The sequence below is a fragment of the Staphylococcus sp. GDY8P57P genome (assembly GCF_017892585.1).
Classification (GTDB): domain Bacteria; phylum Bacillota; class Bacilli; order Staphylococcales; family Staphylococcaceae; genus Staphylococcus; species Staphylococcus borealis.
Window position 1 is genome coordinate 1 of the sequence record NZ_JAESLK010000036.1, and the last position, 57,671, is coordinate 57,671.

At 34.2% G+C, this 57,671-nt stretch carries 50 protein-coding genes, 2 tRNA genes, 2 pseudogenes, 1 riboswitch and 1 other annotated feature (1 of these 56 running past the window's edge); of the genes and pseudogenes, 28 read left to right on the top strand and 26 right to left on the bottom strand.

Features of this window, described 5'->3' with window-relative positions; translation table 11 throughout:
- Positions 1 to 265: 265 nt before the first annotated feature.
- The 3 genes from KA878_RS10765 to lepB form a co-directional block, all read right to left on the bottom strand.
- Complete coding sequence (locus KA878_RS10765; protein WP_193839814.1) at positions 266 to 1,678, bottom strand: zinc ribbon domain-containing protein; 1,413 nt, start codon at positions 1,676 to 1,678, stop codon at positions 266 to 268.
- Positions 1,678 to 2,745: a zinc-ribbon domain-containing protein gene (locus KA878_RS10770; RefSeq protein ID WP_193839815.1), complete on the bottom strand. Its 1,068-nt coding sequence runs from the start codon at positions 2,743 to 2,745 to the stop codon at positions 1,678 to 1,680. Before KA878_RS10770 ends, KA878_RS10765 begins: the two co-directional genes overlap by 1 nt.
- A gap of 418 nt (positions 2,746 to 3,163) precedes the next feature.
- Complete coding sequence (gene lepB, locus KA878_RS10775) at positions 3,164 to 3,739, bottom strand: signal peptidase I (protein WP_053030309.1); 576 nt, start codon at positions 3,737 to 3,739, stop codon at positions 3,164 to 3,166.
- 351 nt (positions 3,740 to 4,090) lie between these two features.
- On the opposite strand from lepB, the gene KA878_RS10780 reads away from it, so the two are divergent.
- From KA878_RS10780 to KA878_RS10795, 4 genes are read left to right on the top strand one after another with little or no spacing between them, the layout of a single operon-like run.
- Positions 4,091 to 4,498 (top strand): YxeA family protein, encoded by a 408-nt coding sequence (locus KA878_RS10780; RefSeq protein WP_193839816.1) that lies wholly within the window; start codon positions 4,091 to 4,093, stop codon positions 4,496 to 4,498.
- A 23-nt stretch (positions 4,499 to 4,521) separates the two neighbouring features.
- Positions 4,522 to 5,280 (top strand): ABC transporter ATP-binding protein, encoded by a 759-nt coding sequence (locus tag KA878_RS10785; RefSeq protein ID WP_193839817.1) that lies wholly within the window; start codon positions 4,522 to 4,524, stop codon positions 5,278 to 5,280.
- Positions 5,270 to 7,153, top strand: coding sequence for an FtsX-like permease family protein (locus KA878_RS10790; RefSeq protein ID WP_193839818.1), 1,884 nt, complete (start codon positions 5,270 to 5,272; stop codon positions 7,151 to 7,153). Before KA878_RS10785 ends, KA878_RS10790 begins: the two co-directional genes overlap by 11 nt.
- Positions 7,154 to 7,179: 26 nt before the next feature.
- Complete coding sequence (locus KA878_RS10795) at positions 7,180 to 7,374, top strand: VraH family peptide resistance protein (RefSeq protein ID WP_053030313.1); 195 nt, start codon at positions 7,180 to 7,182, stop codon at positions 7,372 to 7,374.
- An 86-nt stretch (positions 7,375 to 7,460) separates the two neighbouring features.
- Here KA878_RS10795 and KA878_RS10800 read toward each other — a convergent pair whose 3' ends face one another.
- From KA878_RS10800 to rpmH, 10 genes are all read right to left on the bottom strand, one after another.
- Positions 7,461 to 8,033: a helix-turn-helix transcriptional regulator gene (locus tag KA878_RS10800; RefSeq protein WP_193839819.1), complete on the bottom strand. Its 573-nt coding sequence runs from the start codon at positions 8,031 to 8,033 to the stop codon at positions 7,461 to 7,463.
- A 260-nt stretch (positions 8,034 to 8,293) separates the two neighbouring features.
- Positions 8,294 to 8,830 carry a TetR/AcrR family transcriptional regulator gene (locus KA878_RS10805; protein WP_193839820.1) on the bottom strand — a complete coding sequence of 179 codons (537 nt, stop codon included), beginning with the start codon at positions 8,828 to 8,830 and terminating at the stop codon, positions 8,294 to 8,296.
- Complete coding sequence (locus KA878_RS10810) at positions 8,799 to 9,191, bottom strand: DUF3147 family protein (RefSeq protein ID WP_053030317.1); 393 nt, start codon at positions 9,189 to 9,191, stop codon at positions 8,799 to 8,801. The genes KA878_RS10805 and KA878_RS10810 overlap by 32 nt, the downstream gene beginning before the upstream one ends.
- Before the next feature lie 18 nt (positions 9,192 to 9,209).
- Positions 9,210 to 9,572: a DUF3147 family protein gene (locus KA878_RS10815; protein ID WP_053030318.1), complete on the bottom strand. Its 363-nt coding sequence runs from the start codon at positions 9,570 to 9,572 to the stop codon at positions 9,210 to 9,212.
- Positions 9,573 to 9,730: 158 nt separating this feature from the next.
- Positions 9,731 to 10,570, bottom strand: a complete 840-nt coding sequence (gene noc, locus KA878_RS10820; protein WP_053030319.1) for a nucleoid occlusion protein — start codon at positions 10,568 to 10,570, stop codon at positions 9,731 to 9,733.
- A 45-nt stretch (positions 10,571 to 10,615) separates the two neighbouring features.
- Positions 10,616 to 11,338, bottom strand: coding sequence for a 16S rRNA (guanine(527)-N(7))-methyltransferase RsmG (gene rsmG, locus KA878_RS10825; RefSeq protein WP_053030320.1), 723 nt, complete (start codon positions 11,336 to 11,338; stop codon positions 10,616 to 10,618).
- Positions 11,338 to 13,215 (bottom strand): tRNA uridine-5-carboxymethylaminomethyl(34) synthesis enzyme MnmG, encoded by a 1,878-nt coding sequence (mnmG, locus tag KA878_RS10830; protein WP_193839821.1) that lies wholly within the window; start codon positions 13,213 to 13,215, stop codon positions 11,338 to 11,340. Before mnmG ends, rsmG begins: the two co-directional genes overlap by 1 nt.
- Before the next feature lie 115 nt (positions 13,216 to 13,330).
- Complete coding sequence (mnmE, locus tag KA878_RS10835) at positions 13,331 to 14,710, bottom strand: tRNA uridine-5-carboxymethylaminomethyl(34) synthesis GTPase MnmE (RefSeq protein ID WP_193839822.1); 1,380 nt, start codon at positions 14,708 to 14,710, stop codon at positions 13,331 to 13,333.
- A gap of 156 nt (positions 14,711 to 14,866) precedes the next feature.
- Entirely contained in the window at positions 14,867 to 15,217 is a 351-nt protein-coding gene (rnpA, locus tag KA878_RS10840) for a ribonuclease P protein component (protein WP_174841452.1), read from the bottom strand.
- A 112-nt stretch (positions 15,218 to 15,329) separates the two neighbouring features.
- The gene (rpmH, locus tag KA878_RS10845) at positions 15,330 to 15,467 is read right to left on the bottom strand and encodes a 50S ribosomal protein L34 (RefSeq protein ID WP_000240855.1); all 138 of its coding nucleotides are present in this window, start codon (positions 15,465 to 15,467) and stop codon (positions 15,330 to 15,332) included.
- A 682-nt stretch (positions 15,468 to 16,149) separates the two neighbouring features.
- On the opposite strand from rpmH, the gene dnaA reads away from it, so the two are divergent.
- From dnaA to gyrA, 6 genes are all read left to right on the top strand, one after another.
- Positions 16,150 to 17,508, top strand: a complete 1,359-nt coding sequence (gene dnaA, locus KA878_RS10850; protein WP_107629416.1) for a chromosomal replication initiator protein DnaA — start codon at positions 16,150 to 16,152, stop codon at positions 17,506 to 17,508.
- A gap of 300 nt (positions 17,509 to 17,808) precedes the next feature.
- Complete coding sequence (dnaN, locus tag KA878_RS10855) at positions 17,809 to 18,942, top strand: DNA polymerase III subunit beta (protein ID WP_193839928.1); 1,134 nt, start codon at positions 17,809 to 17,811, stop codon at positions 18,940 to 18,942.
- 393 nt (positions 18,943 to 19,335) lie between these two features.
- Complete coding sequence (gene yaaA / locus KA878_RS10860) at positions 19,336 to 19,578, top strand: S4 domain-containing protein YaaA (protein WP_174841934.1); 243 nt, start codon at positions 19,336 to 19,338, stop codon at positions 19,576 to 19,578.
- Entirely contained in the window at positions 19,575 to 20,690 is a 1,116-nt protein-coding gene (recF, locus tag KA878_RS10865) for a DNA replication/repair protein RecF (protein WP_193839823.1), read from the top strand. Before yaaA ends, recF begins: the two co-directional genes overlap by 4 nt.
- 9 nt (positions 20,691 to 20,699) lie before the next feature.
- Positions 20,700 to 22,634: a DNA topoisomerase (ATP-hydrolyzing) subunit B gene (gene gyrB / locus KA878_RS10870; RefSeq protein ID WP_193839824.1), complete on the top strand. Its 1,935-nt coding sequence runs from the start codon at positions 20,700 to 20,702 to the stop codon at positions 22,632 to 22,634.
- A 96-nt stretch (positions 22,635 to 22,730) separates the two neighbouring features.
- Positions 22,731 to 25,430 carry a DNA gyrase subunit A gene (gyrA, locus tag KA878_RS10875; RefSeq protein WP_193839825.1) on the top strand — a complete coding sequence of 900 codons (2,700 nt, stop codon included), beginning with the start codon at positions 22,731 to 22,733 and terminating at the stop codon, positions 25,428 to 25,430.
- Positions 25,431 to 25,527: 97 nt separating this feature from the next.
- On the opposite strand, the gene KA878_RS10880 is transcribed toward gyrA, so the two are convergent.
- Positions 25,528 to 26,340 carry an NAD(P)H-hydrate dehydratase gene (locus KA878_RS10880; RefSeq protein ID WP_053030330.1) on the bottom strand — a complete coding sequence of 271 codons (813 nt, stop codon included), beginning with the start codon at positions 26,338 to 26,340 and terminating at the stop codon, positions 25,528 to 25,530.
- 366 nt (positions 26,341 to 26,706) lie between these two features.
- Positions 26,707 to 26,905 (top strand) — a binding site (T-box leader).
- 86 nt (positions 26,906 to 26,991) lie between these two features.
- Here KA878_RS10880 and serS point away from each other — a divergent pair.
- From serS to KA878_RS10970, 18 genes are all read left to right on the top strand, one after another.
- Positions 26,992 to 28,278, top strand: coding sequence for a serine--tRNA ligase (gene serS / locus KA878_RS10885; RefSeq protein ID WP_193839826.1), 1,287 nt, complete (start codon positions 26,992 to 26,994; stop codon positions 28,276 to 28,278).
- A gap of 511 nt (positions 28,279 to 28,789) precedes the next feature.
- Positions 28,790 to 29,485 (top strand): AzlC family ABC transporter permease, encoded by a 696-nt coding sequence (locus KA878_RS10890; RefSeq protein ID WP_193839827.1) that lies wholly within the window; start codon positions 28,790 to 28,792, stop codon positions 29,483 to 29,485.
- On the top strand, positions 29,482 to 29,811 hold the full coding sequence (locus tag KA878_RS10895) for an AzlD domain-containing protein (protein ID WP_053030333.1): 330 nt from the start codon (positions 29,482 to 29,484) through the stop codon (positions 29,809 to 29,811). The genes KA878_RS10890 and KA878_RS10895 overlap by 4 nt, the downstream gene beginning before the upstream one ends.
- Before the next feature lie 100 nt (positions 29,812 to 29,911).
- Positions 29,912 to 30,013, top strand: a riboswitch (SAM riboswitch).
- A gap of 69 nt (positions 30,014 to 30,082) precedes the next feature.
- Positions 30,083 to 31,051 (top strand): homoserine O-acetyltransferase MetX, encoded by a 969-nt coding sequence (gene metX / locus KA878_RS10900; protein WP_053030334.1) that lies wholly within the window; start codon positions 30,083 to 30,085, stop codon positions 31,049 to 31,051.
- A 122-nt stretch (positions 31,052 to 31,173) separates the two neighbouring features.
- Positions 31,174 to 32,100, top strand: a complete 927-nt coding sequence (locus tag KA878_RS10905; protein ID WP_247878250.1) for a YybS family protein — start codon at positions 31,174 to 31,176, stop codon at positions 32,098 to 32,100.
- A 27-nt stretch (positions 32,101 to 32,127) separates the two neighbouring features.
- Complete coding sequence (locus tag KA878_RS10910) at positions 32,128 to 34,095, top strand: DHH family phosphoesterase (protein ID WP_053030336.1); 1,968 nt, start codon at positions 32,128 to 32,130, stop codon at positions 34,093 to 34,095.
- Complete coding sequence (gene rplI / locus KA878_RS10915; protein ID WP_016930923.1) at positions 34,092 to 34,538, top strand: 50S ribosomal protein L9; 447 nt, start codon at positions 34,092 to 34,094, stop codon at positions 34,536 to 34,538. Before KA878_RS10910 ends, rplI begins: the two co-directional genes overlap by 4 nt.
- Before the next feature lie 671 nt (positions 34,539 to 35,209).
- The gene (gene dnaB, locus KA878_RS10920; RefSeq protein WP_053030337.1) at positions 35,210 to 36,604 is read left to right on the top strand and encodes a replicative DNA helicase; all 1,395 of its coding nucleotides are present in this window, start codon (positions 35,210 to 35,212) and stop codon (positions 36,602 to 36,604) included.
- Positions 36,605 to 36,883: 279 nt separating this feature from the next.
- The gene (locus tag KA878_RS10925) at positions 36,884 to 38,167 is read left to right on the top strand and encodes an adenylosuccinate synthase (RefSeq protein WP_053030338.1); all 1,284 of its coding nucleotides are present in this window, start codon (positions 36,884 to 36,886) and stop codon (positions 38,165 to 38,167) included.
- A 368-nt stretch (positions 38,168 to 38,535) separates the two neighbouring features.
- Positions 38,536 to 38,610: transfer RNA gene (locus KA878_RS10930), tRNA-Glu, on the top strand.
- 7 nt (positions 38,611 to 38,617) lie between these two features.
- Positions 38,618 to 38,690: transfer RNA gene (locus KA878_RS10935), tRNA-Asp, on the top strand.
- Between the two features lie 518 nt (positions 38,691 to 39,208).
- Positions 39,209 to 39,910, top strand: coding sequence for a response regulator YycF (gene yycF, locus KA878_RS10940; protein ID WP_011274375.1), 702 nt, complete (start codon positions 39,209 to 39,211; stop codon positions 39,908 to 39,910).
- A 12-nt stretch (positions 39,911 to 39,922) separates the two neighbouring features.
- The gene (gene walK, locus KA878_RS10945; RefSeq protein WP_193839829.1) at positions 39,923 to 41,749 is read left to right on the top strand and encodes a cell wall metabolism sensor histidine kinase WalK; all 1,827 of its coding nucleotides are present in this window, start codon (positions 39,923 to 39,925) and stop codon (positions 41,747 to 41,749) included.
- Entirely contained in the window at positions 41,739 to 43,073 is a 1,335-nt protein-coding gene (locus KA878_RS10950) for a YycH family regulatory protein (RefSeq protein WP_193839830.1), read from the top strand. Before walK ends, KA878_RS10950 begins: the two co-directional genes overlap by 11 nt.
- A complete protein-coding gene (locus KA878_RS10955) occupies positions 43,074 to 43,865 on the top strand; it encodes a two-component system regulatory protein YycI (protein ID WP_053030342.1) in 792 nt (263 codons plus the stop codon).
- A gap of 792 nt (positions 43,866 to 44,657) precedes the next feature.
- Positions 44,658 to 45,458, top strand: coding sequence for an MBL fold metallo-hydrolase (locus KA878_RS10960; RefSeq protein WP_193839831.1), 801 nt, complete (start codon positions 44,658 to 44,660; stop codon positions 45,456 to 45,458).
- Positions 45,459 to 45,860: 402 nt separating this feature from the next.
- Positions 45,861 to 46,340, top strand: coding sequence for a 23S rRNA (pseudouridine(1915)-N(3))-methyltransferase RlmH (gene rlmH / locus KA878_RS10965; RefSeq protein WP_037552500.1), 480 nt, complete (start codon positions 45,861 to 45,863; stop codon positions 46,338 to 46,340).
- An 83-nt stretch (positions 46,341 to 46,423) separates the two neighbouring features.
- On the top strand, positions 46,424 to 48,433 hold the full coding sequence (locus KA878_RS10970) for a hypothetical protein (RefSeq protein ID WP_210140041.1): 2,010 nt from the start codon (positions 46,424 to 46,426) through the stop codon (positions 48,431 to 48,433).
- A 29-nt stretch (positions 48,434 to 48,462) separates the two neighbouring features.
- Here the strand turns inward: KA878_RS10970 and KA878_RS10975 are convergent, their stop codons facing one another.
- The 12 genes and pseudogenes from KA878_RS10975 to ccrA form a co-directional block, all read right to left on the bottom strand.
- Positions 48,463 to 49,281, bottom strand: a complete 819-nt coding sequence (locus tag KA878_RS10975) for a DNA adenine methylase (protein WP_210126939.1) — start codon at positions 49,279 to 49,281, stop codon at positions 48,463 to 48,465.
- Positions 49,278 to 50,081 (bottom strand): DNA-methyltransferase, encoded by an 804-nt coding sequence (locus KA878_RS10980; protein ID WP_210126940.1) that lies wholly within the window; start codon positions 50,079 to 50,081, stop codon positions 49,278 to 49,280. The genes KA878_RS10975 and KA878_RS10980 overlap by 4 nt, the downstream gene beginning before the upstream one ends.
- A 174-nt stretch (positions 50,082 to 50,255) precedes the next feature.
- Positions 50,256 to 50,375, bottom strand: a pseudogene (locus KA878_RS14705) (DUF1643 domain-containing protein); the annotation flags it as partial.
- A gap of 54 nt (positions 50,376 to 50,429) precedes the next feature.
- Positions 50,430 to 50,507 (bottom strand): annotated as a pseudogene (locus KA878_RS14710) (DUF960 family protein); the annotation flags it as partial.
- An 8-nt stretch (positions 50,508 to 50,515) separates the two neighbouring features.
- Positions 50,516 to 50,977, bottom strand: a complete 462-nt coding sequence (locus tag KA878_RS14385; protein ID WP_245336335.1) for a hypothetical protein — start codon at positions 50,975 to 50,977, stop codon at positions 50,516 to 50,518.
- Positions 50,978 to 51,024: 47 nt separating this feature from the next.
- Positions 51,025 to 51,627, bottom strand: a complete 603-nt coding sequence (locus tag KA878_RS10995; RefSeq protein WP_210142161.1) for a hypothetical protein — start codon at positions 51,625 to 51,627, stop codon at positions 51,025 to 51,027.
- 99 nt (positions 51,628 to 51,726) lie between these two features.
- Positions 51,727 to 52,239 carry a DUF1643 domain-containing protein gene (locus KA878_RS11000; protein WP_210126941.1) on the bottom strand — a complete coding sequence of 171 codons (513 nt, stop codon included), beginning with the start codon at positions 52,237 to 52,239 and terminating at the stop codon, positions 51,727 to 51,729.
- A 15-nt stretch (positions 52,240 to 52,254) separates the two neighbouring features.
- Positions 52,255 to 52,566, bottom strand: coding sequence for a DUF960 family protein (locus KA878_RS11005; protein WP_210122743.1), 312 nt, complete (start codon positions 52,564 to 52,566; stop codon positions 52,255 to 52,257).
- Positions 52,567 to 52,650: 84 nt separating this feature from the next.
- The gene (locus KA878_RS11010; RefSeq protein ID WP_031869224.1) at positions 52,651 to 53,001 is read right to left on the bottom strand and encodes an SAUGI family uracil-DNA glycosylase inhibitor; all 351 of its coding nucleotides are present in this window, start codon (positions 52,999 to 53,001) and stop codon (positions 52,651 to 52,653) included.
- 569 nt (positions 53,002 to 53,570) lie between these two features.
- Positions 53,571 to 54,500, bottom strand: a complete 930-nt coding sequence (locus KA878_RS11015) for a ketopantoate reductase family protein (RefSeq protein ID WP_002506256.1) — start codon at positions 54,498 to 54,500, stop codon at positions 53,571 to 53,573.
- A 540-nt stretch (positions 54,501 to 55,040) separates the two neighbouring features.
- On the bottom strand, positions 55,041 to 56,669 hold the full coding sequence (gene ccrB, locus KA878_RS11020; RefSeq protein WP_031869225.1) for a cassette chromosome recombinase CcrB: 1,629 nt from the start codon (positions 56,667 to 56,669) through the stop codon (positions 55,041 to 55,043).
- 21 nt (positions 56,670 to 56,690) lie between these two features.
- A protein-coding gene (gene ccrA, locus KA878_RS11025; RefSeq protein ID WP_031797628.1) for a cassette chromosome recombinase CcrA crosses the window boundary here: on the bottom strand, positions 56,691 to 57,671 show its 3' portion. It continues 369 nt past the right edge of the window; only the last 981 of its 1,350 coding nucleotides appear in the window; its start codon lies beyond the right edge, outside the window; the stop codon is at positions 56,691 to 56,693.

Here is a 57,671-nt window from a genome sequence, read left to right on the forward strand (position 1 = left end):
CAACATTTTTATCTATTCACGTTATAAATATATAAAGTGAGATGGGAGTGGGACAGAATTCTTTTAAATTCGTCGTCCACTCCCAGCTTGCTTTGCTTGTAGAATTTCTTAGTGAAATTCTCTTTGTTGGGGCCCCGCCCGCAAGGATGACTAGAACTGAGAAAAACTTGATTTAAGCGCCTTCTCAGTTCAGTCAGCTACTGCGAATTTGCTAATTAGCATTATTATATTATTTATGTTCCAGACTGTTATTGCTATTAAATCATTAATAACCTGAACCGACTTCTTCCCCGTCTTCATCGTATTCTGTTACATAACCATCATCCGTATCAACGGTATAAGAACCGGCTAAATCTCCATTTTTATCAGTAAATGAGAAGCCCCATTTGCCGTCATCTGTTTTCTCTGGTTCTTTGTATGTGTAAGTGTCCGTATCTAATGTATGACCTTCATATGATTCTACTTTATCAATGACATTGTCACGCGTTACTTCTTCTGAACTTGAATCAGAATCATCGCTGTCACTATCTGCATCCATTTTATCATCGATATAGTTATCAATTTCATCATCATCAAACGTTACTGTGACGTCTGTGACATCATCATCGTCGTCTCCAGCACTTGTCACATTCACTGAATCTGATTTAAACGTTTTACCTTCATATGTGCCTTGTGCATACACCGTTACTTCTTCATCAGGATCATATGGTCCATATGTCTCAGAAGATGTTTCACTTCCAATTTCTTTATCATTCGCATATATTTTTACGTTATTTAACATATAACCACCATCAACGCTAACTGTGAAACGTTTTTGTTTAAATGATTCATAAGCAATATTACTATCACTCATATTGATCATTAACGCCCCTTTGAATTTCTTACCATCAATATCTTTCGTGGCTTTTAAATTGTAATCACCGATTGGGAACGTACCAAGTGTTTTTTCTTCATCTTCAGAAACTGTTGTCGTGCGTTTTTTACCATTATACTCATAAGTAATATCTCCACTACTACTTGGATAAATACTAACGGATTTTTGTGGAACATTAAATGTGTAATTATCAAAGAATAAGAATTTCTTGCCATCCTTAGAAATATTTAACACATTGTTCCCATTAGCATCGACAGACAAATTGTTGAAGCGATTATCTTTAATTTCTTTCGCACTTTGTTCTACATTGCTTCCAACATTATTTAAATCATCTTCTGTTTTAATATAATTTAAATACGCGCGTGCTTCTTCCTGACTTAATTTTTGATCGTTTTGTGTCGTAACTTCTTTGGCTAATGCTTTTTCGTCGTCTTTCTTGATTGCTTGTGCAATATTTGATGCTTGCTTTTCCGGAGAAAATTGATTTTTTAATAATGAAAATGCAACGATTAAAGCGATAAGTAATACAGCTATAACAGCAATAATAATCCACGTCTTTTTATTATCGCCTTTACGTGGTTGTTGATCATGTCTAGGGACATAACCTTGCTGATTATAATTATTGTATTCCTGATTTAAATGTTGTTCATGCATATCTTGTCGACGTTGGTTATGCTGATTTTGGTTATGATCATGTTGTGTATTAGCGCTATTCGACTTAGATTGGTGAACAGGCTTACCACAATTTGTACATACCTTCACACCTTCACGAAGCGGTTGCCCACAATTACTACAATATTTCATTAGTAGATCGAACTCCCATCAAATAGATTATTGAACTCACTGATTAAGTTAGCAAAGATTTGGTTAAATAAAGATTCCCCAAAAATCGTTACAAATAAGAAGAAAACAATAATGTAAATAATCACACCATAAAAACTTGAAAAGCGCGTATGATGATTGGCACTATATTTAGCAATCATGTACACACCTGAAATAACAATTAACAAGATGGATAGCATAAATAATGCGCCACCAAATCCATAAGAATTAGCAAACATTAAAATCAATGCAAGTACTAATACTGCGACTGAAACACTATTGATCAATATAAAATCCGACAATACTTTTCTGAATGGAATTGGCTGTCTCACTACTAAACGTGTGATACCATACGTCGCACCTACGATAACCGCTAAGAATAAAATGATGGCTACAATAATCGAAAAGATAATTTGACTCTTAGGTGTCGCAAATAAACCAATTGTTGAAGGTATTGCAATCGCAAGTAACAATGCGATGACTAATAAACCAATAACGAGTAAAGAAAATAACAATTTAAAACTAAATGCTTGTTGGCTTTTTAGAACTTGGTCAGGTGCTGCGAAAGCACTTCTGAAGAAACCTTTACTTTCTTCTGTCACTTCTTTTGCATGTTCACTAAATTGGCTTGATTGTTGTGGTTGTTGATAGTTTGAATACGGCTCGTTGTATTGTTGTTGACTGTGATATGTATGTGATGCGTTGTTGTGAGGTTGTTGATTTGATTGTGGCTGATGCATTTGATGTTGTTGTGTTGTTGAATGATCTTCAGATACATGCTGGTTATCTATCACTTTGTCTTCGTCATTATTACGTTTATCTTGTGTTGTGTTGTTTGTTCTAGATAATTGTTCATTATGATTTGATGTCGTTACGTGTTCTTCTCCCAATGATGCACTTGTATCGTATCGTCGCCCATTCGCCTCTGCATTTGAGATATCTTTCTCAGCAGAATTAACCGTTTGGGACTGTTTATCTATTTTATGGCCACACTCGCCACAAAATAAATCGTTAGGCTCGATTGCACTTCCGCAATTTGGACATTGCATAGGTGTTCCCTCCAATTTTTAATTTTTTAAATCTTCAAAAAGTATATCATTTATTTTGTATTGTTTTCTACATTATTTTAAACTTTCTATCAAAAAAATTATATATTCCAAAAAGCAATATTTCGACATATGCATTTTATACATTTGCCTAAATATTGCTTTGCTTAATATTGAAATAAAAAAGTGGCTGGGACAAAATAAAATGTCTCAGCCTCGTTATCATTTTGGCAGTAGCGGACTGATTTCAAAATGCGCTTAAATCAAGCGTTTTTCAAATCTAGTCATCCATACGGGCAGGGGCCCTAGCAATGAGAATTTCATCAAGAAATGCTACAAGCTATGCAAGTTGGGAGCAGGACAACGAAATTATTTTAATTTTTGTCCCACTCCCAAAACTACTACTATACTCTATTTTTATTTACTCGAATGTACCTGGGTTAAAGCCAGCTTCCCATTTATTAAATGGCCAATATCTTAATACAACTTTACCTACAAGTTGATCTTTATCTACTAAACCAACTTCAGCGAAACGGCTATCTATACTATTTTGTCTGTTATCACCTAAAACTAAATATTTATCTTTAGGGATTTTGTTCTTACCGTCAGCACCATTCACTTGGCTTGTCTTAAATGTACCAGTTAAATACTTACCTTGTTTGTGTTTCTTATTATAATCTAAATACGGCTCTGATACCTTTTTGTCATTCACATATAATTGATCACCTTTGTACTCTACTTTATCACCAGGCGTACCAATCACACGTTTAATAAAATCACGTTGTGCATCTTCATGGAAGACAACAACATCACCATTATCAATGTGATTCAATGTTTTAGAAATTTTACTTACAATCACTTTATTTCTATCTTGAAAAGTCGGATACATCGACGACCCTGATACTGTGTATGATGTGCCGATAAACTTTAATACAATACCTACAATTAAAAGTGCGCCACCAATGGCTACAATCCATTCAATTATCTCTTTTTTCAATTAAACCCCGCCTATCATCTTTTATAAACATAACTTACTTTATCACAAAATCATTGCAAAGTCGTTTCACTCATCTTTAAATCCGGTAACGTTATTACCCTCAAGTTCTTACTAAAGACACCGCATGCTATCATGAGGTCTTCTCTAACATATTGTTAGCCTCATCGTAACAAACCTCTTAGATGATTACTATTCAAGTTATTACATTTAAGTGTGCCTTCTCACTTTTATTTTCAAAAATAAAGTCAATCTTTCATATTCGTAAGAAATAACGACGACTTTGTAAGGTTAGATAAAGGCAGTACTGACGCAATCTTCCTACAATTATAAATGTAATAGAAATAAGGAGTGATGATATTGAAAACCTTAAGAAATACAGTCATTGCAGTCGTTATTATTGCAATTGTCATAATTGGAGGATTATTTGGATTAGATGCCTATTCCAATCAACACCCTAACAATCGTGCAGTCAATGATTGGAATAAATTGAACCCCGTAGCACCAACATATAACTATTATGTTAAGACACAAAAACCATCAAACGTAGAAGTCGTTGATAAGGAAAAAGACTTCTATATCTACCATTACAACCAAACAGGTTACACCAAAGACGGTAAAGCTAAAAAGATTGATTATACAGCATCTAAAAAATTAAAAACGAATCATTACCTAGTTGTAAGTGAAAAATCTCACACTATTACATCATATGAAGAAGTCAAACAATCAGAAATTCCAACTCAAGCAAAAGAAAAATTATAAAACGAACAAGGAGTGCGATGGACATGCCAATTTTAAACGTCAATCATTTATCAAAAGTATATGGAAATAAACAAAAATATAAAGCGCTAAACGACATTAACTTTTCAGTGGACAAAGGAGAATTCGTCGCCATAATGGGCCCTTCTGGTTCAGGAAAGACGACGTTACTCAACGTCATTAGTTCGATCGATAGTATTTCTGGAGGCACTGTCGAAGTAAGTGGCAATGAAATTAATAAGCTGAAGGACAAACAATTAGCACAATTTCGCAAAAAAGAACTCGGATTTATCTTCCAAGATTACAGTGTGTTACCGACGTTAACCGTAAAAGAAAATATCATGTTGCCGTTGTCTGTTCAAAAAGTGAGTAAAGATGAAATGGAACACAATTATAAAGAAGTAACGGAAGCACTCGGTATTTATGATTTAAGCAATAAATATCCAAGTGAAATATCAGGTGGCCAACAACAACGTACCGCAGCAGCACGTGCTTTCGTTCATAAACCATCGATCATCTTTGCGGATGAACCAACTGGCGCGCTTGATTCGAAAAGTGCGCAAGACTTACTCAATCGTCTTGAAGAAATGAATGCACAATTCGATAGTACCATTATTATGGTAACTCATGATCCATCCGCTGCAAGCTTCGCACAGCGTGTCATTATGTTAAAAGATGGACATATTCATTCAGAAATCCACCAAGAACATAAGTCAAAACGTGAATTTTATGATGAAATTATTCAATTACAGTCTGCCTTAGGTGGTGTCGCAAATGACATTTAATCAGATTACACTCAAAAATTTAAAAAGTAATTTTAAAAATTATGCACTATATCTCTTTTCATTAATCTTTAGTATTATTTTATACTTTAGCTTTGTCACTTTGCAGTATACGCATAGTATCAATAACGGTGGTTCTCCAAAAGTGATACAAGAGGGTGCTAAAGTAGGCGCAGTGTTTTTATTTATTACAATTATCATTTTCTTAATGTATGCGAACCAATTGTTTATTAAACGTCGAACACGTGAATTTGCATTATTTCAACTCATCGGTTTAACACGACAAAATATTTTACGAATGCTAGCAATTGAACAGCTTACTTTCTTTATTATCACAGGTATCATAGGTATTTTAGTAGGCATTGTTGGTTCCGAACTTTTACTTAATATTCTAGTGAAAATGATGCATCTAAAAGTAGACGTGTCGATAGGATTTGAATTACCTGCATTAATTCAAACAATAGTAATGCTTATACTCGCATTTATCTTGATTATGTTTCAGAACTACCTTTTTCTAAAAAGAAGAACGATACTGTCAATGATGAAAGATAGTACAAAATCAGAAGCTACTAAATCAAAAATTACTGTTCCTGAACTTATTGCAGGTATTCTAGGCATTGTCATGATTATCTTAGGCTATTACATCTCCACTGAAATGTTTGGCAAATTCCAAGGATTAACGATGGCCTTAGTAACACCTTTTCTCATTTTATTTCTAACTGTTGTAGGAGCGTATCTATTCTTTAGAAGTTCAGTATCTATCATATTTAAATCTCTGAAAAAATCAAAACATGGTCGTGTTTCAATTACAGATGTTGTATTTACATCATCTATTATGCACCGCATGAAGAAAAATGCGATGTCACTAACAATTATCGCGATTATTTCAGCAATAACGGTAACGATTCTATGTTTTGGTGCAATTAGTAAAGCCAATACGGATTATATGATTCAAACATCATCTCCTCAAGACATTAACTTTACTAAATCGCAATCAGCTCAAAAATACGAGCAATTATTAAAACAGCATCATATTCAATATGACACTAAAACATTAGAGGGAAGTAACACGAAACTGCTCAAAAATGATGTATTAAAAAGTAAAACATCTAACGGTATACAAAATGCTGGTGTCATTGTTATGTCAGATGCGCAAATCAAAGGTAACCATGCTACAATTACGAATACACAAGGTCCACTGTCAGGTATGGTAAGTGTTCATACAGATAATGATATGACACTTCAAGGCCAACAGAAAGTGACATTACTTGTAAATCAAAAAAATGACAATGAAGTCATCCCATCAAATGTGTCTATAGGTGGTCCCGTATTAAAAGTGAGTCCAGACGTTTACAATAAATTGAAACTGAAAGATCAATTATTACATCATTATGGTTTCGATATTAAACATCACCAAGACATATCAAAAGCGGAAAAATTAGCTAAAAAAGTGAGTCCAACTGTAGCGCTGAAAAGTGATACAAAACAAATGCTTGATGAAAGTAACGGTATTTTAATGTTTGTGACTTCATTCTTAGGATTAGCATTCTTAATCGCAGCTGGATGCATTATTTATATTAAACAAATGGACGAAACTGAAGATGAAATTAACAATTACCGGATCTTAAGACGTATCGGTTTCACACATACTGATATGATGAAAGGTTTGGCCTTAAAGATATTATTCAACTTTGGTTTACCTTTAATTATCGCGTTACTACACGCCTTATTTGCAGCACTAGTATTTATGAAACTGATGGGAGAATTTTCTCCAACACCAATTATCATTGTGATGATTGTGTATTCACTTGTGTATCTTATCTTTGCTGTGATATCGTTTGTTCACGCAAATCGAATTGTAAAACACGCTATATAATGATTAAGAAGAAAGGATGTTTTTAAATGAATATTAAAGAATTAATTCGTAAATCTTATGAGGATTTATTAAGTTTAAAAGTCAACTGGTTTAATGGCCTAATGTTAGTACTTATCGTCTTTGTCTTGAGTAGTATTGCGACGCCATTTATTGGTGTACCGGTAGGCTTACTTGGTGGCGGTTATCTCTTGAAACGTTATGAAGAAAAACAAGACAATTAATAATCAACAGAGAGATGAATAGAATTCAAAGTGATATTTTTAATAGACCTAAGAAGCATTTCCGCTTCTTAGGTCTTTATCATTGATTATGGTAAAAATTTAAATGATAAATAAATACTCAACCAACATATGATTACAAATGCGCCTACTACAAAGACAAATGATAAGATGCTCGTAATGAGATTACGTGTTTTACTTGTCTGAACTTCATTAGGATCTTGACCATTCATAAATGCAACGATTCGATCGTAATTATCCATACCGTGCTTGTATTTAATTTTGTCGATTTGCGTACTACTATAAAAACCTACAGAAAAAATGACATAGGTAATCGCAACGCCCCACCAACTCAGATAAAATAAAAGTGGTCCTATTAAAACACATGCTAATAACATCCAAACCAACATTATCCACGTCCAAAAATCCATGTCTTTTTTAATAGTTTCATGTTCCATACGTTTCACGTCTCCTTTGACAAGATCATCTAATGAAACATTAAATAAATTACACATCATTAATAAATTATGGATATCTGGATAACTTCTTTCATTTTCCCAATTAGAAATCGTTTGTCTTGAAACATATAATTTTTCAGCTAGGTACTCTTGGGAGTAATTTTCTTTTTCTCTATATTTTCGAATTTGTTGACCGATTTCCATCACCCATAACTCCTTAACCATTTAGATTAATCTTGTCTAGAATAGAAACAAGATTGAAATGAATAATCGTATCTCACTTCAACTCCATAGAAACGTCTCTGTATATAAAAAACTACCAAATTTCTTTGACAATCACATCTTTTTCATTGTCAAAATCCTTTTACATGCTGTAATATCAACATTTACAAGACTTCCTGACGTCTAAAAAAAGGAGCTGCGCTATTTATTAAAACGCAGTTCCTCTTTGCTATAAGCCATTATTAATTAAACGATTTTAAAATAACATCAAGCATCTTTTTAATATAGGCTTCATCTAAAGTTTCAGGTTTAATTAAAATATTGAAATAAATAGGTGAGAAAATTAAATCAATAAATAAATCTTGGTCCTCTTCTTTGATATGTTGTGCGATAATCGATTTTAATACTTTTCGGTTACTTTTAAAATAACCTTTCATAAACAACTCACGTGCATCATTTTGTTGATTACTAATCAATATCTCAATTACCGCTCGTCCAAGATTCGTTTTATAAATTTCCATTATTTTTATTAAATATTGATATAATCCCGTATATAAATCTTTATCATTATTTTCGAAAATCTGTGTTCTACTTACAAACATATCTACAATAATAGATGACTTATCTTTCCAACGACGGTAAATCGTCGCTTTGGAAACGCCTGTATTTTCAGATAGTTGATCAATTGTAATTTCTCTAAAATGCGTCTTAGTTAACAATTTATCTATTTCATTAAAGATTTTATAATTAATTGTCGGATCTTTCGGTCTTCCAGCCATGTTTTCCCCTTCTTAAATGCGAAATAATTTCAACGATTTCAAATATAATTACTGCACTTACAAACCACGCAATAAAGCCAACAACGATGCTTAATAGCCATTGATTTGTGTAATAAAGCATCCCCCATGTTGCTAATATACTAATTAACACGCCAGTCATACCGAACACTGCCCCTCTACTTACGTGTTTAGCAATAACATCACCATGTTGCATACCTGTGATAAATAATGAAACTAAGAATACTGCCGGTAATGTCGCAAAGACACCACCTAACTCTTTCCAAGGTAATATTACAGAAATAATATAACTAAGTGTAACCGCTAATCCCCCAACGAGGAATTTAATTAATGCTAATTTCATTACAAAAGCCTCCAATGATTAATTCATATGTCTAACGACAAACATGCCAATTGAAATGACAAGCCAACATATCAATGCAAAACCTGTACCTCTTTTATAATCTCTTTTACTAATATAAAGAGAAGTTAGAAAGACAGTAACAATGCACGATATAATACCAATAATCGCACCAGAACTAAGATGAATTGACATTTGCACGAGTTGATTACCACGATGATCTATCGCAAGCGCTATGATTGCAGCTAAGTAGACTGCCGGCATAGTAGCGATAATGCCACCCATTTTACCGCCGACTTTCTCAGCCATAATAGATGCAAATGCTACTGCAAGACCTCCAATAACAAAATGAAGAATAGCACTAGAAACGGATATTCCAAACACATTAAACCCTTCTTCTTTAATTATTAAACGATACGTTTCGTTTAATAATATTGTAAAACTATTTCAGTATAATGTAAATGGCGTACGAAATAAAACTAATTTTCAAATTTTTATAAAAAAAATCTCCTTTCAGCCGGTGCCTAAAAGGAGATGTTTTACTATCTTTTATAAATTTTTATCTTAATTTCATAATAATCATCATGATCTTTATCACGTTGTTCTACACGTATACCAGATTGTTCAATTGCTTGAACGCTCTTTCCAACTTCATCACGTGCTTGTGTTAAATCTTTGGAGAATTGGAAAGATTGGGCTTTAACCTTTTCAGGCCCAATTTTTTGTTTAACACGTGCTTCTGTTTGTTTAACGTTTAACTTTTGATTGATGACTTGTTCAATGAGTTGTTCTTGATCTTCTTCTTTAAGAGATAATACTGCTCGAGCATGACGCTCTGTAATCTTACCTTCTCTTAAACGACTGATGACTTTAGGTGCTAACTTCAGTAAACGCAACTTGTTCGCAATGAAACTCTGACTTTTACCTAAACTTTTAGCTAATTCACTTTGCGTAGTTCCACCAATTTCAAGCAGTTTTTTATATGCTTCCGCTTCTTCTACTGCAGATAAATTTTCACGCTGAATATTCTCAATTAAAGCAACAACAGCAGTTTCTTCATCGTTCATATGACGAATAATGACATCGGCTTGTGCTTTATGCAGAGATTGTAACGCTCTGAAACGGCGTTCACCTGCGATGATTTCATACATATTTTCTTCAATTGGTCGCACGACAATCGGTTGCAATAGCCCATGTTCATCAATGGATTCCGCAAGTTCTGTAATTTTACTTGAGTCAAACACCTGTCTTGGTTGATAACGGTTAGGTACAATACGCTCAATTTGAATGGATTCGACGCTAGAATTGCGATCTTCTTCAATGTATCCAACGATGTCATCTTTATTTTTCAATCCAAATAATTTTGAAAAAGGTTTTTTCATTATCCATTCACTCCTCTTAAAATTAATTTTAACATGTAAGTGCTATTAATTTTCTAGTAAAGGAGATTTATTAGGCGTACCAGGTTTTCTAGGATATTTTTTAGATGTTTGACGACGTTTATCAATTATAATCATTTGTCGTTCTCCAGCATCTTCAGGTAAATCGAAAGTGTAAGAATCACTAAAGACGCCACCTAATATACTAATCCCAAATTGCGCTTCTTCTAATTCTTCTTCTCCTTTAGAAGACTTCAATGCGATGAAATGGCCACCCTTTTTAACTAAAGGTAAACATAATTCACTTAGCACTGTAAGTCTGGCTACTGCACGTGCGGTTACAACATCATATGTTTCTCTATTGACGCCTTTGCCGAATGTTTCAGCTCGATCATGCACAAAGCTAACTTGTGTTAAGCCGAGTTCGGCAGCTAAATGATTTAAAAATTGGATACGTTTATTTAGTGAATCTACAATCGTCACTTTCAACTCAGGGTATACAATTTTCAACGGAATACTTGGGAAACCAGCACCCGCGCCAACATCACAGATGGCTAAGGGCTGATTAAAATCATAATAAAAGCTTGGTGTAATGGAATCATAGAAATGTTTCAAATAAACTTCATGTTCATCTGTAATACTAGTGAGATTCATTTTCTCATTCCACTCAACAAGTAGACGATAATATGTCTGAAATTGTTCTTTTTGTTTATCTGACAACTCAATTCCATGTTCACTTAATTCTTTAGCTAGCCATTCTACGCCACTCATTAATTTTTCACCCTTTGCAATTTACCTTGTTCTAGATAAACAAGTAAGATTGAAATGTCTGCTGGGTTAACACCAGAGATTCGTGATGCCTGAGCAATATTCAATGGTTTAACTTCAGCTAATTTTTCACGTGCTTCAGTCGCTAAACTATCAACTTTACTATAATCTAAGTCTTCAGGAATTTTTTTCGCTTCCATACGTTTAACTTTCTCAACTTGTTGCAATGATTTATTGATATAACCTTCATATTTCGTTTGAATTTCAACTTGCTCTTCAACCGCTTCAGGTAATTGATGCGTTTCTTCTAAGATTTCTAAAATCGTATCATAAGTCATCTCTGGACGTCGTAATAAATCAATCGCCAATATACCATCTTTAAGACGTGAACCACCATGTGCTTCAATAACAGATTGCGTATGTTCATTTGGTTTAATGCGAATATTAGTTAAACGTTCAACTTCATCTTGAATTTGTTGGCGCTTTTCATTAAAACGTGCATAGCGTTCTTCAGAAATCATACCTAATTCATAGCCCATATCTGTTAAACGTAGATCGGCATTATCATGACGTAATAGCAATCTATATTCAGCACGAGAAGTTAATAAACGATACGGTTCATTTGTACCTTTCGTAACTAAATCATCAATTAACACACCGATATATGCATCTGAACGGCTTAAGATTTTTTCGCCTGTTCCTAACACTTTACCAGCTGCGTTGATTCCCGCCATAATACCTTGTCCAGCCGCTTCTTCATATCCTGATGTACCATTAATTTGACCGGCTGTATATAAGTTTTTAATCATTTTAGTTTCTAATGTTGGCCATAATTGCGTTGGTACAATGGCATCATATTCAATCGCATAACCGGCACGCATCATGTCGGCCTTTTCAAGACCAGGAATTGTTTCTAACATTTGACGTTGCACATGTTCTGGCAAGCTTGTTGAAAGCCCTTGAACGTATACTTCATTCGTATGACGACCTTCAGGCTCTAAGAAAAGTTGGTGTCTAGGTTTATCGTTGAAACGGACAAATTTATCTTCAATTGATGGACAATAACGTGGACCTGTCCCTTTAATCATACCTGAATACATGGCTGATAAGTGTAAGTTATCATCGATGACTTTATGTGTACGATCATTTGTATACGTCAACCAACATGGTAATTGATCAAGTATATATTCTGTAGTTTCAAAGCTAAATGCACGACCTACCTCATCACCTGGTTGAATTTCAGTTTGAGAGTAGTCGATTGTTTTTGCATTCACACGTGGTGGTGTACCCGTTTTAAAACGTACAACTTCAAAGCCTAATTCTCTTAAATTATCAGCTAACGTAATAGATGGAAGTTGGTGGTTTGGACCACTTGAATATTTCATATTACCTAAAATAATTTCACCACGTAAAAACGTACCTGTAGTAATTACAACCGCTTGTGCATGATATTCAGTGCCGATATTTGTACGCACACCTTTAACTTCATCATCTTCAATGATTAATTCGTCTACCATACCTTGCATGATATCTAAATGATCTTCATCTTCAATTACACGTTTCATTTCTTGTTGGTACAATACTTTATCGGCTTGCGCACGTAATGCACGTACAGCTGGGCCTTTACCAGTATTTAACATACGCATTTGGATATGCGTTTTATCAATTGCTTTTGCCATTTGGCCACCTAATGCGTCAATTTCACGAACGACAATACCTTTAGCTGGACCACCTACTGATGGATTACATGGCATAAAGGCAATGTTGTCTAAATTAATTGTTAACATTAGCGTTTTGGCACCACGTCTTGCAGATGCTAAACCTGCTTCAATTCCTGCATGCCCAGCACCAATGACAATTACATCATATTCTTGAACCACCTGATTGACCTCCTTTAAATTTCCATTATCTGTATTTATTGCTAAGACTTCCTACCGTCTTAATTTGTTTAATGTTTATTATTTCGTTCCCGAATGGCTATGATCTGCAATTTCATTATTTTCCTAAACAGAACTGACTAAATAATTGGTCAATTAATTCATCACTTGCGGATTCACCAATAATCTCACCTAATAGTTCCCATGTACGCGTTAAATCAATTTGAACCATGTCCATAGGAATACCAGATTCCGCTGCCTCAATCGCATCTTGAATTGCATTTCTAGCTTGCTTTAATAAAGAAATATGTCTTGAATTAGATACATATGTCATATCTTGGTTTTGAACATCGCCACCAAAGAATAAATCACGTATTTGTAATTCTAGTTGATCGATGCCTTCTTGTTTAAGCATTGAGGTTTGAATAAGTGGCGTATCACCAATCATTTCTTTGACTTCATTTATATCTAAATGTTGTTCTAAATCTGTTTTATTTACAATGACAATGGCATCTTCATTTTTGATAACTTCATATAAAGTACGATCCTCTTGTGTTAAAGGTTCGTTATTATTTAAGACAAATAAGATTAAATCTGCTTCGCTTAAGGCTTTTCGTGAACGTTCGACACCAATCTTTTCAACGATATCTTCAGTGTCACGAATGCCCGCAGTGTCTACCAATCTTAAAGGTACACCTCTAACATTAACGTATTCTTCTAAGACGTCACGCGTCGTACCTGCAACTTCAGTTACAATCGCTTTATTATCTTGAATAAGATTATTTAGCATTGATGATTTTCCTACATTTGGTTTACCAACAATTACCGTTGAAAGACCTTCTCTCATAATCTTACCTTGTGTGCCAGTTTCTAATAGAAGGTTAATTTCGTTTTTAATTTTTTTAGATTGTTCTAATAAGAACTCTGTTGTAGCATCTTCAACATCGTCATATTCAGGATAATCAATGTTCACTTCTACTTGGGCTAGAATTTCTAAAATGGATTGTCGTTGTCGTTTAATTAAGTCGCTGAGGCGCCCTTCAATTTGATTCATAGCAACTTTAGAAGCACGATCTGTTTTAGAACGAATAAAGTCCATAACAGCTTCAGCTTGAGATAAATCAATTCGTCCGTTTAAGAATGCACGCTTAGTATATTCACCCGGTTCTGCCATTCTAGCACCATACGTCATTGTTAGTTCTAATATACGATTAATGGTTAAAATACCACCGTGACAATTAATTTCAATAATATCCTCACGGGTAAATGTTCTTGGTGCTCTCAACACAGATATCATAACTTCTTCAACAACTTCATTTGTTTCTGGATCGACTATATGACCATAGTTAATCGTATGGGAGTCTACATCTTCTAATTTTTTCTTTCCTTTATATAGTTTATCTCCAATTTCAACGGCTTGCGGTCCAGATAAACGGACAATACCAATTGCACCTTCACCCATTGGCGTTGATATACTAGTAATTGTATCGAAATCCATGATTATCCTCGCCTCCTTATTCAAGTAAAATTTCATTATAACATTGTAATTTGTTTCTATTAAAATTGCTAACAAGTTGATTGAGCGTTATAAAAGGAAGACTCCTGTTTGTCTGACGTCAGACTGACGGTAGTCTTAATACCTCCCCTACCCTGCTTATTTAATCCTTTTATTAAACACTTTCGCAATTTTAAGTACATGTTCTAAGCTACCTTGAATTTCAAGTGTAGACATGTCTTTAGCTGGTTGCCTAGCGATAACGATAATGTCACGTGCGATGATATCTTCTTTATGAACTTTGAAATTTTCTCTAATCGCACGTTTAATTCTGTTTCGAGTCACTGCATTACCTAACTTTTTAGATACGCTAATTCCTAATCGGAAATGATCTTTATTACTATTATAGGTATAAACAACAAACTGTCTATTTGCTACCGATTTGCCTCTTTTATAAATGGTTTGGAAATCAGTATTCTTTTTAATACGGTAAGCTTTCTCCACGTTCACATCACTCGCTTATATTATTCTTTGCCATTCTAGTTTATGTTCGTTCTGATATAGCGTGTCCCAATTTATACCTATTGAAACGAAAAAAAAGACCACTGAGAAGTCAGTGATCTTATGCTGATAAAACTTTACGGCCTTTACGACGACGACGTGCTAAAACTTTACGGCCATTTTTAGTGCTCATACGTTTTCTGAAACCATGAACTTTACTATGTTTACGTTTATTTGGTTGATAAGTACGTTTTACCATGCAAAACACCTCCATCTACATATTTATCCAGCTCACTCGCTCTTGTAGTGATCCTGATTATTTTAATAGATAAATTATACTTTCTGATATCAGAATTCTTGTTTTAATTCAATTTTATCTAGTCATAATTCAAGCAACTACTACAATATAACAAATTACTATTTATAAAGCAAGCAGCATTTGCAGTAAGATAATATTTTTTTAGTAAACTTCGTCACAAAATCATTTTTTAATATTTATACATTTTACGCCGAGTCCTTAGTGCTTTCATTATTCATTTTAAATACATCTTTATAAATTATTTCCCAAAGCTGTTATAATACATCGTACTTTCATTTTAAAAATTATCCACTTATACACAGATGACCATTCAATAATTGTGGATAATATAACCATTATTAACAGATTTATACCTAATTTAACAACATATTCACACCTATTTGACATCTCTCTTGGTTAAAAAGTATAATTGTGTGGATAAGTCGTCTAATTCATTATTTTAACAGGATTTATTTATTGATTTTATATACGTTTTTAGTGTGAATAAATCATAGCATATATAAAGTTATCCACCGATTGTTATTAACTTGTGGATAAGTATTAACATGCTGTGATTATTTTTATCCACTTGTCTAAATGTCTGTGTATAAGTCATAAATTTAAAGAAGATGGAGTTTATTATATGTCAGAACAAGAAATTTGGAAAAAAGTATTAGACGTTGCTGAATCAGAAATATCTAAATCGACATTTAATACTTTTTTGAAAGATACGGAGCTTAAAGAAATTCGTGATAACGTTGCAATCATTTTCGTAATACATGAATTTTATGCAGAATGGTTAAATTCTAACTATAAAGAAGTTATTCAAACAATTATGAAAGATGTTATTGGTTATGAAGTTGAACCCAAATTTTTCACTGCTGAACAATTAGCAGAACTTGACGAAGAGAGTCGTAAAGCTAAATCGCCAAGCAACGAACCTCAACGTCACATCATCGAGGATGTTCATGAAGGTACAGATCAATTTAATACACATAATACATTTGATACGTTCGTTATTGGACCTGGTAACAGATTTCCACATGCAGCAAGTCTTGCAGTTGCTGAAGCACCAGCCCAAGCATACAATCCTCTATTTATTTATGGTGGTGTTGGTCTTGGTAAAACGCACCTTATGCATGCGATTGGTCATCATGTTCTCAGTAATCAGCCAAATGCTAAAGTGCTATACACTTCAAGTGAAAAATTCACAAATGACTTCATTAAATCAATTCGTAACAATGAACCAGAAGCTTTTAGAGAAAAATATAGAAACATTGACGTGTTACTGATTGACGATATTCAATTCATTCAAAATAAAGAACAAACGCAAGAAGAGTTCTTCCACACATTTAATGAATTACATCAAAATAAGAAACAAATTGTCATTTCAAGTGACCGTCCACCTAAAGAAATCGCTAAATTAGAAGACCGTTTACGTTCTCGATTTGAATGGGGCTTAATCGTTGATATTACGCCTCCTGATTATGAAACACGTATGGCAATTCTTCAGAAAAAAATCGAAGAAGAAAATTTAGAAATTCCAGCTGAAGCATTAAATTATATTGCTAATCAAATTCAATCAAACATTCGTGAATTAGAAGGTGCACTCACGCGTTTACTTGCCTATTCGAAGCTTCAAGGCAGACCGATTACAACTGAATTAGCAGCAGAAGCACTTAAAGATATTATTCAAGTTCCTAAATCTAAGAAAATTACAATTCAAGATATTCAGAAAGTCGTTGGGCATTACTATAACGTTCGTATTGAAGATTTTAGTGCGAAAAAACGTACCAAATCAATTGCGTATCCTCGTCAAATCGCTATGTATCTATCAAGGGAACTTACTGATTTCTCATTACCTAAGATCGGTGAAGAATTCGGTGGTCGAGATCATACAACGGTTATTCATGCACATGAGAAAATTGCAAAGGATATCAAAGCAGATCCAATTTTTAAACAAGAAGTAGAAGATTTAGAAAAAGAAATTCGCAATCAATAATGTAAATAGTCGAAACTGTTATACAACAGATTACGACGTTTAATAGTGGGAAATAATGTAAATGGTCTGTTACCTTGAATTAAGCGCCAATAACTCTGACAAGTGAACAAGATGATTTTGTTAGTAATTGTGGATAATGTTAAAAAGTAATACACAGCATCAACAGTTTATCCACATGTGTATAACTTTGGCACACAAGGATTTTCTTAACATATCCACTAATCCACAAGCCCTACTACTATTACTATGAATTTAAAACCTATATAATTATATATAAACGACTGGAAGGAGTTTAAATTAATAATGGAATTCACAATTAGAAGAGATTATTTTATTAATCAATTAAATGACACATTAAAAGCCATCTCACCAAGAACAACATTACCGATTTTAACAGGTATCAAAATCGATGCTAAAGACAACGAGGTCATTCTTACTGGTTCAGATTCTGAGATATCTATTGAAATTACAATCCCTAAACAAGTTGATGGTGAGGATATTGTCACTATTTCTGAAACAGGTTCAGTCGTGCTTCCTGGTCGTTTCTTCGTAGATATTATTAAAAAATTACCAGGTAAAGACGTAAAATTATCAACAAACGAACAATTCCAAACACTGATTACATCTGGACATTCAGAATTTAACTTAAGTGGCTTAGATCCTGATCAATATCCATTATTACCTCAAGTATCACATGATGACGCCATTCAATTATCAGTAAAAGTCTTAAAAAATATCATTGCACAAACAAATTTCGCAGTGTCCACCTCAGAAACACGCCCAGTACTTACTGGTGTGAACTGGCTTATACAAGATAATGAATTAATATGCACTGCGACTGATTCACACCGCTTAGCTGTAAGAAAATTGAAGTTGGAAGATGAGTCAGAAAACAAAAATGTCATCATTCCAGGTAAAGCTTTATCAGAATTGAATAAAATTATGAGTGATAGTGATGAAGAAATCGATATTTTCTTCGCTTCAAACCAAGTATTATTTAAAGTTGGTAATGTAAATTTTATTTCTCGTTTATTAGAAGGTCATTATCCAGATACGACACGTCTATTCCCAGAGAATTATGAAATTAAATTAGGTTTAGACAACGGTGAATTCTATCACGCAATTGATCGTGCTTCTTTATTAGCACGAGAAGGTGGTAACAATGTTATTAAGTTGAGCACAGGTAATGACGTTGTAGAATTATCATCAACATCACCTGAAATCGGTACTGTAAAAGAAGAAGTGACAGCAACTGATGTGGAAGGTGGCAACTTGAAGATTTCATTCAACTCTCGTTATATGATGGATGCGCTGAAAGCAATTGATAACGATGAAGTTGAAGTAGAATTCTTTGGTACGATGAAACCATTCATTCTTAAACCAAAAGCAGATGACTCTGTTACGCAATTAATTTTACCAATTAGAACATATTAGTTTTAGAGGGGCATACCCTCAGCATCAAAAATTAGGAGTTAGACAATGCATTCTTAAAGAATGTTGTCTAACTCCTTTTTAAAATGCATAATAAGCACATTCAGCCTTCAATATAGACGTTAATCTTAAAAACTAGTGGATAACTCTAAACAACTTCTTTTTACGCAAAAATGGCCCTTAAAATTAAAAATAGGGCTATATGAGTAATAAAATCATTTTTAACGCCTTTTGTTATTCAAAAAAAGCCGCTTCAATTTGAAAAATATAGGCAATTTTCCTTCAAAATTTAAATATGTATAAAGATATTGTGAAGTAAACGGTTTCACATTCCATTTTAAATGAAATTTAAACCTAAAAAAGGTATAATATATTAATGACACATAAAGAAACGGAGTGATTATTTTGGTTCAAGAAGTAGTGGTTGAAGGCGATATTACGTTAGGCCAGTTTCTTAAAACTGAAGGCATTATAGAATCAGGTGGCCAAGCTAAATGGTTCTTACAAGATTATGAAGTTTTAATTAATGGTGAACGCGAAACACGTCGTGGTAAAAAACTAGCCAACCAAGATCGAATTGATTTCCCTGATATCCCTGAAATTGATTCTGTAATCATTATTCATCAAGGTGAACAATGAAACTTAAAACACTCCAATTAGAGAATTATCGTAACTATGAAGAAGTTACGCTTAAATGTCATCCTGATGTGAATATTCTGATTGGAGAAAATGCACAAGGGAAGACGAATTTACTTGAATCAATTTACACATTAGCTTTAGCTAAAAGTCATCGCACATCAAATGACAAGGAGCTTATACGGTTTAACTCAGAGTATGCTAAAATAGAGGGTGTACTAAATTATAGACATGGAACGATGCCATTAACGATGTTTATAACTAAAAAAGGTAAACAAGTAAAAGTGAACCACTTAGAACAAAGTCGACTAACGCAGTATGTTGGACATCTTAACGTGGTTCTTTTTGCGCCAGAAGACTTAAATATTGTCAAAGGGGCACCACAGATACGGAGACGGTTCATTGATATGGAATTAGGCCAAATCTCTGCAGTGTATCTAAATGACTTGGCTCAATACCAACGTATTCTTAAACAGAAGAATAACTACTTAAAGCAGTTGCAACTTGGTCATAAACAAGACACTACGATGTTAGAAGTCTTAAACCAACAATTTGCGCAATATGCATTGAATGTAACGTTGAGACGAGCACATTTCATCAAAGAATTAGAATCATTGGCTAAACCGATTCATGCTGGTATCACTAATGACAGAGAAACGCTATCGTTGACTTATTTACCAAGTATAAAACTCAGTGATATGGATAAAGACGCGCAAGCATTATTAGACGAAGTGATTACACTGTTAAATGACAATATTAAGCGTGAAATGGAACGTGGTGTTTGTTTATTTGGCCCGCATAGAGATGATTTAGGCTTTAATGTAAATGATATGGATGCGCAAACATATGGGTCTCAAGGACAACAACGTACGACCGCATTATCCATTAAACTAGCAGAAATAGAGTTAATGAACATTGAAGTTGGAGAATATCCAATCTTACTACTAGATGATGTGTTAAGCGAATTAGATGATTCTCGACAAACACATTTACTAAGCACGATTCAACATAAAGTACAAACCTTTGTAACGACAACATCCGTAGACGGCATAGATCATGAGATTATGAACAATGCTAAGCTTTATCGAATCAATCAAGGTGAAATTATAAAGTAATAGAAAGTGATGGTGAATACATTGTCAGATGTAAACAACACAGATAACTATGGTGCTGGACAGATACAGGTATTAGAAGGGTTAGAAGCCGTTCGTAAAAGACCTGGTATGTATATAGGTTCAACTTCAGAGAGAGGTTTGCACCACTTAGTATGGGAAATCGTGGATAACAGTATCGACGAGGCACTTGCTGGTTATGCAGATCAAATTGAAGTGATTATTGAAAAAGACAATTGGATTAAAGTAACTGACAATGGTCGAGGTATTCCTGTTGATATTCAAGAAAAAATGGGTCGTCCAGCAGTTGAAGTTATCTTAACTGTACTACATGCTGGTGGTAAATTCGGCGGTGGCGGTTATAAAGTATCTGGCGGTCTACATGGTGTAGGTTCTTCAGTTGTTAACGCATTGTCTGAAGACTTAGAGGTATACGTTCATCGTAACGATACAATCTATCATCAAGCATATAAAAAAGGTGTACCACAATTTGATCTTAAAGAAGTAGGTAGCACTGATAAAACAGGTACAGTGATTCGCTTTAAAGCAGATGGCGAAATATTCACTGAAACAACCGTTTATAACTATGAAACACTTCAAAAACGTATTAGAGAGCTGGCATTCTTAAACAAAGGTATTTCAATCACTTTAAGAGATGAACGTGAAGATGAAGAACAACGTGAAGATACATATCATTATGAAGGCGGTATTAAATCTTACGTTGAATTACTAAATGAAAATAAAGAGCCAATTCATGAAGAGCCAATCTATATTCACCAAACTAAAGATGATGTAGAAATTGAAATCGCTATGCAGTATAACAGTGGTTATGCAACGAACTTATTATCTTATGCGAATAATATTCACACATATGAAGGTGGTACGCATGAAGATGGCTTTAAACGTGCATTAACACGTATATTAAATAGTTACGGCACACAAAGTAAAATCATTAAAGATGACAAAGAAAGATTGTCTGGTGAAGATACACGTGAAGGTTTAACAGCTGTCGTATCAATTAAACATGGTGATCCTCAATTCGAAGGACAAACAAAGACGAAATTAGGTAACTCTGAAGTACGTCAAATTGTTGATAGATTGTTTGCTGAACATTTTGAACGTTTCTTATACGAACATCCAAATGTTGCTCGTATTGTTGTGGAAAAAGGAATCATGGCATCACGTGCACGTGTTGCAGCTAAAAAAGCACGTGAAGTAACACGCCGTAAATCAGCTTTAGAAATTTCAAGCTTACCAGGTAAACTTGCCGATTGTTCAAGTAAGAAACCTGAAGAAAGTGAAATCTTCCTAGTAGAGGGTGACTCTGCCGGGGGGTCTACAAAAGAAGGTCGTGACTCTAAAACACAAGCAATCTTGCCATTAAGAGGTAAAATCTTAAACGTTGAAAAAGCACGTCTAGACCGTATTCTAAATAACAATGAAATACGTCAAATGATTACAGCCTTTGGTACTGGTATTGGCGGCGAGTTCGATATCACTAAAGCACGTTATCATAAAATTGTAATTATGACAGATGCTGATGTCGATGGTGCACATATTAGAACGCTACTACTAACGTTCTTCTATCGTTTCATGAGACCATTAATTGAAGCGGGATATGTATATATCGCACAACCACCATTGTACAAATTGGCACAAGGTAAACAAAAATATTATGTATTTAACGATCGTGAACTTGATAAATTAAAATCAGAATTAAGTCCTACGCCTAAATGGAAAATTTCACGTTATAAAGGTTTAGGAGAAATGAATGCGGATCAATTATGGGAAACGACAATGAATCCTGAAAACCGTATGATGTTACAAGTTAAATTAGATGATGCGATTGAAGCGGACCAAACGTTTGAAATGTTAATGGGTGATGTCGTTGAAAATCGCAGACAATTTATCGAAGACAATGCAGTATATGCAAACCTAGATTTCTAAATTAGCGTGAACGAATGAACATGTTGAAGACTGTATAGCGAATGGCTTGCAGTCTTGCTATTTTAAGTGAATTGATTATAGAAGGAGGATATCTTGATGGCTGACTTACCTCAATCAAGAATAAATGAACGAAATATAACCAGCGAGATGCGCGAATCATTTTTAGACTATGCAATGAGCGTTATCGTTTCACGTGCGTTACCTGATGTACGTGATGGTTTAAAACCTGTACACCGTCGTATCTTATATGGCTTAAATGAACAAGGTATGACCCCTGATAAACCATATAAAAAATCAGCACGTATCGTTGGGGATGTAATGGGTAAATATCACCCTCACGGAGACTTATCAATTTATGATGCCATGGTTAGAATGGCACAAACATTCAGCTATCGCTATCCACTTGTTGATGGTCAAGGTAACTTCGGTTCAATGGACGGTGATGGTGCCGCTGCCATGCGTTATACTGAAGCCAAGATGACTAAAATTACGTTAGAGCTACTACGTGATATTAATAAAGATACGATTGATTTCCTAGATAACTATGATGGTACTGAAAGAGAGCCGGAAGTCTTACCTTCTCGTTTCCCTAACTTATTAGTGAACGGTGCATCAGGTATTGCTGTAGGTATGGCAACAAATATTCCTCCTCACAATTTAACTGAAGTCATCAACGGTGTTTTACATTTAAGTAAGAATCCAGATGTTACGATTGCAGAACTTATGGAAGATATTCAAGGCCCTGATTTTCCAACAGCTGGTTTAATCCTAGGCAAGAGTGGTATCCGACGTGCATATGAAACAGGACGTGGATCTATTCAAATGCGTGCACGTGCAGAAATTGAAGAACGTGGTGGCGGTCGCCAACGTATCGTAGTGACTCAAATCCCATATCAAGTTAATAAAGCACGTATGATTGAAAAGATAGCGGAACTTGTTCGTGACAAGAAAATCGAAGGTATTACAGATTTACGTGATGAAACAAGTTTACGTACAGGTGTTAGAGTAGTTATTGATGTACGTAAAGATGCAAACGCCAATGTTATCTTGAACAATCTCTACAAACAAACACCATTACAAACGTCATTCGGTGTGAATATGATTGCACTGGTTAATGGACGTCCAAAATTAATCAATTTAAAACAAGCTTTAGTTGAATACTTAGAGCATCAAAAGACTGTCGTACGCCGTCGTACAGAATATAACTTGAAAAAAGCGAAAGACCGTGCACATATCTTAGAAGGTTTACGCATTGCATTAGATCATATCGATGAGATTATTACGACAATTCGTGAATCAGAAACAGATAAAGTCGCAATGGAAACATTACAATCGCGTTTTAAATTGTCTGAACGCCAAGCACAAGCTATTCTTGATATGCGTTTAAGACGTTTAACAGGTTTAGAACGAGATAAAATTGAAAATGAATATAACGAATTGCTCGGCTATATTTCTGAATTAGAAGCAATCTTAGCCGATGACGAAGTGTTACTTCAATTAGTTCGAGATGAATTAACAGACATCAAAGAACGCTTCGGTGACGAACGTCGTACGGAAATTCAATTAGGTGGTTTAGATGATCTCGAAGATGAAGATCTTATTCCAGAAGAACAAATTGTTATTACATTAAGTCATAATAATTATATTAAACGATTACCTGTTTCTACGTATCGTTCGCAACACCGTGGAGGACGTGGTGTTCAAGGTATGAATACATTGGAAGAAGACTTCGTCAGCCAACTTGTTACGTTAAGTACGCATGATCATGTTTTATTCTTCACGAATAAAGGTCGTGTATACAAACTTAAAGGTTATGAAGTGCCAGAATTATCTCGACAATCTAAAGGTATTCCAGTCATCAATGCGATTGAATTGGATAATGATGAGACAATCAGTACTATGATTGCGGTTAGAGATCTCGAAGATGAAGATAGTTACTTAGTATTTGCAACTAAAAACGGTATTGTGAAACGTTCTGCGTTAAGCAATTTCTCACATATCAATAAGAATGGTAAAATTGCGATTGGTTTCAAAGAAGATGATGAATTAATTGCAGTCCGTCTTACAGATGGTCACCAAGACATCTTAATTGGTACATCTCACGCTTCATTAATCAGATTTGCAGAAACAAGTTTACGTCCATTAGGTCGAACTGCTGCAGGTGTAAGAGGTATCTCATTACGTGAAGATGATGTTGTAGTAGGTCTAGATGTTGCCCATGCCGATAGTGAAGATGAAATTCTTGTTGTCACTGAAAATGGTTATGGTAAACGTACGCCAGTAAGTGAATATCGCTTATCAAACCGTGGCGGTAAAGGTATTAAGACTGCGAAGATTACAGAACGTAATGGTAACATCGTTTGTATCACAACAGTTACTGGTGAAGAAGATTTAATGATTGTTACCAATAGTGGTGTGATTATTCGTTTAGAAGTAGAAGATATTTCTCAAAATGGTCGTGCAACACAAGGTGTACGCTTAATGAAATTAGGCGAAGATCAATTTGTTTCAACGGTTGCTAAAGTCATTGATAAAACAGAAGATGAAGATGCAACTGAAGCAGCACAAGTTGAAGATGGTGAAACAAATGCAGAAAGTACAGAAAGCCCTAGCGAAGAAGTTGTAGATGATGATACACCAGGTAATGCACTTCATACGGAAGCGGATGAAGATACGGAAACAGTAACTGAGGATAATGCAACAGATGAACGTATTGAAGTTAGACAAGACTTTATGGATCGTGTGAATGAAGACATTGATAATGCATCTAACGATGATGAAAACGATGAGAATTAAAGGCTAATCCATAGTGATCAGCGATAACAGGATAGATTCATTTAATAAAAATAAGACTTCCCTTTCGCTAGGGAAGTCTTATTTTTATTTGATTCAATTAGTTTTCTAACTCTTTCATCACATATGGGATTTCACTAATTAAACGTGAAGGTGGCACGACGTACATAGATTCAGATAATTTCTCTCCAATATAACTGTGTGTATATGTTGCGCTTGTAATTGCATCTCTAAAATCATCAAACTGGCCAACAAAGCTAGTAATCATTCCAGCTAATGTATCGCCCATACCACCAGTTGCCATTGCTGGCGTACCAATTGTCAGTCTATATTCTTTATCTTTGAAGAATATTTCAGTACCGTGTTTTTTCAGTACAACAGCAGCACCTAACTTATCAACAGCTTCTCTATTACGTTCGTAAGTTTGCTCTTCAATAGGGATACCACTTAAACGTTCCCATTCTTTTTGATGTGGTGTAAAGATGACACGGCAAGTTGGAATATCAGGTTTTAGTTTACTAAATATTGTAATCGCATCACCATCAACAATTAAATTTTGGTGTGGTTGTATATTTTGTAGTAAAAACGTAATTGCGTTATTACCTTTGAAATCGACACCTAACCCTGGTCCAATTAAAATGCTATCTGTGTTTTCGATCATTTTCGTTAACATTTTAGTGTCGTTAATATCGATTACCATTGCCTCTGGACAACGTGAATGGAGTGCCGCATGGTTTGTAGGATGTGTAGCTACTGTAATTAACCCACTTCCACTATAAACACATGCACGCGCAGCTAACATGATTGCGCCACCTAAATTGGCACTTCCACCTATCAGTAGAATCTTTCCATAGTCACCTTTATGTGTCTCTTCTTTTCTCTTCGGAATATTAACAGTTGTTAATGTTTCCATAAATTAAACCCTCCCTTGAAGACGTTGTGAACGTATAATGTTAGAAAAATGTGTGTACCGCCATTACTGTATATAACTCAAATTTCAAGTGACAATGAAATGCGTAGCGATAGCATCCATGATGACTTAGTTGATTGAGTTCTAAATTGGATTGTTTGTCTATACCTTTTTTAAATACAATAGAAAATATTATACCTGTGAAAGACTTTCGTCAACACTATTATGAAGAATATTTAATTATACGTATCATAAGGTCCCTACATGGCTTTATAGAGGGCGTATACAATAAGATAAATATAATATTATTTAGCATTTACTTGCTAATTATAAAGGAGTTTGCTATATTAAAAATAACTTAATAAGTTATTGTTCGTGGGACAAGTAACATAATCAATTAATTTCAGAGAGCTTGTGTTGAGTGTGAACAAGTAATTGATGATTATGCGAATCTACCTACAATTGTGAACAACCGGTAATAACCGTTATTTTAAGGAAAGTGCAATTCGATACATCTATTGTGTCAAATTGTTAAATAGGGTGGCAACGCGTAGACCACGTCCCTTGTAAAGGGGATGTGGTCTTTTTTTATTGAGCAAGACGCATGTTATCCAAAATAAAAATTTTCAAAAAATTGGGAAGGATGAATGTTACATGTTAGACATTAGACTATTCAGAGAAGAAGCTGACAAAGTTAAGAGCAAAATTGAATTACGTGGAGATGATCCTAAAGTTGTTGACGAGGTATTAGAATTAGATAATGAACGCCGTCAATTAATTGGTAAGACTGAAGAAATGAAAGCACGTCGTAACAAAGTAAGTGAAGAAATCGCTGAAAAGAAACGTAATAAAGAAAATGCAGACGACGTTATTAAAGAAATGCGTGAACTTGGTGACGAAATCAAAGAAAACGACGCTAAACTTAATGAAGTGGATAATAAAGTTAGAGATATCTTAATTCGTATTCCTAACCTAATTGCTGAAGATGTACCACAAGGGGATTCTGATGAAGAAAATGTTGAAGTTAAAAAATGGGGTACACCTCGTGAGTTTGACTTCGAACCTAAAGCACACTGGGACTTAGTTGAAGAATTAAAAATGGCAGACTTTGAACGTGCTGCAAAAATTTCAGGTGCGCGTTTCGTATACTTAACTAAAGATGGTGCATTATTAGAACGTGCATTAATGAACTACATGCTTACAAAACATACAACACAACATGGTTACACTGAAATGATGACACCTCAATTAGTTAACGCAGATACAATGTTTGGTACTGGTCAGTTACCTAAATTTGAAGAAGACTTATTCAAAGTTGAAAAAGAAGGTCTATACACAATCCCAACTGCAGAAGTACCATTAACAAACTTCTACAGAGACGAAATCATTCAACCAGGCGTACTACCTGAAAAATTCACTGCTCAAACTGCTTGTTTCCGTAGTGAAGCTGGATCAGCAGGTAGAGACACAAGAGGTTTAATCCGTTTACACCAATTTGACAAAGTTGAAATGGTACGTATCGAAAAACCAGAAGATTCTTGGGATGCATTAGAAGATATGACACAAAATGCGGAAGCAATTCTTGAAGAATTAGGTTTACCTTACCGTCGTGTTATCTTATGTACTGGCGATATTGGTTTCAGTGCAAGTAAAACATATGACTTAGAAGTTTGGTTACCAAGTTATGACAACTATAAAGAAATCAGTTCTTGCTCAAACTGTACTGATTTCCAAGCGCGTCGTGCTAACATCCGCTTCAAACGTGATGCAGCTTCTAAACCAGAATTAGCACATACATTAAATGGTAGTGGTCTTGCAGTAGGTCGTACATTTGCAGCAATCGTTGAAAACTACCAAAATGCAGATGGCTCAATTACAATTCCTGAAGCATTAGTACCATTCATGGGTGGTAAAACTGAAATCCGTCCAGTTAACGACTAATTCGATTATTAGTTAGCTTATAACGTTAATTTATAGAGTACGGAATAAGCGATAATATACTAAAGCTACAGTGCAAATTCGCAGTAGCTGACTGAGCTGAGAAGGTGTTTATATAACACTTTTTCAGCTCTCTTTTTATGGTGTTAAACCAATATGAATGTCATAAACAAAGTGAATAGGTGGCAGGAATGCTGCAATGAAACTACATTGAATTGTGGTCTATGATGTCTTGAATATACAATCAATCATGTTAAAAATTCACTTTTTCTTAATAAAGTGATGAAGTAAAAAGGATGGATTTAGACTACTTTCAGAGGTGTAATATACGCTTTGTTGTCAAAAAATAGACACATTAGATATACCTTTAAATCAGTAGTTCTAAGTATTCTGTTAGTCTAACATCACACAACTCTATGTCTAACGTTGTTGCCACTCTAGCATCCGTATATTAGACTAAAATTATTAATAAAATACTGTTCTAAAATATTAAGCATAAAGGGAGGTTACAAAGATGACATCACATGTGACGTTTAAGCAAGGCGTTAAAGAATGTATACCTACTTTGTTAGGATACGTTGGGATTGGTTTATCGTTTGGCATTGTAGCTGCGTCACAACATTTTAGTATCATTGAAATACTATTATTATGTTTACTTGTCTATGCTGGCGCAGCACAATTTATTATTTGTGCACTCGTTGCTACAGGCACACCGATTTCTGCTATTGTTCTTACAACATTGATTGTCAATTCACGTTTCTTCCTATTATCAATGACGTTAGCACCCAATTATAAAGACTATGGTATTTGGAATCGTCTAGGTCTGTCTTCAATTTTGACAGATGAAACATTTGGCGTCGCTATCACACCGCATTTAAAAGGGGAGAAGATAAACGATCGGTGGTTACATGGCTTAAATTTAACCGCATATGCATTTTGGGCACTAGCCAGTATTGTTGGTGCATTACTTGGTAAATATATCTCTAATCCAGACATGTTGGGTCTCGATTTTGCGATTACAGCAATGTTTATCTTTTTAACCATGGCACAATTTGAGTCAATCACATCATCTAAACTACGCATATACCTTGTACTTATCGTATTTGTTATCGTGATGATGCTCAGCTTAAGTTGGTTTATGCCATCATACGTTGCAATTCTGATTGCATCGATGCTAGCAGCAACATTAGGGGTGGTGATGGATAAATGACAACATCTTGGCATATGTTTATCTTAATCGTGTTATGTGGACTTGTAACGTTAATCATTCGAGTAGTTCCATTCTTAATGATTTCACGTATTCAACTCTCAGAAACGGTAATTAAATGGCTATCATTTATTCCAATTACATTATTTACAGCACTGATATTAGATGGCATTATCGTACAACAGGAAGGTGTAGCAGGATACACCCTTAATATTCCGTTTATTCTTGTGACGATTCCAACGGTGTTTATTGCACTTTTCACGCGTAGTCTGACTACAACCATTCTAGTAGGTATTGTGCTGATTGCAGGCCTACGTTTTTTCTTTTAGAAAAGGCAGAACCCAATAGCTAACGATTGAAGTTAGCTATACAATTAGATACAATAAATTCAAATTACAATTTGAATAAGTAAATGAATAGAGATAATAGAACTTATTAAGAGAAGTGGAGGGACACGGCCCTAAGAAACTTCAGCAACCGGCGATGCATACGCACGGTGCTACGACCAACGAGATACTCGAATGATAAGTAATAGAGACGAATCGCCTCATACTTTGAAGAGTATAGGCGATTTTTTTAGTATTCAAAGGAGGTAACCGCATGACCAATTACACGGTAGAAACATTAAATTTAGGACCTTTTACAACTGAATCAGGCGAAATGATTAAAAACTTACAATTGCGTTATGAACATGTGGGCTATGCGGGGCAACCACTCGTTGTGGTCTGCCATGCGCTTACTGGTAATCATTTAACATATGGCACAGATGATGCGCCTGGTTGGTGGCGTGAAATCATAGATGGCGGTTATATGCCGATTTATGATTATCAATTTCTTACGTTCAATGTCATCGGTAGCCCCTTTGGTTCAAGTTCTCCTTTAACTGATCCTAATTTTCCGGAGCATTTAACGTTGAGGGATATTGTGAAAGCAATTGAAATGGGGATTCAAGCGCTTGGTTTCAACAAGATTAATATTTTAATTGGTGGTAGTTTAGGTGGTATGCAAGTTATGGAACTGCTCTACAACCATCAATTTCAAGTGGATAAGGCGGTTATTCTAGCGGCTACGGATAAAACATCATCGTATAGTCGTGCGTTCAACGAAATTGCACGTGAGGCGATTCATCTTGGCGGCAAAGAAGGCCTTAGTATTGCCCGACAATTAGGATTTCTAACGTATCGGTCATCTAAAAGTTATGATCAACGCTTTTCACCCGACGAAGTTGTAAGCTATCAACGACATCAAGGTAATAAATTTAAAGAAACTTATGATTTATCCTGCTACCTGACAATGTTAAATGTATTAGATAGTCATAATGTTGACCGTGGACGTACAAATGTGGATGATGTTTATCAATCATTAGATACAAAGGTTTTAACTATGGGCTTCACGGATGATTTATTATATCCAGATGATCAAGTGAGAGCAGTAGGGGAGCGTTTTAAATATCATCGCCATTTCTTCGTTCCAGATAATGTAGGTCATGATGGCTTTTTATTAAATTTCAATGACTGGGCACCGAACTTATATCATTTTCTTAAAGTAACGAACTTCAAACGAAAATAGATGAAGCGGGTAAGTTAGAATATAGAAGAAAACACGCAATGATGGAATCGTATATTACTCAATCTTCACAATTTGTTTTAATTTTGCTTAGAGGTTAAAATAGAGGTTATAGTCAAAAAAGTATAGGAGTGGCGAATGTGTTTTCAAAAGTACATCCTAAAGCAACAATTATAGGAACAATTGCACTTGTTATGGTTGCTTTAGTTACGTATGTATTACCAATACTAGGGCTGATTCTATGTTTATTCGCTACGATTCCAGGCATTATTTTATGGAATAAATCTATTCCATCATTTGGAATTGGAGCGCTAATCACAGTTATTCTTACCACATTATTGGGTAATACATTTGTATTAAGTGCCATGATTTTAGTTTTAATGCTTAGCTTTATTATTGGCCAATTATTGAAAGAACGTGCCTCTAAAGAACGCATCTTATTTATAGCTACAACATATTTAAGTATATTTACTTTAGTCGCATTTATGCTATTACAAACGTTTAAAAAGATACCTAGCGCTACGACATTAATTAAGCCTTTCAAAGATGCAATGCACAATGCGGTTGTAACGACAGGCGTAGAATCAGATTATAAAACGATTCTTGAAGAAGGGTTCCGTCAAATGGCAGTCCAACTTCCAAGTTTTATAATCGTTATAGTCTTTATTTTAGTCTTAATTAACATAATTATTACATTTCCAATTCTTCGTAAATTTAAAGTAGCTACACCAATTTTTAAACCATTATTTGCTTGGCAGCTTAACCGTTCATTACTTTGGGTTTATATGGTTGTTTTATTATGCGTAATGTTCGCAACAGGGCCAAGTACTTTCCAAAGCATCGTATTAAATTTCGAAGTTGTGTTATCATTACTGATGTATATCCAAGGATTGAGTTTAATTCATTTCTTTGGTAAAGCAAAACGTATTCCAAATGTTGTAACGATATTGCTGATGGTTGTGGGGACAATTATTACACCAGCAACACATATCATTGCATTACTTGGTGTACTTGATTTAGGAATTAATTTAAAACGAATGATTAAAAAATGACTTTAAAAAGTGAATAGAGGTGGAATAATGAACCGTCAATCCACTAAGAAGGCATTACTCATACCATTTATTTTAATGGTACTTACTTCAATTGCACTTGTCGTAGTATGGTTTATCTTTAAACCATTAGTTGCGACCATTGCAGCAGCTATTTTAGTCGTGATGATTATTATTGGCATTGTATTAGTAAGACAGGCCTTGTTGAAAATGGATAATTATGTGGATAATTTAAGTGGTCATATCTCGGCTGGAAGCAATAGGGCAATTAAACGATTGCCAATTGGCATGGTCGTTCTTGATGCTGATGATCATATTGAATGGATTAACCAGTACATGTCTGAACACTTAGAAACGAATGTCATCTCAGAACCAGTCAATGAAGTTTTTCCGAATATTTTAAAGCAGTTGGAAAAGGTGCAAGAAGTCGAAATCGAACATGGCCAATATCATTACCATGTACGTCATTCTGAAGAGGAAAATTGTCTATATTTCTTTGATATCACAGATGAAGTGCATACCAATGAACTATATGAAGAATCAAAACCGATTATTGCAACATTATTCTTAGATAACTATGATGAAATCACGCAAAATATGAACGACACACAACGTTCTGAAATCAACTCAATGGTAACACGAGTGATTAGTCGTTGGGCATCAGAATATAATATTTTCTTCAAACGTTATAATTCTGACCAGTTCGTTGCGTATTTAAATCAAAAAATATTAGCCGAAGTTGAAGAATCGAACTTTGAAATTCTTAGCCAACTACGCGAAAAAAGTGTTGGTTACCGTGCCCAATTAACATTGAGTATCGGTGTCGGTGAAGGTACTGAGAACTTAATTGATCTTGGTGAGTTATCACAATCTGGTTTAGATTTAGCATTAGGTCGTGGTGGTGACCAAGTAGCAATTAAAAATATGAACGGAAATGTACGATTCTATGGCGGTAAGACTGACCCGATGGAAAAACGTACGCGTGTAAGAGCGCGTGTTATTTCTCATGCATTAAAGGATATCTTAACCGAAGGCGACAAAGTAATTATTATGGGACACAAACGTCCCGATTTAGATGCGATTGGTGCAGCGATAGGTGTATCAAGATTCGCATTAATGAATAACTTAGAAGCCTACGTAGTCTTGAATGAGGAAGATATTGATCCAACATTACGTCGTGTAATGGATGAAATCGATAAGAAACCAGAATTGAAAGAGCGATTCGTCACATCAGATGAAGCTTGGGATATGATGACATCTAAATCTACGATCGTCGTTGTGGATACACATAAACCAGAGATGGTATTAGATGAGAACATTTTAAATAAAGCTAACCGTAAAGTGGTCATTGACCATCATAGACGAGGAGAAAGCTTTATTTCTAACCCGTTATTAGTTTATATGGAACCTTACGCAAGTTCGACAGCAGAACTTGTGACAGAGTTATTAGAATATCAACCAACTGAACAACGTTTAACACGTTTAGAATCTACAGTCATGTATGCAGGTATTATCGTTGATACACGTAACTTCACATTACGTACAGGTTCTAGAACGTTTGACGCTGCAAGCTATTTACGTGCTCACGGCGCAGATACGATATTAACACAACATTTCTTAAAAGATGATGTCGATACGTATATTAATCGTTCAGAGCTTATTCGAACAGTTGAAGTTCAAGATAATGGTATAGCGATAGCACATGGTTCTAACGAAAAAATTTATCATCCTGTTACAGTTGCACAAGCTGCGGATGAGTTGTTAAGTTTAGAAGGTATAGAGGCTTCTTATGTTGTGGCTAAACGTGAAGATAACTTAATAGGTATCTCAGCACGTTCATTAGGCTCTATTAATGTTCAATTAACGATGGAAGCATTAGGTGGCGGCGGTCACTTAACGAATGCTGCAACGCAATTGAAAGGATTATCAATTGAAGAAGCGATTGAACAATTACAACAAGCAATTACAGAACAAATGAGTAGGAGTGAAGACGCATGAAAGTAATTTTCACACAAGACGTTAAAGGTAAAGGTAAAAAAGGCGAAATTAAAGATGTACCAGTAGGTTATGCAAATAACTTTTTAATTAAAAATAACTATGCTGTTGAAGCAACTCCAGGTAATTTAAAACAATTAGAACAACAAAATAAACGTGCTGAAGCGGACAGACAAAAAGAAATCGATGACGCTAAAGCATTAAAAGCTAAATTAGAAGAAATCGAAGTTGAAGTAAGTGCTAAAACTGGTGAAGGTGGCAAATTGTTTGGTTCTGTAAGTACGAAACAAATTGCTGAAGCACTTAAAACACAACATGATATTAAAATTGATAAACGTAAAATGGATTTACCTCAAGGTATCCATGCATTAGGTTATACAAATGTACCTGTTAAATTAGATAAAGAAGTTGAAGGAACTATTCGTGTTCATACAGTAGAAAAATAAGTTTTCCTTTCCTAGCGGAAAGAAATTTTGTTGGTTGGCTTTTAACTACGCTTAAGTTGATACGCTTTCCCAGGGTACAGTTTTAGCCAGAATTACCTCACAGATAAATCTGTGGGTAATTCTAAGGTCTTCAACTTGTACTGTTCCCTCGGGAGTCTTTCAACTACGCTTCGTTAGCCAACCACAAAATTTCTCTTTTTCTAAAAAGAATTTATTATTTTATCTTAAGTGGAATTCTTCAAAATCGTAATTTTAAAAATAAAGTTATTATTTAACTTGAAAAAGTAAAACAAGTTTTTAATTTTAATTGCTAATTATAATAATTTGGGAAGATAAGTAACTCAAACAAATAATGCTAAGATAAATAACGCAGCGTAGTTGTGAGACTCCTAGTGGAAAAGAAAGCGGGAGTGGGACATAAATAATATAATAATGCTATTTAGCAAATTCGCAGTAGTTGACTGAACTGAGAAGGCGCTTTTCTCAGTTCTAGTCACCCTTGCAGGGGTGGGACGACGAATTTAAAAGAATTCTGTCCCACTCCCTTTCCCACAGGAAAGCGAAACAACTTAAGCAAGTGACCATTTATCTTAGAATTAAAATTTAATTGAGCAATGTTGCACTGTGTTTGAGAAACTTTAGATGGATTAGATTTAGAGGTGTATGAATCAATGGATAATATGTATGAGCAAAAACAAATGCCACATAACAATGAAGCTGAACAATCTGTCTTAGGTGCAATTATTTTAGATCCACAATTGATTAATTCGACTCAGGAAGTGCTTCTTCCTGAGTCCTTTTATAGAGGTGCCCACCAACACATCTTCAGAGCGATGATGAATCTGAATGAAGATGGTGATGAAATTGATGTCGTAACGTTAATGGATCAATTAACTAAAGAAGGTACATTAAGTGAGGCTGGTGGTCCTCAATATTTAGCGGAACTCTCAAATAATGTACCAACGACACGTAATATTCAGTACTACACAAATATCGTTTCAAATCATGCATTGAAGCGCAGATTAATTCAAACTGCGGATAGCATTGCGAATGATGGTTATGATAATGAACTCGAATTAGATGCGATTTTAAGTGATGCAGAGCGACGCATTCTTGAACTATCATCTAATCGACAAAGTGATGGATTTAAGGATATTAGAGATGTATTAGGGCAAGTTTATGAAACAGCTGAAGAACTCGATCAAAATAGTGGTCAAACACCGGGTATTCCTACCGGGTATCGCGATTTAGATCAAATGACAGCTGGGTTTAACCGAAATGATTTAATTATTTTAGCAGCCCGTCCTTCAGTAGGTAAGACTGCCTTCGCTCTTAATATTGCGCAAAAGGTAGCGACACATGAAGGTAATTATACTGTTGGTATTTTCTCACTCGAGATGGGGGCAGACCAATTAGCAACACGTATGATTTGTAGTTCAGGTAATGTGGACTCTAACCGATTACGTACAGGTACGATGACAGAAGAAGACTGGAATCGATTTACAATTGCAGTCGGTAAATTATCACGTACTAAAATTTTCATCGATGATACACCTGGTATTCGAATTACAGACTTACGTTCTAAATGTCGTCGTTTAAAACAAGAGCACGGTTTAGATATGATTGTGATTGACTACTTACAGTTGATTCAAGGTAGTGGTTCTCGTGCTTCTGATAACAGACAACAAGAAGTATCTGAGATTTCACGTACATTAAAAGCGATTGCGCGTGAATTAGAATGTCCTGTTATCGCACTAAGTCAGTTATCTCGTGGTGTGGAACAACGTCAAGATAAACGACCAATGATGAGTGATATTCGTGAATCTGGTTCTATCGAGCAAGATGCTGATATCGTTGCCTTCTTATATCGTGATGATTATTATAATCGTGGCGAGGGTGAGGATGATGACGCAGGTTTCGAACCACAATCAAATGATGAAAATGGCGAAATTGAAATCATTATCGCTAAACAACGTAATGGTCCGACAGGGACTGTGAAGCTACACTTTATGAAACAATATAATAAATTTACAGACATTGATTATGCACATGCGGATATGTCATAAAAATATTTTTTACCGTACATTAAAAGTTTTGTAAACTTAAATGTACGGTTTTTATTTTGTTTTGGCAATGATTTTTAAGCGTAAGTATGTATAATGATTTTTGATAAAAAGAACTTTAATACGCTTAATATCAACGTTTTAAAAGATTTATTGAATAGAATAATATTTAAGTAATGACGTGATATGTCTTAAATTTAATGTTCGATTTTTATTTGCATTATAAGGTTCGTATTGATAGAATACTTAATGGTTAATTGAGAAAACTTTGGAGGTGCTCACATGTCATCAATCGTAGTTGTTGGGACACAATGGGGAGACGAAGGTAAAGGTAAAATTACAGATTTCTTAGCAGAACAAGCAGATGTTATTGCGCGCTTTTCAGGAGGTAATAACGCAGGTCATACGATTCAATTTGGTGGAGAAACTTATAAATTACATTTAGTACCATCAGGCATTTTTTACAAAGATAAATTAGCAGTGATTGGTAACGGCGTTGTTGTAGATCCAGTTGCATTATTAAAAGAGTTAGACGCTTTAAATGAACGTGGTGTATCTACTTCAAACTTACGTATTTCTAACCGTGCGCAAGTCATTCTTCCATATCACTTAGCACAAGATGAATATGAAGAACGTCGTCGTGGCGATAATAAAATCGGTACGACTAAAAAAGGTATCGGACCAGCTTATGTTGATAAAGCACAACGTATTGGTATCCGCATGGCTGACTTATTAGAAAAAGAAACATTCGAAAGACGTTTAAAAGAAAACATTGAAGTTAAAAATGCATATTTCAAAGGTATGTTTAATGAAACTTGCCCACGTTTCGATGAAATCTTTGATGAATACTATGCTGCAGGTCAACGTCTAAAAGAATTTGTTACGGATACTTCTAAAATCTTAGACGATGCATTTGTAGCTGAAGAAAAAGTTTTATTTGAAGGTGCACAAGGTGTCATGTTAGATATTGACCACGGTACATATCCTTTCGTAACTTCAAGTAACCCTGTTGCAGGTAACGTAACAGTTGGTACAGGTGTAGGCCCAACTTTCGTATCTAAAGTGATTGGTGTATGTAAAGCATATACTTCTCGTGTAGGTGACGGTCCATTCCCTACAGAATTATTTGATGAAGATGGACATCATATTAGAGAGGTTGGTCGTGAATACGGTACAACAACAGGACGTCCACGTCGTGTAGGTTGGTTTGATTCAGTTGTCTTACGTCACTCTCGTCGTGTTAGCGGTATTACAGACTTATCTATTAACTCTATCGACGTGCTTACAGGTCTTGATACAGTGAAGATTTGTACTGCATATGAATTAGATGGAGAAGAAATTACAGAATATCCAGCTAACCTTGATCAATTACGTCGTTGTAAACCAATCTTTGAAGAATTACCAGGATGGAAAGAAGATATCACTGGTTGCCGTACATTGGAAGAATTACCAGACAATGCACGTAAATACTTAGAACGCATTTCTGAATTATGTAATGTACGTATTTCAATCTTCTCAGTAGGTCCAGACCGTGATCAAACAAATTTATTAGAACAATTGTGGTAAGAAAAGGTGCGAAGAAAAGGTGTGGAAGTGAGCGTTTAGGTTTTGAGCAGAATCGAAAAGTGAGCAAAACTGTTTCTCAAGTTTTGCCGAGCTTTGAGAATTTCTGCCGAAAAACCTGCTCACTGAAACCCGTTCATCATTCCGGAAATACCATTTATTTTTGTAGGCATTGATTCGTTCAGTGCCTATTTTTTATACAAATATGAGTGTAAAAAGATTTAAAATGATACATATATAACCTTAAAATCCTTGTTACAATAATGCTTTTCTAAAAATTAAGGGATTTATAAAAAAATATTAAAATTATGTAAAAAATGTCTTGTCTTCAAAATAAAGCCTGTGCTATAATCTATCTTGTGCTTAAGAACGGCTCCTTGGTCAAGCGGTTAAGACACCGCCCTTTCACGGCGGTAACACGGGTTCGAGTCCCGTAGGAGTCACCATTTTTTAGGTCTCGTAGTGTAGCGGTTAACACGCCTGCCTGTCACGCAGGAGATCGCGGGTTCGATTCCCGTCGAGACCGTATTGCTTATCCAAAAGGATAGGCATTTTTTTATGCCTTCATCATGCTATTTTTCATATATTATTTTTAATCCCTTTTTGAAATCTTTTCCCAAAAAATCAATACAAACTAAATCAAAATATTGTAAGACATTCATTTGCATTACAAATAGATGACGTCGCAACAGAATCTTAATATTAATCATCGGTTTAAAATAGAATGCTTGCTACACAACTATTGAGTCGTATCATCTTTCTGTAATAATGCGTTGAATAGGCGTCACTACGACTTTTGTCCCGTATTCAAAGGGTTCAACTTATTTGTAATATTAAATTAGAGTGGTAAACTTTAAACGAATATTATTCTATAATTTTAAATATGAAAATAGAATTACATGAATATTAATGGTAAATTATATAGTAGATTAATATGCGCTATAAACTTATTAAAACGCATCAAATCACAGTTTAATCTTTACTAATTTATAAGAATGAATATTGAAATATAGAACTATAATTTGAGAAATGAGGTTTATAGATATGGCAAGAAAAGTAGTTGTTGTCGATGACGAAAAGCCAATTGCGGACATCTTAGAGTTTAATTTGAAAAAAGAAGGTTATGATGTTTACTGTGCCTATGATGGTAATGATGCAGTAGATTTAATATATGAAGAAGAACCAGATATCGTATTATTAGACATCATGTTACCTGGTCGTGACGGTATGGAAGTGTGCCGTGAAGTACGTAAGAAATTCGAAATGCCTATTATTATGTTAACAGCGAAAGACTCTGAAATCGATAAAGTATTAGGCCTTGAACTGGGTGCAGATGACTATGTTACGAAACCGTTCAGTACACGTGAATTAATCGCACGTGTGAAAGCGAACTTACGTCGTCATTATTCTCAGCCAGCGCAAGAGGTAAGTGGTACGACAAATGAAATTACAATCAAAGATATTGTGATTTATCCAGACGCTTACTCTATTAAGAAGCGCGGGGAAGATATTGAATTGACACACAGAGAGTTTGAACTCTTCCACTATCTTTCTAAACATATGGGTCAAGTGATGACACGTGAACATTTATTACAAACTGTATGGGGCTATGATTACTTTGGTGACGTGCGTACAGTTGACGTAACGATTCGTCGTTTACGTGAGAAGATTGAAGACGATCCTTCACACCCTGAGTATATTGTGACACGTAGAGGCGTTGGATACTTCCTCCAACAACACGATTAGGAGTTTGCGACTATGAAGTGGCTGAAACAGTTACAATCCCTTCACACCAAGCTCGTTATTGTTTATGTGTTATTGATTATTATTGGAATGCAGATTATCGGTCTGTATTTCACTAATAGTTTAGAAAAAGAACTGACAAATAACTTCATGAAGAATATTAAGCAATATGCGACTCAGCTCGAAGTTAATATTGAGCGGATATATAGAGATGATCCATCTAACGCTCAAAAAGAAGTTCAAAGTTTATTAAATGAGTATGCCAACCGTCAAGAAATTGAAGAAATTCGTTTTATTGATAAAGATCAAATCATAATGGCTACAGCGAAGGTATCATCGCATAATATGATTAATCAGAAGGTAAATGATAACTCCGTTCAAAAAGCCTTATCGCTAGGTGAATCTAATAGTCACAATGTCTTGAAAGACTATGGTAGCGGTAAAGAACGAATTTGGATTTACAATTTGCCAGTCAAAAATGGCAATGAGACGATTGGTAATATTTACATAGAATCGAATATCAATGATGTCTATAATCAGTTGAACAACATCAACCAAATCTTCATTATTGGTACTGCGATTTCCCTATTCATTACAGTGATACTTGGTTTCTTTATCGCAAGGACGATTACAAGGCCGATTACAGATATGCGTAATCAGACGGTAGAGATGTCTAAAGGTAATTACACACAACGCGTTAAGATATATGGTAATGACGAAATCGGTGAATTAGCTTTAGCCTTCAATAACCTGTCTAAGCGTGTTCAAGAAGCACAAGCAAATACTGAGAGTGAGAAACGTCGATTAGACTCAGTTATCACACATATGAGTGACGGTATTATCGCAACAGACCGACGTGGTCGTGTACGTATCGTCAATGATATGGCTATCAAAATGCTAGGTATGGCTAGAGAAGACTTAATTGGCTACTATATGCTTAGTGTATTGAATTTAGAAGATGAGTTCTCATTAGATGAAATTCAAGAGAATAACGATAGTTTCTTATTAGATATGAATGAAGAGGAAGGGATTATCGCACGTGTGAATTTCAGTACAATTGTTCAAGAAACTGGATTTGTGACTGGTTACATAGCGGTATTACATGATGTTACTGAGCAACAACAAGTTGAACGTGAACGTCGTGAATTCGTTGCAAACGTATCACACGAATTGCGTACACCTTTAACATCTATGAACAGTTATATAGAGGCACTTGAAGAAGGTGCTTGGAAAGATGACAATTTAGCACCATCATTCTTATCCGTTACACGTGAAGAGACAGAACGAATGATTCGTCTTGTTAATGATTTACTTCAATTATCGAAAATGGATAACGAATCTGAACAAATTACGAAAGAAATTGTCGACTTTAACATGTTCATCAATAAGATTATTAATCGTCATGAAATGGCAGCTAAAGACACGACATTTGTACGTGAAATTCCATCTGAAACGATCTTCACAGAAATCGATCCAGATAAGATGACGCAAGTGTTTGATAACGTTATTACGAATGCGATGAAATACTCTCGTGGTGAAAAACGCGTCGAGTTCCACGTGAAACAGAATGCGTTATATAATCGTATGACGATTCGTATTAAAGATAATGGTATCGGTATCCCGATTAACAAAGTAGATAAAATCTTTGATCGTTTCTATCGTGTAGACAAAGCGCGTACACGTAAAATGGGAGGTACTGGTTTAGGACTAGCCATTTCGAAAGAGATTGTAGAAGCACACAATGGACGTATTTGGGCAAACAGTGTTGAAGGACAAGGTACATCGATATTTATTACACTTCCATGTGAAGTTATAGACGACGGTGATTGGGATGAAGAGTAAAGAACATATTAAATCGATTATTCTTTTCCTATTAGTCATGATGAGTGTGGTACTAACGTTTATGGTATGGAATTTCTCACCAGACTTGAATAACATCGATAGTACAGATAGTAAAAAGAGCAATACTAAGACAATCGGCAAGCCAATGTCTGCCAATATCGAAAATGTCATAGCGCCGTATCAAATTGTAGAAGTTAAAGGCGATAAAGTGAAAGGTTTGGCACCTTCTCGAGCGCAGTTGTCTCAAGTCATAGGTACATTGAAAAATCACGAAGTCAGTAAAGTGGAACACATTCAACGAGATTATAATTTAAATATCCCTATGTTAAATGACCACCACTTTACTGTACTGGATTTCACTTATGATATGCCTTTAACAACGTATTTAGGCCAAGTGTTAAATTCATCAGCGAAAGTACCTAAAAATTTCAAATTTAATCGAATCATCGTTAGCCAAAACCCTAAAGGTAATTTAGAGTTGTTTGCGATTAGCGAAGACCGTCATGAAGTCATGAAAGTAACGATGACTGCAAAGGCAAATCACTTTATTAAAGTGATGGATCATTTAAATAATGAAATGCAGAAATATTCAGAAGTGATTACGAATAAAGATACGATTGATAAAGCGACACATATATTCGCACCAAGTCATCCGAAAGATATGCGTTCATACCGTATGGTTTATGATACGATTCCAGTCGAAACGATGAATGCGATTTTATTTGACGACTCAGTGATTATCCGAAGCGGTAAGAGTGGTTCGACGACGTATAATAATAACACTGGTGTAGCGAACTATAATGATGAAAGCAAAAAATATCATTATAAAAATTTATCTGAAGATGAATCAAGTTCGAGTGATATGGACTCAACCATTCCAAGCACATTTGAATATATTAATGGGCATGGTGGCTTCTTTAACGATGATTTCCGTCTGTTCAATACAGAAAATTTATCCGGTGAATTAACGTATCAACTCTTCCTCAATGGCTATCCAACATTTAATGATCAGCAATTAAATGATATTGAAGTGACTTGGGGAGACAAAGGTATTTATGATTATAAACGCGCTTTATTACGTTCTAGTGTACCTCTAGAGGGTGAAACGAAGTCACTGGATAGTGTTGAAAGTGTGCGTTCTTCATTGGCAAATAATCATAACCTAGATTTTGAAAAGGTTACGAATATGGTCATTGGCTATAAAGAGGATGATCGACCTGATAAAGATGATATAGAAGTGCAGCGTAATAGTGAGCTTGTGCCAACGTGGTATATTCAATACGATGGCGATTGGTATGCTTATGAGGATGGGAGGCTTGAATAAATGAATTGGAAACGAACGAAGACATTGTTTATTTTCGTATTTATTCTAGTCAATATCCTGCTTGTATTGATTTACGTGAATAAGGTTACGAAGTCTCAAATCAATGAATCTGAAAGTGATAATGAAGTGAAATTTCAACAAGAAGAAATTAAAATTTCGAATGATCTGCTAAATAAAGATGTGAGTGGTACGAAGATGCAGATGATTACGGCTAAGTCTAAAGATTTTAAGAGTTATGCGAAAGGTAAGTCCTCATTAGAAACGGAGGATTCAGGTAATACGTTAACAGGTGAAATCGATAGTACGGTTAATGTGAGTGATAGTAATTTAAGTGATTTAAAAGACTATATCATGAGCAACATCTACAATGGTAAGATGTATCAACTTGGCGATGTTTCATCTAATGCTGTGACATACGAGCAGACGTATGAAGGTTATCCTTTGATGAATAATAACAAAGCACGTTTACGTTTTAATGTAAATGATGGTAAAGCGACAAGTTATGAGCAATCTGCAATGAATAAGATTGAACCTGCGAAGAGTGATAATAATCCTAAGAAACAGGTCATTACACCACGTAAAGCGATTGAAACGTTATACTTTAATCGTTACTTAAAATCAGGCGATGAAGTGTTGGATGCACGATTAGGATATTACTCTGTTGTGAGAGAAACGAACGTGCAGTTGTTGCAAGCAAACTGGGAAATTAAAGTGAAGCATAAAGGTAAGGAAGATGTGAAGACCTATTATGTTGAAGCGACATCATCAAATCCTAAAGTGATTGATAACTAGGGAGCAGGACAGAAATAATATTTTTCCAAAATTTATTTCGTGGTCCTGCTCCGGCAAGGTTGACTAGAATTAAAAAAAGCTTGTTACAAGTGCATTTTTAATTCAGTCAACTACTGCCAAATATATATGTAGCCTGAGACATTGAATTATGCTCAGGCTCTTATTGTCGAATTAAAATGTTTTAATTTCGTTTAAGTTGCTTCGCGTTCCTGGGGTGCTGTCTCTAAAGCAGCTCTTGGATGGATAATATTCTTTGGTTGCGACGCTTTCCTGTGGGAAAGGCTCGTGCCTGTAGTCACTCGACACTTTCTTTTCCACTAGGAGTCGCGCAACGCCATTTATTATCCATCATTAGAGCTACTTACCTAAGTGTTAAAGCACTTAGGTTCTTTGAAACTACTGCTCCCCTAGGAGTTTCCGCAACTCTGTTTCGTTATCTATCTTAGAACTGCGTATGTGAGTGTGTGAATGGTTATTTTCAATAGATTACCATTCTCTGTTCTTAATTAGAAAGAAATGATATTTGGTGTGGAAAGTATAGTAAGTGTGTGAGTCTATTAGTGTCTCATGCACTTATTTTATTTATATGTGTAAGTGTTGTATATAAACAAGGGATTGGAACTTTAATTTTTGTATTGGTATAGTATAATATAAAGGTATTTTAGAGAACTGGAATGTTTCGAATGATATGGTTTGTTCGAAACTTCATTTTTTTAATTAAAGAGTGCAGAATATAAGGAATTAGACTGAAGGCACTCTAAAATATAGTGTAAGTTGTCGGAAGTAGAAAGGATGAGTCGCTTGATACGAATGAGTGTATTGGCGAGTGGTAGTACAGGGAATGCCACTTATGTTGAAAGTGATAAAGGCAGTCTATTAGTAGATGTTGGACTCACTGGCAAGAAGATGGAAGCGTTATTTAGTCAAATTGATAGAAATATAAAAGATTTAAACGGCATTCTAGTTACTCATGAACATAGTGACCATATTAAAGGTTTGGGTGTACTTGCGCGTAAATATGGTTTACCGATTTATGCGAATGAAAATACTTGGAAAGCAATAGAGAAGAAGGATAGTAAAATTCCAATGGATCAAAAATTCATTTTTAATCCGTATGAAACAAAATCAATTGCAGGTTTTGATATTGAATCATTTAATGTATCGCATGATGCGATTGACCCACAGTTTTACATTTTCCACAATAACTATAAGAAATTTACGATGATCACAGATACAGGCTATGTTTCAGATAGAATGAAAGGTATGATTCAAGGTAGTGATGCTTTTATGTTCGAGAGTAATCATGATGTGGATATGTTACGTATGTGTCGCTATCCTTGGAAGACGAAGCAACGTATTTTAAGTGATATGGGGCATGTGTCTAATGAAGATGCAGGACTAGCGATGACAGACGTGATTACAGGTAATACGAAACGTATCTACCTTTCACATTTATCACAAGATAACAATATGAAAGATTTAGCACGTATGAGCGTTGGACAAGTATTAAATGAACATGATATAGACACTGAAAAAGAAGTGCTATTATGTGATACAGATAAAGCCCAAGCTACACCGATATATACATTGTAATTATTTAGACGAACGACCTACTTATAAACTTAGTATTTGTAAGTAGGTTGTTTTTTATGTATTGAGTTAATTATCTAATAATTTGGACTATACATGATTATTCAAAATGAACCTTATTATAACAAGATTTAGCTCAAATCTGTGAATAAATATTTAAGACTTACTTAAAGTTATCCCCAAAACGAGGATGAGTTATCCACTTTTGTGTATAATACACACAGAAATACTCACATTATTCACAGACTTATCCACAGATATACAAAGATAATCACATAAAGCGGGATATTTTAAAAGATTTTCCCGTAATTCGTATACATTACTGTTATAATTAGAGGGAATTCTGTTAACAAGTTGATAACTTGTGGATAAGTAGGATAACTATTAAGATCTATGGAGGATTTTATGAAGATAACAATCTTAGCTGTGGGTAAATTAAAAGAAAAATATTGGAAACAAGCAATATCAGAATATGAAAAAAGATTAGGTGCATATTCCAAAATTGAAATTATTGAAGTACCCGATGAAAAAGCACCTGAAAATATGAGTGATAAAGAAATAGAACAAGTGAAAGAAAAAGAGGGCCAACGCTTATTAGCTAAAATAAAGCCGCAAGCCACAGTCATCACTTTAGAAATACAAGGTAAAATGTTGTCCTCAGAAGGTTTAGCTGAGGAAATGCAACGACGCATGACACAAGGACAAAGTGACTTCGTCTTTGTGATTGGCGGATCAAACGGATTACATGAAGACGTCTTAAAACGCAGCAACTACGCACTCTCATTCAGCAAAATGACGTTCCCACATCAAATGATGCGCGTCGTCTTAATCGAACAAGTATACAGAGCATTTAAGATCATGCGAGGCGAAGCGTATCATAAATGATGCGGTTTATTTCTATTTTATCCTCTTATATTTTTAATAAATGATATAATAAACAAACTATCAAAAGAGAAAAGGAGATTGCTATGCATTTAAATATTTATGGTGATAATATTATTGAATGTGAACGTGCATTAGAAATATTTATCGAAGGCATTTCACTGAATGAAAGTAATGATTTGATGGTTACATGGGATTTAAAAAATTTTATATGTCCTTCTGTGCATGTGGTGGGCTCTAAGGAATACATATTTACTCTTTATTCTGGGGTAAATAAAAATAGATGGAATGTCGATGTTTATAGTAAATTTCTCACAGATAAAGGTGGACTTTTAGCAGAAGGTGCAGATGCACTAGTAACAGTAATAAAAAATGAGAAGGAAGAAGCGTTAGTAGCTTTTGAATTTAGTAATGCTTTACCAGCCGGAAACAATGCTTGGCAGAGATCAGGAAGATCACTTTCATTTTCACAAGCAAAAATACCATACATTTACGTAGCAGAATTGGGTGGGAATGAACTAAATAAAGATGGAAGTGTAAAGAGTATGAGATTACCGAATTCAACTTTGGTACTATCATATATACTAAATAGTATTAGAAGACAAATACCTAATGCCATTGTTTATAGAATAAGCCCGGTTGCTACTGAAGATACTAAATCTAAATTTGAAAATATTATTAATAACCATAATTTACAAAATTTATCATATAATATTATAAATGAAATTGATTATGATACTATTATAAAAGAAATCATTAAGAATAACTATGAAATGTATAGGATGATTTCGAAAAAGGATGAAAGATTTGAAAGAAAAGATTTTATAAATTTAAGTAAATCAGAATTAGAGTCTGTATTGATAAATGATATTAAAGAATTAAGTATACCTTGGAAAAAAAGGTTAGGAAATAGGAGTAAATATGGGAATAAATTTTTAAATTTCAATGATATTTTAGCCCAATATGCAATAAGTATTTTTTCTAGAAATAGCTTGCCTTTTTCTTTATTACCTAAAGAAAAAATAGAATCATTTATAAATGATTATAAATCAAGTGATAATTGTTCAAAAGATTTGCTAGATTATCTTGAGAAAAATCGTAATGACGACATTGTATTTTGTCTTGTTAATGGTTTTAAACCCGGAGGAGAAGATTCACGTCCAGATAGAGGTTTAATACCATTTGTAAGGATGCTTATGGGGGATGAAACACTTGTAATAACTGTGGTTTTTGGCCCGGTTCCAGAATATCATATGAATGCATTTAAAAATAAAGACTATAATAAAATAATGTCTAGTAATGGATTATTTTCATCTATAATGGGTCAATCTAATTACACGTTGATTTTATCTCCAGAAGAAAAAGAAGAGGCATTTAGTTCTGAAAACGTTGTTAAAGTAGAAAAAAAGCAAATGAAATATGACACTATAAGTAAGATGCCAAAGGTTTTTACAGAAATGGATGTAGATACTGTGATTCATTTATTATTCACAAAAAAATTTAACAGCGTATTTGAAAGTTTTTGTAATCCTCCAGGTGGAGATTGGAGTGGTATATCTTTAATACAAAATAATATAGAATATAGATGGTTATCTTTAGAAAGAGCTCCTAAAGATATGAAAAGACCAGATCATGTATTACAATTTATCAAAGAAGTTCCTAATGTAATATTATCTATAGAATCAAAAGATAATAAGTCAAGTTTGATAAAGAGTGAAAAAGAAGTAGGTCCAAAGATGATAAAATATCTTTATAATTTAAAGAATAAAAATGTAAATGCTGAGAGATATTTTAGTACTAGCGGCATATACACACAAAGTGTAAAAAAAATTTCTAAAGAAAATTTTGAATATAAAACAGGTGTTGCATATATTGAAAAGGACATGAATTATCTAAATAGGAATGAATTTATAAAAATTAAGGATAATTGTGAAGTAGATTTTGTACTAGCATTTAAATTTGTTAAAATTAAAGATGAGGTTGAAGTTAATTTGTATTATTATTGTGAAGATATAAGTATGAATAATATATTATTTAATAAACTCTCTGAGTTAAATTATTCTTTTGAAAATTTACGTATCCATCAGATTAAATAAAAAAACCTGGTTTTATCCAGGTTTTTTTATTAATAATTTAAATATAGATGTTCATGGGAATCATCATTCACTTTATTTAAAACTTGCGATACTTTTGACTTTCCTATATTTATTTCAATAACTTGTCTATAAAGCTTTTCTGGTATGTGATGTTGATAATTGTTATTAGAATTTAAACCATCGAAGGAAAGAGCCCACTTTACACCTTTGTCGTTGAGATTGCTTAATTCGTTAATTAGTTTTTCTAGATCAAGATTTTGCACATATCTTGAAGTACTTCCAGCATATGGAGGGTCTAAATAAACAAAATCCCCTTTTTTTGTTCTTTTTAAAAAGGATGAATAGTCTTCTGACGTAAACATAGTATTTTGTATTTTATGATGCCATTTCATTACAATTTTTGCAAAAGTTGTAGGTTTCATTCCTCTTCTAGAAAGGTGAATAGAATTGTTAAAGTCCCCTTTAGAGTTGAATCTAATTATTCCATTGACAGCAGTTCTTGAAAGAAATAATAAGTCAGTTGGTTGTTGGTTTAAGTTAAAGCGATCACGAACATAATAGAAATAATTTGGGAAATCTGCTTGTAAAAGTTCCCAATTTTTTGAATAGGTTTCAATAACATAGTTAGGTTCTGTTTGAACTAAGCGCCATAAATCAATTATTACTTGATAAACATCATTAGCAAAAGTAATTTTATCGGTATTGTTATATAAAATACTTGCACCACCTAAAAATGGTTCGTAATAAGTATTTATATTGTCTGGAATGAATTTTTGTATTTCTTTTGCTTGTAGCCTTTTACTGCCAGTCCATTTAATTAGTGACGGAACGTTTTCGAAACCATTCATAATAAACGCCACTCTTCATTTTCGATTTTTTCTTTACTTAGTTTAACATATTCTTCATCTAGTTCAATTCCAATATAATTTAAACCTAGTTGCTTAGCAGCAACACACTCTGTTCCAGAGCCACTAAAAGGAGCTAACATTATATCGCCAGGAAGAGAAGTCAAATCTAACATTCTACGAATTAAACGTATAGGTTTTTGGGTAGGGTGTTTACCAAATTTTAATTCGTCCTTTTTTTTATTATTAGGGATATCCCAAACTGTGCGCATTTGCTTATCTTTTTGCTTTAATAAGTCCTCTTTATATTCGATACTTTTACTAAATTCATAATTAAAGTTATACTTTCTTTTTTTTGAAGAACCCGAATGTGCCCATAATATAGTTTCATGACTAGCAGTGAGTCTAGTGCCGCTTAAGTTAGGAAAACTATTTCGCTTGTACCAAATTACTTCATTAATAATTTCAATTTCAAGTAATTGCATACACATATTGATTATTCCGATATTATGATATGTACCATGAATCCATATGGAACCTGTCGGTTTTAATATTCTTTTACATTGTTCTAGCCAAGCCATTGAGAAGTTGAAATAATCAAATAGAGACATATTATCCCAACTTGACATTACTTTACTCCATTCACCACCGAAACCTTTCGGTTTACTTTCATTTTTAATAGCCCAATTGCCCCCTTTACTCAAATTATATGGGGGATCGGCAATTATTATATCAACAGAATCGTCAGGAAAATCAGCCATTATCTCTATACAATCACCTTGATAAATTTTATTGGTTTGCATATTATTACCTCACGTCTTTTATTATTTTCATAAGTATATATTATAGCATTTCTTATTTAATTAGACTATTCTCTAAATCTTATAAGCTGAGAGCTATAGTGAGATAAGGGTCTAAATTAATGAAATTTAATCTAGGAAAGTATACATTTTAGTAACTGTATCAATGATTTTTGATTAATATAGTCTTTTATATGTCCATTTTCTTCTTGCTTTTGAATTTAGTGGATGCATAATTTCATTGGTCTGTGGATTGATTAATTTCTTAACTTTTTTCTTATGAGGTTTCAACATTTCACTTCCTTCATTTTTTGAATATCTGCATGCTTATCAAAAGCATTTTCTAATCCTTTAGTATTCTTCGGGTAGTAACTTGACGTGATAAGAAAGGCCTACATCATCTTCACGAATGATGTAAACCTTATTAATCTCCTTGTTTATAATTCAATTTTAGTTTCATGGTCTATAGATGTCTTAGGTCCATTCCATATTTGAACTGTTCCATCATCTTTAATTACGATGGTATTAGCTCCTGAACCTGATTTATTATTTGCATTAATAGTCCATTCTGAACCATTGTATTCTGGTTCTTGAAATTTTAATAAATCAGCATCTCCTACTTCATTTACAGCTGCAATAGCATAATCAAATACATTGTTTCTAGTTACCTGTTGTTCAGCACTTGTATCTTCTTCTGTTGTAGATTGCTCTGGTTCTTGACTATTATTTTGTCTGTCATTCGATTGATTATTATTAATTGTTTCACTAGCACTTTGCGAATTACTGTCGTCATATTCTTTTTGTTGAGCCTGTAATTTATTTTTTTCTAATTCTACTTCCTGATATTTGTTGTATCCAAAAAATCCAACAGCTGCTAGTATGCCAATAATGGCAAGCACTGTGATTATGCTTAATAATTTTTTCATATATTATTTATCCTTTTCTTTTAGTAATTGCCGCCTTGACCATTTGCACGAGCTTCAACCTGTCCTCTTAAAAAACCGATATAATCACCAGATCTTTCTGCAGCTTCATCCACAGCAGCAGCTTGATCTTCAGTCATTCCTTCTTTATAGGCATCAATAAATTCATCATCTGACATGTTATTAGCATCTTCTGCTGTATATTTAGGTTGAGTTTCTTCTGTACTATCTTCATTTGCAGCGTCGCCTCCCCCAGATTGAGCCATAACTTCTTGCTCATATTTCTCTTCTTCATCTGGAGAATCAAATTCACCTACATAATCTATTCCATTTTTAGTTTTCTTTATGACTTCACCATCTTCTGTCGTTCTCACTTCTTTAGTACTAACATCCTCATTTGTTACGGGTGTTTGATAATTTGTTGTATTATTACTTTCTTCTTTACCATTATTATCGATTTTTTTAGATTTTTCTTTTTTATCGTCTTCTTTAATTTTATTTTCAGCTAGTTTAGCTTCTTCTTTTTTGAGCTCTAAATCTTTATAACTACCGTATGCAAATACAACTGCAACTCCCAAAACCGCGACAAGCGCAATAACTCCCAAACTTGCTATGATTTTTTTCAAATCCCTATCCCCATTCTCTTTTATTTATACTTTATATCATTATATTAATTTATTTTGCTACGCTTTACTATTGTTATTTTAAAAAACTAATTTTTATTATTAATTTATTACTTTAAATATCCATTTTTTTCTTGCCTTTGGATTAAGTGGATGCATTATTTCATTTGTTTCTGGATTAATAAGTTGCTTTACTTTCTTCTTATGAGGTTTCAACATTTCCAATACTTCATTGACCCTAGACTCAACAACTGGTTTTTTAGCGTATGCACCCCAAGCTAATATAACTTCATCTGCTTCTTTAACAGCTTTCATGATTTGAATGTCAGTATGCTTATCATGGCTATTTTCTATATGCTTTATATTTGTGGTTGTTATCATGTTTGAATATAGATTCACAAAATTAATTGATCCGAAGTCTTTCATTTCAGATACTTTATTTAGAATTAATTGAGTCGTTAAATCTAATTTTTTGGTTCCTTCAAAATTTGGATAACAAGTTATAATTGAAATTATCTTTTTATCTTTGTCCCACGTTTTTTTGAGTAAGTAACGATGTTGATTATCGTCACTAAATATTGCTTCAGTTTCTAATGTACTTTGTATATTCTGCATGATTGATGCCTCCTATTAATATTCTTCGGGTAGTAACATGACGTAATAAGAAAGGTCTACATCATCTTCTCGGATAATGTAGACCTTATTAATATTGATAGCTTTTGAATAATTTGCCTTATGAATTTTTACGTACTCTGGACGTTCTTGCTTATGTTTGATATATAATTGACTATTATGCATATTGAACTGGAATATATGAAAGTAATCAATCTCTTCTAGTTCCTTGAATTGTTCGTTTTCGCGTTGCGCTACAAGTTTCCATAACTCTTGCTGCAATATTGCTGGCAAGTAATTGGCAATACCACGTGTAATATAACGTTCCATGCTCATTTCTCCTTTTCTATATCTTTCATTATTGTAATAACTTCTGTAATGACTGTGACGCTTATCTGAGCTATGTGTATCCATTTATTCATTATTATAATTCTCCTTTTCAAGTAAGTGTCTTTGATCTAGTAGTGGCATAACTGTGTTATGAAGATATAAGAAGTCCATATCGTTTGTTTCATCAATATAACCAATCGCAATGAGTTGTTTTTGATAGTAGAGGATAAAGGGGTATATATGTCTTTCATGAAGTGTATCAGAGTAGTAAGTATGCGTATGAAGGATTTTGTTGGTGAGTGGACCAAGTCTGACATATTGATCAGGAAGGATATCATCAGCGATTTCCTCGATAGATTCACATTCCCATTTTTCATCCCTTGGCAGATTGAATAAGTTGGTTATATAATGCTTGAGTTGTAGTTCTAATGTCATTGTTATGACCTCCTAATGTATTTGGTTGATGTATACATGTGATACATCATTTAGATAATATAAGTTTGAAATAATGTTTGTTTCGCTTAGAAATCCCACTGAAATACAGAAAATATCCCAATCGAAAATCATCACAATTGTTGATATGACAAGGAAATCCCGTTATCCCGCTCATTTCTCAGGAAATATAGCTATATATTTATATATGATTTGGATTTGTAGATGTCAGTACGACTGACTTTTTCTTTTTATATTATTTATTTATAAATAATAATGGGATTTTGGGATTACGCTTGCGTAATCCTTCTGCTACATGAAGTTATTGAATCCCGCTGTTATCCCGTTGACATTTTATTTTGGGATGTTCTTTCGTCATACAATATAAGCTTCATATCGAGTTATGACTGATTAGTTTGTTGAAATATTTGATAGATGCGTGTTATTGAATGACGAAAGGACAAGTATGTTTATATTATATTTTGAGAAAGAGGGTTTGAGGTAAAAATAAAGACGAAGTGCTGAAACGCACTTCGTCGAGAGAAGAATGATTAAATTTGATTTTGTAGTTATTATAATTTTGATTCTAATTGGTGGACAAGATGAGTTAGCATTGTATTAATCGGTGTAGGTATATTAAATTCTTTTCCATAAGCAGCTATTTGTCCATTAAGGTAGTCTATTTCAGTTAAGCGGCCATTTGAATAATCTTGATGCATTGATGGGTAATGAAGTCCTTGAGCTTCTTTTGGATAGGCTGATACAACTTTTTTAAAAAGCTCATTACGATCCAAATGAATGTCTTTTGCCTTTGCAACTGCGACAATTTCATCAATAATTGGCATAATCATTTCATCTGATTGTGCATAATTACCAAATTCGTAAATGGTTTTGTTTAATATCGTACATAGAGGATTTAAAACACTATTGAGTGTAGCTTTAGACCATATTGATTCGAATACATTGGAACTAATTTGTGCATTCAAGCCAGAGTCATTGAATATTTGAAGTATAGTATTAGCTTGTTCATCTACTTCACCATCTGCTCTTTGTAGATATATAGATCCTTCGCCTTCGAGTAATAATTGACCTGGCCCGCGCAGTCCAGCTGTCCACATAGTTACGCCAAGATAGATTTGTGATAGCGGAACAATTTGTGATAATCGCTCTTCATGACCTAAGCCATTCATCATACTTAATATAGCTGTCCCACTATGAATACAGCCAGCTTCTTGTAAACGTTGTAACATCTCTTCAGATTGCATAGCTTTGGTTAATATTATGATGAGATCAAATTCAGCTGAAACATCTTTGGTTAATATTGCGGGAATGTTAATTGAGTAGTTATCTGTTTCTGTTTTAATGTTCATGCCATCTTGATTAATTTGATTAACATGCTCTTCCCAATTATCTATAAGTGTTACGTCATAACCAGCTTCTTTTATAGAAATACCAATTCTTCCACCCATTGCGCCTGCACCTGCTATGGCTATTTTGTACATAAAATACACTCCTTAGCTATTTTTAGATTTTATAATCAATATTACAATATAATTGAATTATATCATTTTAGACCTTTTAGTGAATTGTTGCGCAATTCTTTGATTTGAACCATCATTCAGTTGGTTATCATATTATGGTTTTTAGTATTATTTGAAAATCCCATTGAAATTCAGAAAATATCCCAACCGAAATGCATGCTCATTGTTGGTATGACAAGGAAATCCCGTTATCCCACTTATTTCTCGGGAAATAGAGCTCTATATTTATATATAATTTGGGTTGTAGGTGTACTGACGCTTAATTTTTTCTTTTTATATTATTTATTTATTTATAAATAATAATGGGATTTTGGGATTACGCTTGCGTAATCCTTCTGTTACATGAAGTTATTGAATCCTGTCGTTATCCCGTTAACATTTTATTTTGGGATGTTCTTTCGTCATACAATATAAGCTTCACATTGAGTTATGACTTGTTAGTATGTTGAAAAGATTCGTTAGATGGGTGTTATTGAATGATGAAAGGACAGTACATAGATATTAGATTTGAAAGTAGAGTGTTTGAGGCAAAAACAAAGACGAAGTGCTGAGGAGCACTTCGTCTAGATTATTATTATTGAAAAGTTGTTTAATAATCTCATTATTGAGCTTGAGTGTGACATAGAATTGCTTTTTATGATTACCGTCTTTACGAATATCGATACGATCAATGACCGTAAGGTATAATGCCTTGAGTTGTGATTTATCCATGGATTCTATATTTTGAAATATTCGTTGTAATATGGCAGCGATTTGTTTCGTATCATAAGATGGTTTTTCTTGGTTTTGTTGCTGCTTGAGTTGATTAATTTGGTTTGTAATGTCATTCAGTTGTGTTTCATATTGATGAATGGTTGGTTTGAGCGCAGATGTTAAGTCTGGATTGTCTTCAATGGTTTGAACTAGATTTTTAAGTTTAGTGTTTATTTCATCAAATTGTTGTTCCTTATAAGCGACATCATGATTCAATGCAGCTATATCAACTTGATTATCCTTGTTGACCCGTTTTACGACTTGGTTGATGACTTTATCACTTTTGACAATTTCGATTAGTTGATCCATGACATATTTTTCTATGACATCAGCTCTCACACTATTCGCAGAGCACACCTTTGATCCTTTGTTGCGAAAATTACTACATGAATAATAGCGGATACGTTTCTTAGTTCCATTTTTGAGTGTATTAGTTGTATTGCTCGCCGCCATAGGCGATCCGCATTGGGGACAATGAACGATACCTGTTAATAGATTAGTTCCTTTTCCATGAACTTGAGGTTTTTGACTAACTTGCTTCATACGTGAATGTACTTTATCCCATAGTTCTTGACTAATGATAGGTGAATGCTTCCCGTCAGCTACTACAGGATTATCATTAAGTCCTTTACGTCGCTTTTCATTCCAATCTTTATATTTCGCAAATTGTATTTTACCAATGTAAAAAGGATTGGAAAGGATGTATGCTATAGCTGATGTACTGAATGGATTACCTTTCTTTGTTACATAACCTTTATGATTAAGTGCATTAGCCATTTTACGATATCCGTGACCTTTAGCATATGACTCAAATATATATTTTACAATATTGGCTTCATGTTGGTTTATCATGAGTTCATGTTTATTGTCTGGAATTTTCTCATAGCCAAGTGGAATATTGCCTTGATAATAGCCTTCTTGAGCACGTCTGGTTTGTCCCATGAATACATTCTCGACAATGTTATTGCGTTCGAATTCAGAGAAGCTTGCTAGAATTTGTAACATCAGTTTACCACTGCTTGTATTAACTTCCATACGTTCAGATAAGCTGAAGAATTCGACATTTTGACGATGAAGGTCTTCAACAATTTTGAGTAAGTCAGAGGTGTTACGTGCTAAGCGATTTGTTTTGTAGACCATAACAGCATCGATATGTCCTTCTTTTGCATCTTTTAGTAAGCGTTGTAATTCGGGTCGGTTCATAGATTTTCCAGAGATACCTCTATCTGCGTATACGTCTTCAATTGCGAAGTTATTAAAATTACAGTATTCTCTGATTTGATTGATTTGTCCGTCGATACTATATCCCTCTGTACTTTGCATCTCTGTCGATACACGAACATAGATACCAACACGTTTTTGTTTGAGTTGTTGCAATGTATATTCATCCTTTCTTGTTTAGACAATTGATGATTGCATCTGTTGTTTTACAATATTCAATGGCTCATTTTTGAAATAGATACCAACTAGCTTTTTATTTTTAGTAATATGAATTTCATCGATGTATGGATACAGCATGTTTAACGTGAAACTTTTCTGAAATACATTTTGTAGCGATACTTGTAATTGATCCTCGCTTATTGAGCGTAGAGGTTTACGATTTTGAGTTATTGATTGAGACTGTTTTTTGAATGCTTCAGCATCAATTAAGCCCTGGGCCAATTTATCTATTAGTTGTGCTTGGGTAATATTATTTTGTGATTCTAACTGTTGATGTTGTTTGAGTTGTTGTCTGATTCTGCTATTTATCTTTTGATGGAATTGTTTGTTTTGAAAGAATTCTTTGCATATGTCTAAGACTTGTTTTTCTAATTCTTGCGCATTTATTCCCTTGAAGTTACAAACAAAGCGAGCGTTATTCATATTCTGTGAGCAGACATAGTAACGCAATGAACGATTTGGTTTTCGTATGGTTACATTTGTAAGTGTTGAATGACAATAGGGACATTTGATCTTTTGTTTGAGTCGATTTTTTGAAGGTTTACGTTCGACTTGTTTCTGCTTTCTCATAGCTTGTGCTTCTTCATATATCGTTGTACTGACAATAGCTGGGAACATGTTGTCATGTTGTCCATACTGATTAATAACTCGTCCACAGTAATTAGGGTTAATGATAATATTACGAACTTGATAGGGCATTCGATTTATCATTCTTGAGTCGGTTTCTAAGCGTTGTGAAATCTTTTTGTATCCATAACCCTGAAGATAGTAGTTGAATACAGCTTTCACAGTATGTGCTTCGGATGTGTTTATCGTGAATGTGCCATTATGATAACGATAGCCAAAGGGTGCATGTGTCGTAATCAGTTTGCCTTGATTCGCTTTTTCCTTGAGGCCGTTTTTGACTTGTTCACCAATATTATCGGATTCAAGTTCGGC

Excerpts from the sequence above, each read along its gene's own strand:
- KA878_RS10765 (WP_193839814.1), bottom strand. The coding sequence starts at position 1,678 with ATGAAATATTGTAGTAATTGTGGGCAACCGCTTCGTGAAGGTGTGAAG.
- KA878_RS10770 (WP_193839815.1), bottom strand. The coding sequence starts at position 2,745 with ATGCAATGTCCAAATTGCGGAAGTGCAATCGAGCCTAACGATTTATTT.
- KA878_RS10780 (WP_193839816.1), top strand. The coding sequence starts at position 4,091 with ATGATATTGAAAACCTTAAGAAATACAGTCATTGCAGTCGTTATTATT.
- KA878_RS10785 (WP_193839817.1), top strand. The coding sequence starts at position 4,522 with ATGCCAATTTTAAACGTCAATCATTTATCAAAAGTATATGGAAATAAA.
- KA878_RS10790 (WP_193839818.1), top strand. The coding sequence starts at position 5,270 with ATGACATTTAATCAGATTACACTCAAAAATTTAAAAAGTAATTTTAAA.
- KA878_RS10795 (WP_053030313.1), top strand. The coding sequence starts at position 7,180 with ATGAATATTAAAGAATTAATTCGTAAATCTTATGAGGATTTATTAAGT.
- KA878_RS10800 (WP_193839819.1), bottom strand. The coding sequence starts at position 8,033 with ATGGAAATCGGTCAACAAATTCGAAAATATAGAGAAAAAGAAAATTAC.
- KA878_RS10805 (WP_193839820.1), bottom strand. The coding sequence starts at position 8,830 with ATGGCTGGAAGACCGAAAGATCCGACAATTAATTATAAAATCTTTAAT.
- KA878_RS10810 (WP_053030317.1), bottom strand. The coding sequence starts at position 9,191 with ATGAAATTAGCATTAATTAAATTCCTCGTTGGGGGATTAGCGGTTACA.
- noc (WP_053030319.1), bottom strand. The coding sequence starts at position 10,570 with ATGAAAAAACCTTTTTCAAAATTATTTGGATTGAAAAATAAAGATGAC.
- rsmG (WP_053030320.1), bottom strand. The coding sequence starts at position 11,338 with ATGAGTGGCGTAGAATGGCTAGCTAAAGAATTAAGTGAACATGGAATT.
- mnmE (WP_193839822.1), bottom strand. The coding sequence starts at position 14,710 with ATGGATTTCGATACAATTACTAGTATATCAACGCCAATGGGTGAAGGT.
- rpmH (WP_000240855.1), bottom strand. The coding sequence starts at position 15,467 with ATGGTAAAACGTACTTATCAACCAAATAAACGTAAACATAGTAAAGTT.
- dnaA (WP_107629416.1), top strand. The coding sequence starts at position 16,150 with ATGTCAGAACAAGAAATTTGGAAAAAAGTATTAGACGTTGCTGAATCA.
- recF (WP_193839823.1), top strand. The coding sequence starts at position 19,575 with ATGAAACTTAAAACACTCCAATTAGAGAATTATCGTAACTATGAAGAA.
- gyrB (WP_193839824.1), top strand. The coding sequence starts at position 20,700 with ATGGTGAATACATTGTCAGATGTAAACAACACAGATAACTATGGTGCT.
- gyrA (WP_193839825.1), top strand. The coding sequence starts at position 22,731 with ATGGCTGACTTACCTCAATCAAGAATAAATGAACGAAATATAACCAGC.
- KA878_RS10880 (WP_053030330.1), bottom strand. The coding sequence starts at position 26,340 with ATGGAAACATTAACAACTGTTAATATTCCGAAGAGAAAAGAAGAGACA.
- serS (WP_193839826.1), top strand. The coding sequence starts at position 26,992 with ATGTTAGACATTAGACTATTCAGAGAAGAAGCTGACAAAGTTAAGAGC.
- KA878_RS10890 (WP_193839827.1), top strand. The coding sequence starts at position 28,790 with ATGACATCACATGTGACGTTTAAGCAAGGCGTTAAAGAATGTATACCT.
- KA878_RS10895 (WP_053030333.1), top strand. The coding sequence starts at position 29,482 with ATGACAACATCTTGGCATATGTTTATCTTAATCGTGTTATGTGGACTT.
- metX (WP_053030334.1), top strand. The coding sequence starts at position 30,083 with ATGACCAATTACACGGTAGAAACATTAAATTTAGGACCTTTTACAACT.
- KA878_RS10910 (WP_053030336.1), top strand. The coding sequence starts at position 32,128 with ATGAACCGTCAATCCACTAAGAAGGCATTACTCATACCATTTATTTTA.
- rplI (WP_016930923.1), top strand. The coding sequence starts at position 34,092 with ATGAAAGTAATTTTCACACAAGACGTTAAAGGTAAAGGTAAAAAAGGC.
- dnaB (WP_053030337.1), top strand. The coding sequence starts at position 35,210 with ATGGATAATATGTATGAGCAAAAACAAATGCCACATAACAATGAAGCT.
- KA878_RS10925 (WP_053030338.1), top strand. The coding sequence starts at position 36,884 with ATGTCATCAATCGTAGTTGTTGGGACACAATGGGGAGACGAAGGTAAA.
- yycF (WP_011274375.1), top strand. The coding sequence starts at position 39,209 with ATGGCAAGAAAAGTAGTTGTTGTCGATGACGAAAAGCCAATTGCGGAC.
- walK (WP_193839829.1), top strand. The coding sequence starts at position 39,923 with ATGAAGTGGCTGAAACAGTTACAATCCCTTCACACCAAGCTCGTTATT.
- KA878_RS10950 (WP_193839830.1), top strand. The coding sequence starts at position 41,739 with ATGAAGAGTAAAGAACATATTAAATCGATTATTCTTTTCCTATTAGTC.
- KA878_RS10955 (WP_053030342.1), top strand. The coding sequence starts at position 43,074 with ATGAATTGGAAACGAACGAAGACATTGTTTATTTTCGTATTTATTCTA.
- KA878_RS10960 (WP_193839831.1), top strand. The coding sequence starts at position 44,658 with ATGAGTCGCTTGATACGAATGAGTGTATTGGCGAGTGGTAGTACAGGG.
- rlmH (WP_037552500.1), top strand. The coding sequence starts at position 45,861 with ATGAAGATAACAATCTTAGCTGTGGGTAAATTAAAAGAAAAATATTGG.
- KA878_RS10970 (WP_210140041.1), top strand. The coding sequence starts at position 46,424 with ATGCATTTAAATATTTATGGTGATAATATTATTGAATGTGAACGTGCA.
- KA878_RS10975 (WP_210126939.1), bottom strand. The coding sequence starts at position 49,281 with ATGAATGGTTTCGAAAACGTTCCGTCACTAATTAAATGGACTGGCAGT.
- KA878_RS10980 (WP_210126940.1), bottom strand. The coding sequence starts at position 50,081 with ATGCAAACCAATAAAATTTATCAAGGTGATTGTATAGAGATAATGGCT.
- KA878_RS11000 (WP_210126941.1), bottom strand. The coding sequence starts at position 52,239 with ATGCAGAATATACAAAGTACATTAGAAACTGAAGCAATATTTAGTGAC.
- KA878_RS11005 (WP_210122743.1), bottom strand. The coding sequence starts at position 52,566 with ATGGAACGTTATATTACACGTGGTATTGCCAATTACTTGCCAGCAATA.
- KA878_RS11010 (WP_031869224.1), bottom strand. The coding sequence starts at position 53,001 with ATGACATTAGAACTACAACTCAAGCATTATATAACCAACTTATTCAAT.
- KA878_RS11015 (WP_002506256.1), bottom strand. The coding sequence starts at position 54,500 with ATGTACAAAATAGCCATAGCAGGTGCAGGCGCAATGGGTGGAAGAATT.